This window comes from Streptomyces sp. NPDC111507 (assembly GCF_055638955.1).
Genome location: NZ_JBVKBU010000002.1, coordinates 832,016 through 885,684, shown reverse-complemented (window position 1 = coordinate 885,684; position 53,669 = coordinate 832,016). Strand labels below are relative to the sequence as shown.

63 protein-coding genes and 2 pseudogenes (2 of these 65 running past the window's edge) are annotated in these 53,669 nt (G+C 69.3%); 58 read left to right on the top strand and 7 right to left on the bottom strand.

All coding sequences use genetic code 11. The annotated features are described in order from the left end of the window. The 31 genes from rplV to ACZ7M2_RS11380 form a co-directional block, all read left to right on the top strand. Nucleotides 1–95, top strand: partial view of a 50S ribosomal protein L22 gene (gene rplV / locus ACZ7M2_RS11530; RefSeq protein ID WP_003974262.1) — the final stretch only. It extends 253 nt beyond the left edge of the window; only the last 95 of its 348 coding nucleotides appear in the window; its start codon lies beyond the left edge, outside the window; it ends in the stop codon at nt 93–95. Continuing rightward, complete coding sequence (gene rpsC / locus ACZ7M2_RS11525; protein ID WP_067367107.1) at nt 95–931, top strand: 30S ribosomal protein S3; 837 nt, start codon at nt 95–97, stop codon at nt 929–931. Before rplV ends, rpsC begins: the two co-directional genes overlap by 1 nt. Nucleotides 932–936: 5 nt before the next feature. Then, nucleotides 937–1,356: a 50S ribosomal protein L16 gene (rplP, locus tag ACZ7M2_RS11520; RefSeq protein ID WP_010986348.1), complete on the top strand. Its 420-nt coding sequence runs from the start codon at nt 937–939 to the stop codon at nt 1,354–1,356. Next, nucleotides 1,356–1,580, top strand: a complete 225-nt coding sequence (rpmC, locus tag ACZ7M2_RS11515; protein WP_003998824.1) for a 50S ribosomal protein L29 — start codon at nt 1,356–1,358, stop codon at nt 1,578–1,580. The genes rplP and rpmC overlap by 1 nt, the downstream gene beginning before the upstream one ends. Continuing rightward, a complete protein-coding gene (rpsQ, locus tag ACZ7M2_RS11510; protein ID WP_352046436.1) occupies nt 1,580–1,867 on the top strand; it encodes a 30S ribosomal protein S17 in 288 nt (95 codons plus the stop codon). The genes rpmC and rpsQ overlap by 1 nt, the downstream gene beginning before the upstream one ends. Before the next feature lie 202 nt (nt 1,868–2,069). Beyond that, entirely contained in the window at nt 2,070–2,438 is a 369-nt protein-coding gene (rplN, locus tag ACZ7M2_RS11505; protein WP_003998823.1) for a 50S ribosomal protein L14, read from the top strand. Between the two features lie 2 nt (nt 2,439–2,440). Further along, complete coding sequence (gene rplX / locus ACZ7M2_RS11500; RefSeq protein ID WP_067367101.1) at nt 2,441–2,764, top strand: 50S ribosomal protein L24; 324 nt, start codon at nt 2,441–2,443, stop codon at nt 2,762–2,764. Further along, a complete protein-coding gene (rplE, locus tag ACZ7M2_RS11495; RefSeq protein WP_190037508.1) occupies nt 2,764–3,321 on the top strand; it encodes a 50S ribosomal protein L5 in 558 nt (185 codons plus the stop codon). Before rplX ends, rplE begins: the two co-directional genes overlap by 1 nt. Nucleotides 3,322–3,326: 5 nt before the next feature. Continuing rightward, complete coding sequence (locus ACZ7M2_RS11490; RefSeq protein WP_003948630.1) at nt 3,327–3,512, top strand: type Z 30S ribosomal protein S14; 186 nt, start codon at nt 3,327–3,329, stop codon at nt 3,510–3,512. 211 nt (nt 3,513–3,723) lie between these two features. Beyond that, the gene (rpsH, locus tag ACZ7M2_RS11485) at nt 3,724–4,122 is read left to right on the top strand and encodes a 30S ribosomal protein S8 (protein WP_055614920.1); all 399 of its coding nucleotides are present in this window, start codon (nt 3,724–3,726) and stop codon (nt 4,120–4,122) included. A 24-nt stretch (nt 4,123–4,146) separates the two neighbouring features. Then, on the top strand, nt 4,147–4,686 hold the full coding sequence (gene rplF / locus ACZ7M2_RS11480; RefSeq protein WP_067367096.1) for a 50S ribosomal protein L6: 540 nt from the start codon (nt 4,147–4,149) through the stop codon (nt 4,684–4,686). 3 nt (nt 4,687–4,689) lie between these two features. After that, nucleotides 4,690–5,073 (top strand): 50S ribosomal protein L18, encoded by a 384-nt coding sequence (gene rplR / locus ACZ7M2_RS11475; protein ID WP_067367094.1) that lies wholly within the window; start codon nt 4,690–4,692, stop codon nt 5,071–5,073. A 64-nt stretch (nt 5,074–5,137) separates the two neighbouring features. After that, nucleotides 5,138–5,740 carry a 30S ribosomal protein S5 gene (gene rpsE / locus ACZ7M2_RS11470; protein ID WP_055513610.1) on the top strand — a complete coding sequence of 201 codons (603 nt, stop codon included), beginning with the start codon at nt 5,138–5,140 and terminating at the stop codon, nt 5,738–5,740. 2 nt (nt 5,741–5,742) lie between these two features. Then, nucleotides 5,743–5,925, top strand: coding sequence for a 50S ribosomal protein L30 (gene rpmD / locus ACZ7M2_RS11465; protein ID WP_060901490.1), 183 nt, complete (start codon nt 5,743–5,745; stop codon nt 5,923–5,925). Nucleotides 5,926–5,927: 2 nt separating this feature from the next. Further along, nucleotides 5,928–6,383, top strand: coding sequence for a 50S ribosomal protein L15 (rplO, locus tag ACZ7M2_RS11460; RefSeq protein ID WP_060901489.1), 456 nt, complete (start codon nt 5,928–5,930; stop codon nt 6,381–6,383). Between the two features lie 242 nt (nt 6,384–6,625). Then, nucleotides 6,626–7,939, top strand: coding sequence for a preprotein translocase subunit SecY (gene secY, locus ACZ7M2_RS11455; protein WP_060901488.1), 1,314 nt, complete (start codon nt 6,626–6,628; stop codon nt 7,937–7,939). Beyond that, the gene (locus tag ACZ7M2_RS11450) at nt 7,939–8,601 is read left to right on the top strand and encodes an adenylate kinase (RefSeq protein WP_471595046.1); all 663 of its coding nucleotides are present in this window, start codon (nt 7,939–7,941) and stop codon (nt 8,599–8,601) included. The genes secY and ACZ7M2_RS11450 overlap by 1 nt, the downstream gene beginning before the upstream one ends. 140 nt (nt 8,602–8,741) lie before the next feature. Next, a complete protein-coding gene (gene map, locus ACZ7M2_RS11445) occupies nt 8,742–9,578 on the top strand; it encodes a type I methionyl aminopeptidase (RefSeq protein ID WP_352046438.1) in 837 nt (278 codons plus the stop codon). 392 nt (nt 9,579–9,970) lie between these two features. Further along, nucleotides 9,971–10,192 (top strand): translation initiation factor IF-1, encoded by a 222-nt coding sequence (gene infA / locus ACZ7M2_RS11440; RefSeq protein WP_003948620.1) that lies wholly within the window; start codon nt 9,971–9,973, stop codon nt 10,190–10,192. A 70-nt stretch (nt 10,193–10,262) separates the two neighbouring features. After that, nucleotides 10,263–10,376, top strand: coding sequence for a 50S ribosomal protein L36 (gene rpmJ / locus ACZ7M2_RS11435; RefSeq protein WP_003998809.1), 114 nt, complete (start codon nt 10,263–10,265; stop codon nt 10,374–10,376). A gap of 211 nt (nt 10,377–10,587) precedes the next feature. Then, nucleotides 10,588–10,968 (top strand): 30S ribosomal protein S13, encoded by a 381-nt coding sequence (gene rpsM, locus ACZ7M2_RS11430; RefSeq protein ID WP_060901485.1) that lies wholly within the window; start codon nt 10,588–10,590, stop codon nt 10,966–10,968. 64 nt (nt 10,969–11,032) lie between these two features. Then, nucleotides 11,033–11,437, top strand: coding sequence for a 30S ribosomal protein S11 (rpsK, locus tag ACZ7M2_RS11425; RefSeq protein WP_003956432.1), 405 nt, complete (start codon nt 11,033–11,035; stop codon nt 11,435–11,437). A gap of 115 nt (nt 11,438–11,552) precedes the next feature. Further along, nucleotides 11,553–12,575 carry a DNA-directed RNA polymerase subunit alpha gene (locus ACZ7M2_RS11420; RefSeq protein ID WP_003966937.1) on the top strand — a complete coding sequence of 341 codons (1,023 nt, stop codon included), beginning with the start codon at nt 11,553–11,555 and terminating at the stop codon, nt 12,573–12,575. Nucleotides 12,576–12,755: 180 nt separating this feature from the next. Further along, nucleotides 12,756–13,250 carry a 50S ribosomal protein L17 gene (gene rplQ / locus ACZ7M2_RS11415; RefSeq protein WP_471595045.1) on the top strand — a complete coding sequence of 165 codons (495 nt, stop codon included), beginning with the start codon at nt 12,756–12,758 and terminating at the stop codon, nt 13,248–13,250. Nucleotides 13,251–13,342: 92 nt separating this feature from the next. Next, nucleotides 13,343–14,209: a tRNA pseudouridine(38-40) synthase TruA gene (gene truA / locus ACZ7M2_RS11410; RefSeq protein ID WP_471595044.1), complete on the top strand. Its 867-nt coding sequence runs from the start codon at nt 13,343–13,345 to the stop codon at nt 14,207–14,209. A gap of 198 nt (nt 14,210–14,407) precedes the next feature. Continuing rightward, nucleotides 14,408–16,042, top strand: coding sequence for a glycosyltransferase family 2 protein (locus ACZ7M2_RS11405; protein ID WP_471595043.1), 1,635 nt, complete (start codon nt 14,408–14,410; stop codon nt 16,040–16,042). After that, nucleotides 16,039–17,049: a glycoside hydrolase family 26 protein gene (locus tag ACZ7M2_RS11400; RefSeq protein WP_471595042.1), complete on the top strand. Its 1,011-nt coding sequence runs from the start codon at nt 16,039–16,041 to the stop codon at nt 17,047–17,049. The genes ACZ7M2_RS11405 and ACZ7M2_RS11400 overlap by 4 nt, the downstream gene beginning before the upstream one ends. Next, a complete protein-coding gene (locus tag ACZ7M2_RS11395) occupies nt 17,046–18,704 on the top strand; it encodes a hypothetical protein (protein ID WP_471595041.1) in 1,659 nt (552 codons plus the stop codon). The genes ACZ7M2_RS11400 and ACZ7M2_RS11395 overlap by 4 nt, the downstream gene beginning before the upstream one ends. Then, the gene (locus tag ACZ7M2_RS11390) at nt 18,701–20,257 is read left to right on the top strand and encodes a glycosyltransferase family 39 protein (RefSeq protein WP_471595040.1); all 1,557 of its coding nucleotides are present in this window, start codon (nt 18,701–18,703) and stop codon (nt 20,255–20,257) included. Before ACZ7M2_RS11395 ends, ACZ7M2_RS11390 begins: the two co-directional genes overlap by 4 nt. A 48-nt stretch (nt 20,258–20,305) precedes the next feature. Continuing rightward, nucleotides 20,306–21,616 carry a UDP-glucose dehydrogenase family protein gene (locus ACZ7M2_RS11385; RefSeq protein WP_471595039.1) on the top strand — a complete coding sequence of 437 codons (1,311 nt, stop codon included), beginning with the start codon at nt 20,306–20,308 and terminating at the stop codon, nt 21,614–21,616. Between the two features lie 8 nt (nt 21,617–21,624). Next, nucleotides 21,625–22,365: a polyprenol monophosphomannose synthase gene (locus ACZ7M2_RS11380; RefSeq protein WP_101400129.1), complete on the top strand. Its 741-nt coding sequence runs from the start codon at nt 21,625–21,627 to the stop codon at nt 22,363–22,365. Nucleotides 22,366–22,401: 36 nt separating this feature from the next. Here ACZ7M2_RS11380 and ACZ7M2_RS11375 read toward each other — a convergent pair whose 3' ends face one another. Continuing rightward, complete coding sequence (locus ACZ7M2_RS11375; RefSeq protein WP_471595038.1) at nt 22,402–23,283, bottom strand: hypothetical protein; 882 nt, start codon at nt 23,281–23,283, stop codon at nt 22,402–22,404. A gap of 473 nt (nt 23,284–23,756) precedes the next feature. Here ACZ7M2_RS11375 and rplM point away from each other — a divergent pair, with 473 nt between their 5' ends. The 3 genes from rplM to glmM all read left to right on the top strand — a co-directional run bounded on the left by rplM (nt 23,757) and on the right by glmM (nt 26,289). Further along, the gene (gene rplM / locus ACZ7M2_RS11370) at nt 23,757–24,200 is read left to right on the top strand and encodes a 50S ribosomal protein L13 (protein WP_075028506.1); all 444 of its coding nucleotides are present in this window, start codon (nt 23,757–23,759) and stop codon (nt 24,198–24,200) included. Between the two features lie 45 nt (nt 24,201–24,245). Next, nucleotides 24,246–24,767, top strand: coding sequence for a 30S ribosomal protein S9 (gene rpsI / locus ACZ7M2_RS11365; protein ID WP_060895271.1), 522 nt, complete (start codon nt 24,246–24,248; stop codon nt 24,765–24,767). 163 nt (nt 24,768–24,930) lie between these two features. Beyond that, complete coding sequence (glmM, locus tag ACZ7M2_RS11360; RefSeq protein ID WP_471595037.1) at nt 24,931–26,289, top strand: phosphoglucosamine mutase; 1,359 nt, start codon at nt 24,931–24,933, stop codon at nt 26,287–26,289. Here the strand turns inward: glmM and ACZ7M2_RS11355 are convergent. Further along, on the bottom strand, nt 26,286–27,233 hold the full coding sequence (locus ACZ7M2_RS11355) for a DUF389 domain-containing protein (RefSeq protein ID WP_471595036.1): 948 nt from the start codon (nt 27,231–27,233) through the stop codon (nt 26,286–26,288). The two genes, glmM and ACZ7M2_RS11355, sit on opposite strands and share 4 nt — an antisense overlap. A gap of 45 nt (nt 27,234–27,278) precedes the next feature. Continuing rightward, nucleotides 27,279–28,247 (bottom strand): type I pantothenate kinase, encoded by a 969-nt coding sequence (gene coaA / locus ACZ7M2_RS11350; RefSeq protein ID WP_352046447.1) that lies wholly within the window; start codon nt 28,245–28,247, stop codon nt 27,279–27,281. A 189-nt stretch (nt 28,248–28,436) separates the two neighbouring features. On the opposite strand from coaA, the gene glmS reads away from it, so the two are divergent. Further along, complete coding sequence (glmS, locus tag ACZ7M2_RS11345) at nt 28,437–30,284, top strand: glutamine--fructose-6-phosphate transaminase (isomerizing) (protein WP_471595035.1); 1,848 nt, start codon at nt 28,437–28,439, stop codon at nt 30,282–30,284. Here glmS and ACZ7M2_RS11340 read toward each other — a convergent pair. Beyond that, entirely contained in the window at nt 30,245–30,466 is a 222-nt protein-coding gene (locus ACZ7M2_RS11340) for a DUF397 domain-containing protein (protein ID WP_471595232.1), read from the bottom strand. The two genes, glmS and ACZ7M2_RS11340, sit on opposite strands and share 40 nt — an antisense overlap. Nucleotides 30,467–30,488: 22 nt before the next feature. Then, nucleotides 30,489–30,665, bottom strand: a pseudogene (locus ACZ7M2_RS11335) (transcriptional regulator); the annotation flags it as partial. Here ACZ7M2_RS11335 and ACZ7M2_RS11330 point away from each other — a divergent pair. The 12 genes and pseudogenes from ACZ7M2_RS11330 to tsaE all read left to right on the top strand — a co-directional run. Beyond that, nucleotides 30,666–31,270 (top strand): annotated as a pseudogene (locus ACZ7M2_RS11330) (hypothetical protein); the annotation flags it as partial. Between the two features lie 399 nt (nt 31,271–31,669). Further along, the gene (locus ACZ7M2_RS11325) at nt 31,670–32,398 is read left to right on the top strand and encodes a DUF4232 domain-containing protein (protein ID WP_471595034.1); all 729 of its coding nucleotides are present in this window, start codon (nt 31,670–31,672) and stop codon (nt 32,396–32,398) included. Between the two features lie 80 nt (nt 32,399–32,478). After that, nucleotides 32,479–32,670, top strand: coding sequence for a hypothetical protein (locus ACZ7M2_RS11320; RefSeq protein WP_471595033.1), 192 nt, complete (start codon nt 32,479–32,481; stop codon nt 32,668–32,670). Nucleotides 32,671–32,806: 136 nt separating this feature from the next. After that, nucleotides 32,807–33,298, top strand: coding sequence for a peptidylprolyl isomerase (locus ACZ7M2_RS11315; protein ID WP_471595032.1), 492 nt, complete (start codon nt 32,807–32,809; stop codon nt 33,296–33,298). A gap of 212 nt (nt 33,299–33,510) precedes the next feature. Then, nucleotides 33,511–34,155: an RNA polymerase sigma factor gene (locus tag ACZ7M2_RS11310; protein ID WP_471595031.1), complete on the top strand. Its 645-nt coding sequence runs from the start codon at nt 33,511–33,513 to the stop codon at nt 34,153–34,155. Continuing rightward, complete coding sequence (locus tag ACZ7M2_RS11305; protein ID WP_471595030.1) at nt 34,152–35,405, top strand: CU044_5270 family protein; 1,254 nt, start codon at nt 34,152–34,154, stop codon at nt 35,403–35,405. Before ACZ7M2_RS11310 ends, ACZ7M2_RS11305 begins: the two co-directional genes overlap by 4 nt. Nucleotides 35,406–35,469: 64 nt before the next feature. Next, entirely contained in the window at nt 35,470–35,841 is a 372-nt protein-coding gene (locus ACZ7M2_RS11300) for a holo-ACP synthase (protein WP_060895278.1), read from the top strand. Nucleotides 35,842–35,902: 61 nt separating this feature from the next. Next, complete coding sequence (locus tag ACZ7M2_RS11295) at nt 35,903–37,342, top strand: NAD(P)H-hydrate dehydratase (RefSeq protein ID WP_471595029.1); 1,440 nt, start codon at nt 35,903–35,905, stop codon at nt 37,340–37,342. Between the two features lie 204 nt (nt 37,343–37,546). Next, nucleotides 37,547–38,440, top strand: a complete 894-nt coding sequence (locus ACZ7M2_RS11290) for a L,D-transpeptidase family protein (RefSeq protein ID WP_471595231.1) — start codon at nt 37,547–37,549, stop codon at nt 38,438–38,440. Nucleotides 38,441–38,486: 46 nt separating this feature from the next. Next, a complete protein-coding gene (alr, locus tag ACZ7M2_RS11285) occupies nt 38,487–39,641 on the top strand; it encodes an alanine racemase (RefSeq protein ID WP_471595028.1) in 1,155 nt (384 codons plus the stop codon). Nucleotides 39,642–39,798: 157 nt separating this feature from the next. Then, nucleotides 39,799–41,037, top strand: a complete 1,239-nt coding sequence (locus ACZ7M2_RS11280; RefSeq protein WP_067367025.1) for an alpha/beta fold hydrolase — start codon at nt 39,799–39,801, stop codon at nt 41,035–41,037. Then, a complete protein-coding gene (gene tsaE / locus ACZ7M2_RS11275) occupies nt 41,003–41,536 on the top strand; it encodes a tRNA (adenosine(37)-N6)-threonylcarbamoyltransferase complex ATPase subunit type 1 TsaE (RefSeq protein ID WP_471595027.1) in 534 nt (177 codons plus the stop codon). Before ACZ7M2_RS11280 ends, tsaE begins: the two co-directional genes overlap by 35 nt. 113 nt (nt 41,537–41,649) lie before the next feature. On the opposite strand, the gene ACZ7M2_RS11270 is transcribed toward tsaE, so the two are convergent. Beyond that, on the bottom strand, nt 41,650–41,805 hold the full coding sequence (locus ACZ7M2_RS11270; protein ID WP_352050530.1) for a hypothetical protein: 156 nt from the start codon (nt 41,803–41,805) through the stop codon (nt 41,650–41,652). A gap of 132 nt (nt 41,806–41,937) precedes the next feature. Next, nucleotides 41,938–42,489 (bottom strand): hypothetical protein, encoded by a 552-nt coding sequence (locus tag ACZ7M2_RS11265; protein ID WP_471595026.1) that lies wholly within the window; start codon nt 42,487–42,489, stop codon nt 41,938–41,940. A gap of 122 nt (nt 42,490–42,611) precedes the next feature. On the opposite strand from ACZ7M2_RS11265, the gene tsaB reads away from it, so the two are divergent. The 11 genes from tsaB to ACZ7M2_RS11210 form a co-directional block, all read left to right on the top strand. Continuing rightward, on the top strand, nt 42,612–43,274 hold the full coding sequence (tsaB, locus tag ACZ7M2_RS11260) for a tRNA (adenosine(37)-N6)-threonylcarbamoyltransferase complex dimerization subunit type 1 TsaB (protein ID WP_471595025.1): 663 nt from the start codon (nt 42,612–42,614) through the stop codon (nt 43,272–43,274). Nucleotides 43,275–43,291: 17 nt separating this feature from the next. Next, on the top strand, nt 43,292–43,798 hold the full coding sequence (gene rimI / locus ACZ7M2_RS11255) for a ribosomal protein S18-alanine N-acetyltransferase (RefSeq protein WP_060895788.1): 507 nt from the start codon (nt 43,292–43,294) through the stop codon (nt 43,796–43,798). Next, nucleotides 43,791–44,900 carry a tRNA (adenosine(37)-N6)-threonylcarbamoyltransferase complex transferase subunit TsaD gene (gene tsaD / locus ACZ7M2_RS11250; RefSeq protein WP_471595024.1) on the top strand — a complete coding sequence of 370 codons (1,110 nt, stop codon included), beginning with the start codon at nt 43,791–43,793 and terminating at the stop codon, nt 44,898–44,900. Before rimI ends, tsaD begins: the two co-directional genes overlap by 8 nt. Beyond that, nucleotides 44,897–45,148, top strand: coding sequence for a hypothetical protein (locus tag ACZ7M2_RS11245; protein ID WP_471595023.1), 252 nt, complete (start codon nt 44,897–44,899; stop codon nt 45,146–45,148). The genes tsaD and ACZ7M2_RS11245 overlap by 4 nt, the downstream gene beginning before the upstream one ends. A gap of 100 nt (nt 45,149–45,248) precedes the next feature. Next, entirely contained in the window at nt 45,249–46,289 is a 1,041-nt protein-coding gene (locus tag ACZ7M2_RS11240; protein WP_388118542.1) for a LacI family DNA-binding transcriptional regulator, read from the top strand. A 284-nt stretch (nt 46,290–46,573) separates the two neighbouring features. Continuing rightward, the gene (locus ACZ7M2_RS11235) at nt 46,574–47,884 is read left to right on the top strand and encodes an extracellular solute-binding protein (protein ID WP_471595022.1); all 1,311 of its coding nucleotides are present in this window, start codon (nt 46,574–46,576) and stop codon (nt 47,882–47,884) included. 9 nt (nt 47,885–47,893) lie between these two features. Beyond that, on the top strand, nt 47,894–48,913 hold the full coding sequence (locus ACZ7M2_RS11230) for a carbohydrate ABC transporter permease (RefSeq protein ID WP_471595021.1): 1,020 nt from the start codon (nt 47,894–47,896) through the stop codon (nt 48,911–48,913). Nucleotides 48,914–49,017: 104 nt separating this feature from the next. Next, nucleotides 49,018–49,782 carry a carbohydrate ABC transporter permease gene (locus ACZ7M2_RS11225; protein ID WP_471595230.1) on the top strand — a complete coding sequence of 255 codons (765 nt, stop codon included), beginning with the start codon at nt 49,018–49,020 and terminating at the stop codon, nt 49,780–49,782. Between the two features lie 42 nt (nt 49,783–49,824). Next, nucleotides 49,825–52,050, top strand: a complete 2,226-nt coding sequence (locus tag ACZ7M2_RS11220) for a beta-xylosidase/alpha-l-arabinosidase (RefSeq protein WP_471595020.1) — start codon at nt 49,825–49,827, stop codon at nt 52,048–52,050. Nucleotides 52,051–52,162: 112 nt separating this feature from the next. Further along, nucleotides 52,163–53,269: a LacI family DNA-binding transcriptional regulator gene (locus tag ACZ7M2_RS11215; protein WP_471595019.1), complete on the top strand. Its 1,107-nt coding sequence runs from the start codon at nt 52,163–52,165 to the stop codon at nt 53,267–53,269. Nucleotides 53,270–53,356: 87 nt separating this feature from the next. Beyond that, nucleotides 53,357–53,669, top strand: the 5' end (the start) of a protein-coding gene (locus tag ACZ7M2_RS11210; RefSeq protein ID WP_471595018.1) for a glycoside hydrolase family 10 protein. 1,043 nt of this gene lie beyond the right edge of the window; the window shows 313 of its 1,356 coding nt (coding positions 1–313); its start codon is at nt 53,357–53,359; the stop codon falls past the right edge of the window.

Genomic DNA, 53,669 nt, shown 5'->3' with positions numbered 1-53,669 from the left:
GGTTCCGTCCGCGCGCCCAGGGCCGTGCCTACCGGATCCGCAAGCGGACCAGCCACATCACCGTGGTCGTCAGCAGCAAGGAAGGAACCCGGTAATGGGCCAGAAGGTTAACCCGCATGGGTTCCGGCTCGGCATCACCACGGACTTCAAGTCCCGTTGGTACGCCGACAAGCTGTACAAGGACTACGTCAAGGAAGACGTCGCCATCCGTCGGATGATGACGTCCGGCATGGAGCGCGCCGGCATCTCGAAGGTTGAGATCGAGCGCACCCGTGACCGCGTGCGGGTGGACATCCACACCGCGCGTCCCGGCATCGTCATCGGCCGCCGTGGCGCCGAGGCCGACCGCATCCGCGGTGACCTCGAGAAGCTCACGGGCAAGCAGGTCCAGCTGAACATCCTCGAGGTCAAGAACCCCGAGACCGACGCTCAGCTGGTTGCTCAGGCCGTTGCCGAGCAGCTGTCCTCCCGCGTCTCCTTCCGCCGTGCCATGCGTAAGAGCATGCAGGGCACGATGAAGGCCGGCGCCAAGGGCATCAAGATCCAGTGTGGTGGCCGTCTCGGCGGCGCCGAGATGTCCCGCTCGGAGTTCTACCGCGAGGGCCGTGTGCCCCTGCACACGCTCCGCGCGAACGTCGACTACGGCTTCTTCGAGGCCAAGACGACCTTCGGCCGTATCGGTGTGAAGGTCTGGATCTACAAGGGCGACGTCAAGAACATCGCCGAGGTCCGCGCCGAGAACGCCGCTGCCCGCGCCGGCAACCGCCCGGCCCGTGGTGGCGGCAACGACCGCCCGGCCGGCCGTGGTGGCCGTGGTGGCGAGCGTGGCGGCCGCGGCCGCAAGCCGCAGCAGGCTCCCGCTGCCGAGGCCCCCAAGGCCGAGGCTCCGGCGGCTGCCGCTCCGGCTGAGAGCACCGGAACGGAGGCCTGACCGACATGCTGATCCCCCGTAGGGTCAAGCACCGCAAGCAGCACCACCCCAAGCGCCGTGGTCAGGCCAAGGGCGGTACGCAGGTTTCGTTCGGCGAGTACGGCATTCAGGCCCTCACGCCGGCGTACGTGACGAACCGCCAGATCGAGGCCGCCCGTATCGCGATGACCCGCCACATCAAGCGTGGCGGCAAGGTCTGGATCAACATCTACCCGGACCGCCCGCTCACCAAGAAGCCTGCCGAGACCCGCATGGGTTCCGGTAAGGGTTCGCCGGAGTGGTGGATCGCGAACGTGCACCCGGGCCGGGTCATGTTCGAACTGTCCTACCCCAACGAGAAGATCGCCCGTGAGGCCCTCACTCGCGCAGCCCACAAGCTGCCGATGAAGTGCCGGATCGTCAAGCGCGAGGCAGGTGAAGCGTGATGTCGGCCGGTACCAAGGCGTCCGAGCTGCGCGAACTGGGTGACGAGGAGCTTCTCGCGAAGCTTCGCGAAGCCAAGGAAGAGCTGTTCAACCTCCGCTTCCAGGCGGCGACCGGTCAGCTCGAGAACCACGGTCGGCTCAAGGCCGTCCGCAAGGACATCGCGCGGATCTACACCCTGATGCGTGAGCGCGAGCTGGGCATCGAAACGGTGGAGAGCGCCTGATGAGCGAGAGCAACGTGACCGAGAACACCACTGAGGCGCGCGGATTCCGCAAGACCCGTGAGGGTCTCGTCGTCAGCGACAAGATGGACAAGACCGTCGTCGTCGCCGTCGAGGACCGCGTCAAGCACGCCCTGTACGGCAAGGTCATCCGCCGTACGAGCAAGCTGAAGGCCCACGACGAGCAGAACGCCGCGGGCATCGGCGACCGCGTCCTCCTCATGGAGACGCGTCCGCTGTCCTCGACGAAGCGCTGGCGCATCGTGGAGATCCTCGAGAAGGCGAAGTAATCAAACGGGGGGACTCGGTCCCCCCGTTGCCCCCCCGCCGGGGGCCTGCCGCACCGTCAGGTGCCCGGCCCCCGGCGGAGGTTTTCTCCCTCAACAGGCCAAGTAATTCCTGCGGGGCTTATCCGCAGGACGGTTCCGCCAGGCTCGCGGGGCGACCCGGAAGGGATCCCCGCGGGAACCGGCAGACAATCAGGAGATAGACGTGATCCAGCAGGAGTCGCGACTGCGTGTCGCCGACAACACGGGGGCGAAGGAAATCCTTTGCATCCGTGTGCTCGGTGGCTCCGGTCGCCGCTACGCGGGCATCGGTGACGTCATCGTCGCCACCGTCAAGGACGCGATCCCCGGCGGCAACGTGAAGAAGGGTGACGTCGTCAAGGCGGTCATCGTTCGCACCGTCAAGGAGCGCCGCCGTCCGGACGGCTCGTACATCCGCTTCGACGAGAACGCCGCCGTCATTCTGAAGAACGACGGCGACCCTCGCGGCACCCGTATCTTCGGCCCCGTCGGCCGTGAGCTGCGCGAGAAGAAGTTCATGAAGATCATCTCGCTCGCGCCGGAGGTGCTGTAAGCATGAAGATCAAGAAGGGTGACACGGTTCAGGTCATCACCGGCAAGGACAAGGGCAAGCAGGGCAAGGTCATTGCCGCTTACCCGCGCGACGAGCGCGTCCTGGTCGAGGGTGTCAACCGGGTCAAGAAGCACACGAAGGCCGGCCCCACCGCCAGCGGTTCGCAGGCCGGCGGCATTGTGACCACCGAAGCCCCCATTCACGTGAGCAACGTTCAGCTCGTCGTGGAGAAGGACGGCAACAAGGTCGTCACGCGTGTCGGTTACCGCTTCGACGATGAGGGCAACAAGGTTCGCGTTGCCAAGCGGACGGGTGAGGACATCTGATGGCTACCACCACCACTCCGCGTCTCAAGACGAAGTACCGCGAGGAGATCGCGGGCAAGCTGCGTGAGGAGTTCTCGTACGAGAACGTCATGCAGGTTCCCGGCCTCGTCAAGATCGTGGTCAACATGGGTGTCGGCGACGCCGCCCGTGACTCCAAGCTCATGGACGGTGCCGTCCGTGACCTGACCACGATCACCGGTCAGAAGCCGGCCGTCACCAAGGCCCGCAAGTCCATCGCGCAGTTCAAGCTGCGTGAGGGTCAGCCGATCGGTGCCCACGTCACGCTCCGTGGCGACCGCATGTGGGAGTTCCTGGACCGCACCCTGTCGCTCGCGCTGCCGCGCATCCGCGACTTCCGCGGCCTGTCCCCCAAGCAGTTCGACGGCCGTGGCAACTACACCTTCGGTCTCACGGAGCAGGTCATGTTCCACGAGATCGACCAGGACAAGATCGACCGCGTCCGGGGTATGGACATCACCGTGGTGACCACGGCGACCAACGACGCTGAGGGCCGCGCCCTTCTCCGTCACCTCGGCTTCCCCTTCAAGGAGGCGTAAGCGAGATGGCGAAGAAGGCTCTGATTGCCAAGGCTGCTCGTAAGCCCAAGTTCGGTGTGCGTGGCTACACGCGCTGCCAGCGCTGCGGTCGTCCGCACTCCGTGTACCGCAAGTTCGGCCTGTGCCGCGTCTGCCTTCGTGAGATGGCTCACCGCGGCGAGCTGCCGGGCGTGACCAAGAGCTCCTGGTAGTCCCCCTAACAAGGGATCCCAGGGCTCTCGGTAAGTAAAGGGTTCGGTCAGGTGCCCTGCTCTCCATGGCTTAGGCTAGGAGGGTTGGGCGCCTGCCGCCCCAATCGACTTACTACGCCGTAGGTCCCCGCACCGCACCCGTCCCGCCACTGAGTGGGGAGAGGGATGGCGCATACAGGAAACCCCGGCGAGAGAGGCCGAAGGCCAATTCATGACCATGACTGATCCCATCGCAGACATGCTTACTCGTCTGCGTAACGCGAACTCGGCGTACCACGACGATGTCGCGATGCCGCACAGCAAGATCAAGTCGCACATCGCGGAGATCCTCCAGCAGGAGGGCTTCATCACCGGCTGGAAGGTCGAGGACGCCGAGGTCGGCAAGAAGCTCGTCCTCGAGCTGAAGTTCGGCCCGAACCGTGAGCGCTCCATCGCGGGCATCAAGCGGATTTCGAAGCCGGGTCTGCGTGTGTACGCGAAGTCCACCTCCCTGCCCAAGGTGCTCGGTGGCCTCGGCGTGGCGATCATCTCCACGTCGCACGGTCTCCTCACCGACAAGCAGGCCGGCAAGAAGGGCGTAGGCGGAGAAGTTCTCGCCTACGTCTGGTAACGGAAGGGAACGGAGGAAACAGCTATGTCGCGTATTGGCAAGCTCCCCATCACGGTTCCCGCCGGCGTGGACGTCACCATCGACGGCCGTACGGTCCAGGTGAAGGGCCCCAAGGGCACCCTCTCCCACACCGTCGCGGCGCCGATCGAGGTCGCCAAGGGTGAGGACGGCATTCTCAATGTCACCCGCCCGAACGACGAGCGTCAGAACAAGGCCCTGCACGGCCTGTCCCGCACGCTGGTGGCGAACATGATCACCGGCGTGACCACGGGTTACGTGAAGAAGCTCGAGATCAGCGGTGTCGGTTACCGCGTCCTGGCGAAGGGCTCCAACCTGGAGTTCTCGCTCGGCTACAGCCACTCGATCACCGTCGAGGCCCCCGAAGGCATCACCTTCAAGGTCGAGAACCCGACGCGGTTCTCGGTCGAGGGCATCGACAAGCAGAAGGTCGGAGAGGTTGCGGCCAACATCCGCAAGCTGCGCAAGCCCGACCCGTACAAGGCCAAGGGCGTCAAGTACGAAGGCGAAGTCATCCGCCGCAAGGTCGGAAAGGCGGGTAAGTAAGCCATGGCATACGGTGTCAAGATTGCTAAGGGCGACGCTTACAAGCGTGCTGCCATCAAGCGCCGTCACATCCGGATCCGTAAGCACATCTCGGGTACGGCTGAGCGTCCGCGCCTGGTCGTGACGCGCTCCAACCGTCACATCGTGGCCCAGGTCATCGACGACGTTAAGGGTCACACCCTCGCGTCGGCGTCGACCCTGGACACCACGGTCCGTGGTGGCGAGGGCGACAAGTCCGCGCAGGCCAAGTCGGTCGGCGCCCTGGTCGCCGAGCGCGCCAAGGCCGCCGGTGTCGAGGCTGTCGTATTCGACCGTGGTGGTAACCAGTACGCCGGGCGCATTGCCGCTCTGGCGGACGCCGCCCGCGAAGCCGGACTCAAGTTCTGAGTCGCCCGTCGCGCTAGCGACTTAGGTCGCTGCGTAGCTAGCGGAAAAAGAGAGAGGTAATCCAATGGCTGGACCCCAGCGCCGCGGAAGCGGTGCCGGTGGCGGCGAGCGGCGGGACCGGAAGGGCCGTGACGGCGGCGCTGCTGCCGAGAAGACCGCGTACGTTGAGCGCGTTGTCGCGATCAACCGCGTCGCCAAGGTTGTGAAGGGTGGTCGTCGCTTCAGCTTCACCGCGCTGGTCGTGGTGGGCGACGGTGACGGCACCGTGGGTGTCGGTTACGGCAAGGCCAAGGAGGTGCCGGCCGCCATCGCCAAGGGTGTTGAGGAGGCCAAGAAGCACTTCTTCAAGGTCCCCCGTATCCAGGGCACCATCCCGCACCCGATCACGGGCGAGAAGGCCGCGGGCGTCGTCCTGCTCAAGCCTGCTTCCCCCGGTACCGGCGTTATCGCCGGTGGCCCGGTGCGTGCTGTGCTCGAGTGCGCCGGCGTTCACGACATCCTGTCGAAGTCGCTCGGCTCGTCCAACGCGATCAACATCGTGCACGCGACCGTGGCGGCCCTCAAGGGTCTGCAGCGTCCCGAGGAGATCGCGGCCCGCCGTGGTCTGCCCCTCGAGGACGTCGCCCCCGCGGCTCTGCTTCGTGCACGTGCGGGAGCGGGTGCGTAATCATGGCTCAGCTCAGGATCACGCAGACGAAGTCGTACATCGGCAGCAAGCAGAACCACCGCGACACCCTGCGTTCGCTCGGGCTCAAGCGCCTGAACGACGTGGTCGTCAAGGAGGACCGCCCCGAGTTCCGCGGAATGGTGCACACCGTCCGCCACCTCGTGACGGTTGAGGAGGTCGACTGATCATGGCGGAGAACAACCCGCTCAAGATCCACAACCTCCGTCCCGCCCCGGGCGCCAAGACCGCCAAGACCCGTGTGGGTCGTGGTGAGGCGTCGAAGGGTAAGACGGCCGGTCGTGGTACCAAGGGCACGAAGGCCCGCTACCAGGTTCCGGAGCGCTTCGAGGGCGGGCAGATGCCCCTCCACATGCGCCTCCCGAAGCTGAAGGGCTTCAAGAACCCGTTCAAGACCGAGTTCCAGGTCGTGAACCTCGACAAGCTGGCCGCGCTGTACCCGGAGGGTGGCGAGGTCACCGTCGAGGGTCTCGTCGCCAAGGGTGCCGTTCGCAAGAACAGCCTCGTCAAGGTCCTCGGCCAGGGCGAGATCTCCGTCGCGCTGCAGGTTTCGGTTGACGCCGTTTCCGGCTCCGCCAAGGAGAAGATCACCGCCGCCGGCGGTACCGTCACCGAGCTCGTCTGACCTTTTCAGGCGTCTCGATGACATGAGCGATCCCGACCGGGGGTGCCCCTACAAAAGGGGTATCCCCGGTTGGTCGTTCCTAGGGGGGCAGTCTCGCCGGTATGGTGGCCTGCACTGCTAATTTTCGCTCGCTGTGCCCACACGGAACTCTGAGCGGCTCTTGGCTGTTTATCCGTTACGTATCCGTCGAACCTCAAGACCGTCACCTCTGACGCACTTGCGCGGGGGTCGCAGGAGGCACCGTGCTCACCGCGTTCGCCCGGGCGTTCAAGACGCCCGACCTGCGCAAGAAGCTGCTCTTCACGCTCGGCATCATCGTGGTCTACCGGGTCGGTACCCACGTTCCGATCCCAGGTGTCGACTACAAGAACGTCCAGACCTGTATCGACGTGGCCAAGGGCAACCAGGGCCTGTTCGGGCTGGTCAACATGTTCAGTGGTGGCGCACTGCTGCAGATCACGATCTTCGCGCTCGGCATCATGCCGTACATCACGGCGAGCATCATTCTGCAGCTGCTGACGGTGGTGATCCCGCGCCTCGAAGCCCTCAAGAAGGAGGGTTCGGCCGGCACCGCGAAGATCACGCAATACACCCGTTACCTGACGGTGGCGCTGGCGATCCTGCAGGGCACCGGCCTTGTCGCGACCGCCCGCAGCGGCGCCCTGTTCAGTGGCTGCCAGGTGGCCAACCAGATCGTTCCTGACCAGTCGATCTTCCAGACCGTCGTGATGGTCGTCACCATGACCGCCGGTACGGGCGTCGTCATGTGGCTGGGCGAGCTCATCACCGACCGCGGCATCGGCAACGGCATGTCGATCCTCATGTTCATCTCGATCGCCGCGACCTTCCCGTCCGCCCTGTGGGCGATCAAGACGCAGGGCACGCTGGCCGGCGGCTGGATCGAGTTCGGCACCGTGATCGCGGTCGGACTGGTCATGGTCGCGCTGGTCGTCTTCGTCGAGCAGGCCCAGCGACGGATCCCGGTCCAGTACGCGAAGCGCATGATCGGGCGCCGGTCGTACGGTGGTACGTCCACTTACATCCCGCTGAAGGTCAATCAGGCGGGTGTGATTCCCGTCATCTTCGCGTCGTCGCTGCTCTACATCCCGGCGCTGGTCGCCCAGTTCTCGAACGGCAACTCCGGGTGGAAGACCTGGGTAACACAGAACCTGACCAAGGGCGATCACCCCATCTACCTGGTCTCTTACTTCCTCCTGATCGTTTTCTTCGCGTTCTTCTACGTGGCGATCTCGTTCAACCCCGAGGAAGTCGCGGACAACATGAAGAAGTATGGTGGCTTCATCCCGGGCATCCGGGCTGGCCGGCCGACCGCTGAGTACCTGAGCTACGTACTCAACCGGATCACCTGGCCGGGGTCGCTGTATCTGGGTCTGATCGCTCTCGTACCGACAATGGCGTTGGTGGGTTTCGGGGCAACCGGCAACTTCCCGTTCGGTGGTACCAGCATCCTGATCATCGTGGGTGTCGGTCTTGAGACGGTGAAGCAGATCGAGAGCCAGCTTCAGCAGCGCAATTACGAAGGGTTCCTCCGCTGATGCGAATCGTCCTCGTCGGGCCGCCCGGTGCCGGTAAGGGAACGCAGGCTGCGTTCCTTGCCAAGAACCTGGGGATTCCGCACATCTCCACGGGCGACCTCTTCCGCGCCAACATCAGTCAGGGCACGGAGCTGGGCAAGCAGGCCAAGGCGTACATGGACGCGGGCAAGCTGGTGCCGGACGAGGTCACCATCGGGATGGCCAAGGACCGCATGGAGCAGCCCGACGCGGCCAACGGCTTCCTGCTGGACGGCTTCCCTCGTAACGTCTCGCAGGCCGAGGCGCTCGACGAGATGCTCAAGGCCGAGGGCATGAAGCTGGACGCGGTGCTGGACCTGGAGGTCCCCGAGGACGAGGTGGTCAAGCGCATCGCGGGCCGCCGCATCTGCCGCAACGACTCTTCGCACGTCTTCCACGTGACGTACAAGCAGCCGAAGAAGGAAGGCGTCTGTGACGTCTGCGCCGGCGAGCTGTACCAGCGGGACGACGACTCCGAGGAGACCGTCCGTACGCGTCTCGAGGTCTACCACACGCAGACCGAGCCGATCATCGACTACTACGCCGCTCAGGGCCTGGTCGTGACGATCTCGGCGCTCGGCAAGGTGGAAGAGGTCACGGGGCGCGCCATGGAGGCGCTCACGAGCAAGGTCGGCGACAAGTAGTCGTCACGCTGCCATCGGCCGCGGTGCCCTCCGGGGGTGCCGCGGCCGTAGTGTTGTGCAGGTGGTCGTGTCCGTAGTGGTGCACGACCTGGTTGGGTACGTCGTCGGAATGACGGAGAAGACGGAGAGCGCGGGCCGCCATGGTGCAGATCAAGACCCCTGAGCAGATCGCCAAGATGCGTGCGGCGGGGTTGGTCGTCGCGGCCATTCACGCGGCCACACGTGAGGCGGCCGTGCCGGGTGCCACGACGAAGGACCTGGACGAGGTCGCGCGCAAGGTGCTGGCCGAGCACGGGGCGAAGTCGAACTTCCTCGGGTACGGCGGTTTCCCCGCGACCATCTGCACCTCGGCCAACGAGGTCGTCGTCCACGGCATCCCGTCGGACAAGGTGGTCCTGAAGGACGGCGACATCATCTCGATCGACTGCGGCGCGATCGTGGACGGCTGGCACGGGGACGCGGCGTACACCGCGTTCGTGGGCTCCGGTCACGCACCGGAGTTGCTCGAGCTCTCCCGGGTGACCGAGGAGTCGATGTGGGCGGGCATCGCGGCGATGAAGCAGGGCAACCGGCTCATCGACGTCTCGCGTGCGATCGAGACGTACATCCGCCGTCAGCCGAAGCCCGGCGGCGGCAAGTACGGAATCATCGAGGACTACGGCGGCCACGGCATCGGCACCGAGATGCACATGGACCCGCACCTGCTGAACTACGTCGAGAAGCGGCGCGGCAAGGGTCCGAAGCTGGTCCCCGGCTTCTGCCTGGCCATCGAGCCGATGGTGTCCTTGGGCACCCCGCGGACCGAGGTGCTGGAGGACGACTGGACCGTCATCACGACGGACGGCACCTGGTCCTCGCACTGGGAGCACTCGGTGGCGCTGACGGAGCAGGGCCCGCTGGTCCTCACGGCCCCGGACGGCGGCAGGGCGAAACTGGCGGAGTACGGGATCACGGCGGCGCCGGACCCGCTGGCCTGACGGCGCCGGACCCGACGGGCTGACGGCGCTGGACCCGGTGGTCCGATCGCGCCCGCCCCGCCGGCCTGACGGTGACGGACCCGTTGGCCTGACCGTCACGGACGAGGTCGGGTCGGCGGAGCGTGGGGGATCGCGGCACCCGCGCCAGGGGTACCGGGCGGATACGGCGGGTGGCGGCGTGATCGCCGTACGTCTCCGTGGAGCCGCCCCGGAGGGTCCGCGGCCACGTGATGGCGACCCCCGTTGCTTAACGATCTCCGTAGTGGGGCATTCTTTCTCGATTCGTCTTTCCGAGAGGCCTGACGTAGACTGACTCGTCGGCTCTCGTGCACCCGCATGTCTGCATGCGCTCGTGCGAAGTCGATCAAGGTAGTCGATTCGAAGGGCGAAGCGTGGCCAAGAAGCAAGGTGCCATCGAGATCGAGGGCACTGTCGTCGAGTCTCTTCCGAACGCCATGTTCAAGGTCGAGCTCCAGAACGGCCACCAGGTCCTGGCACACATCAGCGGCAAGATGCGTATGCACTACATCCGCATCCTCCCTGACGACCGGGTCGTGGTGGAGTTGTCTCCGTACGACCTGACGCGTGGCCGCATCGTCTACCGGTACAAGTAGATCTTGCCCTTACTCCGTGTTCCCGGTTCCGGGACGCGGGGGGTGGCACTGACCCGGAGAACCTCACCCAATGAAGGTCAAGCCGAGCGTCAAGAAGATCTGCGACAAGTGCAGGGTGATCCGCCGTCACGGTCGGGTCATGGTCATCTGCGAAAACCCGCGCCACAAGCAGCGCCAGGGCTGACGCACGACCGCACCTTCTGCATCCGCAGATACTTCGCGCGACGCAAGCAGTACATGTTCATACGCAGAATCCAGGACTGAGTCTCCTCAGACCTGACACCCCCGGTCGGAGGCCGGGGACCCGGTTCGTACCGAATCTTCGACAAAAGAAGAGGACGGCGGGCGGGATCCGGTTCTGCGGAAGACCTCCGAACGACAACTGGAGCCATTGAATGGCACGCGTTTCCGGTGTTGACATCCCGCGCGAAAAGCGTGTGGAGGTCGCCCTGACCTACGTGTTCGGCATCGGCCGGACCCTTTCCCAGCAGACGCTGGCCGAGACCGGCGTGAACCCGAACACCCGCGTTCGTGACCTCTCCGAAGAAGAGCTGGTCAAGATCCGCGAGTACGTGGACGCCAACATCAAGACCGAGGGTGACCTCCGTCGCGAGATTCAGGCCGACATCCGCCGCAAGGTCGAGATCGGCTGCTACCAGGGTCTGCGCCACCGTCGTGGCCTGCCCGTCCACGGTCAGCGCACCAGCACGAACGCTCGTACCCGCAAGGGCCCGCGTCGCGCCATCGCCGGTAAGAAGAAGCCGGGCAAGAAGTAGTCCTCAGCGGACGCTTATCAGCGGTCTTCGCTGTAGGACCGACCACCTCCCGTAGGAGTAATAGATGCCCCCCAAGGGTCGTCAGGGCGCTGCCAAGAAGGTGCGCCGCAAGGAAAAGAAGAACGTCGCTCACGGGCACGCTCACATCAAGAGCACGTTCAACAACACCATCGTCTCGATCACGGACCCCTCGGGCAACGTGATCTCCTGGGCCTCCGCCGGCCACGTCGGCTTCAAGGGCTCGCGCAAGTCCACCCCCTTCGCCGCGCAGATGGCCGCCGAGTCGGCCGCCCGTCGCGCGCAGGAGCACGGCATGCGCAAGGTTGACGTCTTCGTGAAGGGCCCGGGCTCCGGTCGCGAGACCGCGATCCGCTCCCTCCAGGCCACTGGCCTCGAGGTCGGCTCCATCCAGGACGTCACCCCCACCCCGCACAACGGCTGCCGTCCGCCCAAGCGCCGCCGCGTCTGAGGCTCGGTTGTCTTGAGGTTGCGGGCGGTACGCCTCTTCGGAGGCGTGCCGCCCGTACCCTTGCAGTAGCAGCAGGGCGTCAAATAGCGGGCGCCCATGACTGAAGGATCGCAACATGCTGATTGCTCAGCGTCCCTCGTTGACCGAAGAGGTCGTCGACGAATTCCGCTCCCGGTTCGTGATCGAGCCGCTGGAGCCGGGCTTCGGCTACACCCTCGGCAACTCCCTGCGCCGGACCCTCCTGTCCTCGATCCCGGGTGCGGCGGTCACGTCCATCCGCATCGACGGCGTTCTGCACGAGTTCACCACCGTGCCGGGCGTCAAGGAGGACGTCACCGACCTGATCCTCAACATCAAGCAGCTGGTCGTCTCCTCGGAGCACGACGAGCCGGTCGTGATGTACCTGCGCAAGCAGGGCCCGGGTCTGGTCACCGCCGCCGACATCGCGCCCCCGGCCGGTGTCGAGGTGCACAACCCCGACCTCGTCCTCGCCACGCTCAACGGCAAGGGCAAGCTGGAGATGGAGCTGACCGTCGAGCGCGGTCGCGGCTACGTCTCCGCCGTTCAGAACAAGCAGGTCGGTCAGGAGATCGGGCGCATCCCGGTCGACTCGATCTACTCGCCGGTGCTGAAGGTCACGTACAAGGTCGAGGCGACCCGTGTCGAGCAGCGCACCGACTTCGACAAGCTGATCGTCGACGTCGAGACCAAGCAGGCCATGCGTCCCCGTGACGCCATGGCGTCGGCCGGTAAGACCCTGGTCGAGCTGTTCGGTCTGGCTCGTGAGCTCAACATCGACGCCGAGGGCATCGACATGGGCCCGTCCCCCACGGACGCCGCCCTTGCCGCGGACCTCGCGCTGCCGATCGAGGAGCTCGAGCTCACCGTTCGTTCGTACAACTGCCTCAAGCGTGAGGGCATCCACTCCGTGGGTGAGCTCGTCGCCCGCTCCGAGGCCGACCTCCTGGACATCCGCAACTTCGGTGCGAAGTCCATCGACGAGGTCAAGGCGAAGCTGGCCGGCATGGGCCTGGCCCTCAAGGACAGCCCGCCCGGATTCGACCCGACCGCCGCCGCGGACGCGTTTGGCGCGGACGACGACGCGGACGCCGGGTTCGTCGAGACCGAGCAGTACTAAGAGCTCGGGACCGGCTGCCGGTTTTAGGGTGCGGGCGCGCTGTGGCTTGTCGCGCAGTTCCCCGCGCCCCTTCCGGACTCGCCCCTTCGGGGCTTGGCCGGATCTCCGACGGGTAATCGCCCGCTCGGACACTGACCCCGGTACCTGATACGGCCGGGGCAGACACCTAGGAGAAACAGCATGCCGAAGCCCGCCAAGGGTGCCCGTCTGGGCGGAAGCGCCGCGCACGAGAAGCTGCTCCTCGCGAACCTCGCGAAGTCGCTCTTCGAGCACGGCCGCATCACCACCACCGAGGCGAAGGCCCGTCGCCTGCGCCCGTACGCGGAGCGTCTGGTCACCAAGGCGAAGAAGGGTGACCTTCACAACCGCCGCCAGGTGCTCTCGGTGATCACGGACAAGAGCATCGTGCACACGCTCTTCACCGAGATCGGCCCGCGCTACGAGAACCGCCCGGGTGGCTACACCCGTATCACCAAGATCGGTAACCGCCGTGGCGACAACGCGCCCATGGCCGTCATCGAGCTGGTGGAGGCCCTGACCGTGGCCCAGCAGGCCACCGGTGAGGCCGAGGCGGCGACCAAGCGTGCCGCCAAGGACGCCGAGGTCAAGACCGAGGCACCGGCCAAGGTCGAGGACGCCGCCGAGGCTCCCGCCGAGGAGTCGAAGGACGCCTGAGACACTGCCTGGCTGTGAGCGGGTCCGTCCCTTCGGGGGCGGGCCCGCTTTCGCGTTTCCGGCACCGATGCCGGCCTTGAGAGGATCTAGGTGTGAGTGACGAAGTACAGCCCGGGTTCGTACGGGTGCGTTTGGACCTGTCGTACGACGGGACCGAGTTCTCCGGGTGGGCCAAGCAGGCCTCGGGGCGCCGGACCGTGCAGGGGGAGATCGAGGACGCCCTCAGGACCGTCACGCGGTCCAGGGACACCACGTACGAGCTGACCGTCGCCGGGCGCACCGACGCCGGTGTGCACGCGCGCGGCCAGGTGGCGCACGTGGATCTGCCCGTCGAGCTGTGGGCGGAGCACGAGGCGAAGCTGCTCAAGCGGCTGGCCGGGCGGCTGTCCAAGGACGTGCGGGTGTGGTCCCTGAGGGAGGCCCCCAGCGGGTTCAACGCCCGCTTCTCCGCGATCTGGCGGCGGTACGCCTACCGCGTCACCGACAACGCCGGGGGAGTGGACCCCCTGCTGCGGGGGCACGTCCTGTGGCACGACTGGCCGTTGGACGTCGACGCCATGAACGAGGCGGCCGAGCGGCTCGTGGGCGAGCACGACTTCGCCGCCTACTGCAAGAAGCGCGAGGGCGCCACGACCATTCGTACGCTCCAGGAGCTGAGCCTGGCGCGCGGGGACGACGGGATCATCACCGCCACCGTCCGCGCGGACGCCTTCTGCCACAACATGGTGCGCTCGCTCATCGGCGCGCTGCTGTTCGTGGGGGACGGACACCGCGGGCCCGACTGGCCCGGGAAGGTGCTCGCGGCCGGCGTACGGGACTCGGCCGTCCATGTCGTACGGCCGCACGGGCTGACCCTGGAGGAAGTCGGCTACCCCGCGGACGACCTGCTCGCCGCGCGCAACAAGGAGGCGCGGAACCGGCGGACCCTGCCGGGGGCGGCAGGGTGTGAAACCTGTTAGCAACATGCAAATTACGCGCAGATAGCTCCCATGTCGGCACTTACCCGGCGTAAGTCACTTGTTGAGTCTTACATCATTCTTACCGCTCAGATAGCCTTGCGTATCTCGGCCCCGTGTTCGATGCGGGGCTTTTCGGGGTGGGGATAACGCGGGCCGTCGGCCCGGAGGGTAGGAATGTCATCACTTGACTCTGCCCGCATGTCCGGAGGGGCCGGCGCTGGGGGGCGACGGACCGGACGGCACGGAGGACGCCGTGGCGCCGTTGAGGCGCCGCTCGGGCTGCTGCCCGCGCCGCCCTCCCATGCGGAGAAGTACTCGTACGTGAAGCGGCGCCTGTGGGTGCTGACTCTGGCGTCGGTCGTCAGCTTCGGCTGTCTGACCGTCAGCCAGGTAGCGCTCGCCCAGGCCAGCCCCCTGATGTGGATCTTCGGCCCACCACTCGCCTTCACGGTGGTCTATTACCTGGTGTCGCTGAAGGTGAACGGTTTCACCAGGGACTTCGACTTCGCCTACCACCAGGAGCTGGTGCGCGGCTGGCGGCCGGCGGTCTATCCGGCCGTCGACGTGTTCCTGCCGGTGTGCGGCGAGCCGATCGAGGTACTGCACAACACCTGGACGCATGTGCGGCAGTTGGCCGACCGGTATCCCGGACGGTGCGTGCCCTTCGTGCTCGACGACGGCGCGAGCCCCGAACTGGCGGCGATGGCCCGCGACTTCGGGTTCCGCTACGGCACCCGGGAGAACCGCGGCTGGTTCAAGAAGGCCGGCAACCTGCACTACGGCTTCGGACAGTCGGACGGCAAGTACATCCTCATCCTCGACGCCGACTTCACGCCGCGCTCCGACCTCCTGGAGGAGCTGCTGCCGTACATGGAGGCCGACGAGCGCATCGGGATCGTCCAGTCGCCGCAGTACTTCCGGGTCCTGGACTCGCAGAACTGGATCGAGCGCGGGGCCGGGGCCGTCCAGGAGCTCTTCTACCGCTCGGTGCAGGTCTCGCGGCAGGGCAGTGACGGTGCGATCTGCGTGGGCTCCTGTGCCATCTACCGGCGCGCCGCCCTCGACACCAACGGCGGTACGACGCTCATCGAGCACTCCGAGGACGTGCACACCGGCTTCGACCTGCGCGGGCTCGGCTGGGACCTGAAGTACGTGCCGGTCGCCCTGTCGACCGGGGTGTGCCCGGACACGGCCGGGGCCTTCTTCAACCAGCAGTACCGCTGGTGCTCGGGGTCGATGTCGCTGCTGGGCAGCAAGAAGTTCTGGGACGCGCCGATCAGCTTCTCCAGCCGGCTCTGCTACATGTCCGGGTTCTTCTACTACATCCACACCGCGCTGTTCACCTTCGTGGCCCCGCTGGTACCGGTCGTCCTGCTGCTGACCAGCCCGGAGATGCTCCAGGTCAAGCACCTGGTGTGGGTGCTGCCGAGCATCGTCTACACAGCCATGATCTTCCCGATGTGGCACAAGGCGCCCTACCGCCTGGAGGCCTGGTCGGCACGGATGATGTACGGCTGGGCGCATGTCTTCGCCATCTGGGACATCCTGCGCAAGCAGCGCATGGGCTGGCAGCCGACCGGGTCCAAGGGCGCGAAGAAGAACAAGACCCGGCGGTTCTGGCTGGGGATGTGGATCTGGAGCGGCGGGACGGCCGTGGTCTGGGTCGGCGCCGCCGTGTACCGGCTGTTCACCGGCTATCCGCCGGACTTCGCCCTCGTCCTGTCCTCCGGACTGTTCTATGCGCTGGTGGTCGCCCGCGCGCTGATCCAGCCCAAGGAACACCACGCCGAGGTACGGCCCCAGGAGCTTGAGACCGTGGGTGACACCGCATGATCCGCAAGACCTTGCTCCCGCTGGCCGTGGTGCTCATGTCCCTGGCGGGGGCATCCGGCTGTGGTGTGTTCGGGGGCGCTGACGACCCGGCCGCCGAGGCCGCGCGGGACCCGGCCGCCGGGGACTCCTCCGGACAGGCGGCGCAGCAGCGGCCGTACGACGTGAAGAAGTTGCTGCGCCCCGAGAAGAAGTACTTCGGGGTCGCCGTGGACGGCGCGCCCAGCTCGATGAAGCCCGTGGACGCCTTCGCGAAGACGGTCGGCAAGAAGCCGAACATGGTCGGGTCGTACTCCTCGTGGGGCAACGGATTCAACGCCGAGGGCGCGAAGAACGTCTTCGACGACGGAGGGCTGCTGTACGTCTCGTGGGAGCCGTTCAAGCCCGGCCTCGGCGAGATCGCGGACGGCTCGCAGGACGCGTACATCAAGAAGTTCGCGGCGAGCGTCCGCAAGACGGCGGTACCCGTCGCGATCAGCTTCGGGCATGAGATGAACGGCCACTGGTACCCGTGGGGGACCAAGGACACGACGGCCGCGACCTTCGTGAAGGCATGGCGGCACATCCACGACCTCTTCCAGGAGGAGGGCGCCACCAACGTGATCTGGGTGTGGAGCCCCAACGTGGTCAACCCCGTCCCGTCGGTGAAGCTGGAGCCGTACTGGCCCGGTGACGCGTATGTCGACTGGGTCGGGATCGTCGGGTACTGGGCGCAGACCGGCGCCCACACCTTCGACACCCTGTACGGACCCACCCGGCGGCAGGTGGCCGCGTTCACCGACAAGCCGGTGCTGATCAGTGAGACCTCGGCGGAGCCCGGGGAGCGGCGGCGTGCCGATGTGCGCGGGCTGCTGGGCGGGGTCGAGGCGAACGACGACGTCATCGGCTTCCTCTGGTTCAACATCCCCAAGCGGGCCGACTGGCGCATCCAGAGCAGCCCGCTCGCCCTGGCCGAGTTCAAGCGCCTGATCGCCGACGACGCCTTCGGATTCGAGGTGCCGCGGTCATGAGCAATGAGCAGCAGTACTGGCAGCAACAGGCCCAGCAGTCCCAGCAGGCCCCGCGGGCTCCACAGGTTCCGGGGGCTTCTCAGGGCTCAGGGGCCCCGTACGCCCCGCCCAATCAAGAATCGTTTCTGCAGTATCAGCAGCCGACGCCGGGCGCCTGGCAGCAGCAGTACCCCCCGTACAGCGCCCCGCGGGCACCCGGCGACGAGCCCGAAGCCGACGCCGACTACTACGTGCCGCACTACACCGTCCTGGACCCCGAGCCCGAACCCGAGCCCGAACCGGGCTATGTGCTCCCCGAGGTCCCCGTCTCCGCCTGGTCGGTCGACAACAGCCGTTCGGCGTGGATCAGCCGCGGTGTGCTGGTGCTGATCCTGCTGGTGCAGGCCGGTCTGTCCTACCGGCTGGACGGCAGCGCCTTCCCGCAGGAGGCGAAGTTCCTCACCTCCGACGGAACGCTCTCGGAGCTGGTCTACGGTGCCGATCTGGCCGGTGCCCGGACGCTGAGCCTGGCCTGGGCGCTGGGTGCGACGGCCCTGCTGTTCGGCGCGACCCGGCTGCTGTTCAACGCGCGGGCCGGTCTCGCGGCCGCCGCGATGTACTCCGTACTGGAGTCGACCGCCTTCACCGGCCGCTACGCCTCCGCGCACTCCCTGTCGCTGTTCCTGCTCGCCGCGGCCCTGTGGCTGCTGGCCAGGACCCGGCAGTCGACCCCCGCGGCCGTCCTGGTGGCGGCGCCCTTCGCCGCGCTCGCGCCGTTCGCCGCCTACGCGGCGGCGCTGTACCTGCCGTCGCTGACCGTGCTCGCCGTACTGACCGCCTACCGCTTCCGGGGGGTCGGCGCCTTCGTGCGGGGCGCGCTCTTCGCGGCCGCGACCGGAGCCCTGTGCTTCGTGGGCGTCCGGCTGAACGGCACGCCGAGCGGCTGGAACGCGCACGGCACCGACAGCGCGCTGAGCCTGCTGAAGGAGAGCGCGCAGTGGGGCGGCATCGTCCTGCTCGTGGCCGTGATCGGCGCCGTCGGTTTCGTCCGCCGGGCCCGGATGGGCGAGATGCCCTGGGCCGAGGGCTCCGCGCCGGGTGCGCTCAGAAGGGCCTCGCTGGGCCTGACCCTGTGCGCCACCGCGCTCCTCGCCCCGCTCTACCAGGCATACCTGGGCAACGGCAGCTCACTGCACATCCACGTCGGCTTCGGGCTGCTCTTCGCCGTGCCGATGGCGGGCCTGGGCATCTCCCGGATGATGGGCGCGCATTTCCGCTACCCGCAGATCGGCATCATGATCTACGTCGCCGCGCTGGTCGTGGGCATGGCGCAGACCCAGGACCTGTACCGGCCGCCGGACTCGGCCGGCATGATCGCCGCGCTGCGCGGGGTCGTGACCGAGAAGGGCGCCAAGGGCAGCTACCTCAGCGACGACCCCGAGATCTCCGCGTACTACCTGCGCGCGCGGACCGATCCGGGCCAGTGGCACCAGGCCGCACGCGGCAGCGCGCTGGCGTCCGCCGTGAAGAAGGGCTCGTACGACGCGGTCGTGCTGCGTACCGCCTCCGTACCCGCGGAACTGCGCGGGTCCAGGACGTACCGGCTGCTGGCCGTGGTGCGGTCCGCCGACAAGGACGGCGGACAGGCGCCGTACCGGATCTGGGTGAAGCGATGACGGCCTACGCGCAGACTCCGCAGACGGATCCCGAGCAGCCCGGGCAGACCGAACAGCACGGGGAGACGGAGGGGCGCGCGGCCAGACGCCGGGCGGACCGCGGCGGCAAGGGCTCCGCGCTGCTCGTCTTCGCGCTGCCCGTGCTGGTCGCGCTGGCCTGTGTGCTGCCGGGACTCGGCGGGCGGCAGATGTGGCGTGACGAGCACGCCACCTGGTGGGCGTCCACGCTGTCGTGGCACTACCTCGGGCAGCTGATCGACCACATCGACATCGTCTTCACGCCGTACTACGCGGGCATGCACCTGTGGATCGCGGTGGCCGGTGACTCGCCGGCCGCGCTGCGGCTGCCGGGGGCGCTGGCCATGGGGATCTCAGCCGGTCTGGTCGGACTCCTGGGGCGGCGGATGTTCGCCGTGCGGACCGGACTGCTGGCCGGACTGCTCTTCGCGGTGGTGCCGGCGATCACGCGCTACGGGCAGGAGGCACGGCCCTACGCCTTCGCGACCCTCTTCGCGCTGCTCGCGACGCTCTTCCTGCTGCGGGCCCTGGAGAAGCCGAGCCTGCGCGACTGGACGCTGTACGCGCTGGCGATCGCGGCCACCGGATTCGGCCACCTGGTCGCGATGTCGGTGCTCGCCGGACATCTGGGCCTGGTCGTACTGGCGAAGCGGCGCGGCGACAGGATCGCGCACTACGCCTTCGCGGGCGCGGCGCTGCTCGGTCTGTCGATCACGCTCCCGATGGTGGCCAAGGGGTCGGGGCAGAGCGGGCAGATCGCCTGGAACACCACCACGACCCAGGACCTGGTCGACTTCCCGAAGGAGCTGTTCGGGTCGTGGATCACCGGCGGCGTCGTGATGGGGCTCGGCGTGCTGGGGCTGCTGGCGGCTCGCCGCTACGCGCTGCTGCTCGGGGCGTGGGCCGTGCTGCCGCCGGTGCTCACTTTCCTGACGTCCGACCAGCTCCATCTCTTCCTGCCGCGATACCTCCTGTTCACCATCCCGGCGTGGACACTGCTGCTGGCCGCCGCGGTCACCCGGCTCACGGGGCGGCTCGAGCCCGGGGCCCGGCCCGGCGCCGTGGCGAAGGCGGTCGGCGGGGTATTGGTGACGGCCGTCGCCGTCGGATACGCCTTCGTGGCGTGGCCCGCGATCGGCGACGCCAAGAAGGACCTGCCCACGGAGCCGGACTACGCGGCGGCGGCGAATGTGATCGCTACCGGGGAGAAGCCCGGCGATGGCGTGATCTTCAACGGCGGGCTGTCCGAGCGCCGTGCCATGGCGTACGAGCTACGGGACCGCAAGGCCCCCAAGGACGTGCTCATGGAGTGGACCCCGCAGCAGAACGGATCGTACGGCGCCACCGAGTGCGGGCAGCCGATCCGCTGCCTCAAGGGCGTCGACCGGCTCTGGCTGGTGTCGACGATCGCCGACGGCCGGCCGCCGCTGACCGGCGCGGACGAGAAGAAGACTGCGGCGATCGACGAGGACTTCAAGGCGACGCGCACGGTGCGGCTGAACCACGTCCTCGTGCAGGTACTGGAGCGCAAGTAGCGGTCGCCCTCATGGGCCCCTGGCACGAAGGTTGAGGAGACCGCCCGTATGCGGCTCACAGTCATCGGCACCGGCTATCTCGGTGCCACCCACGCCGCCTGTATGGCGGAGCTCGGGCACGAGGTGCTCGGGGTCGATGTCGACCCCGACAAGGTGGCCGCGCTGGCCGCCGGGCGGGTGCCCTTCCACGAGCCCGGGCTCGGTGAACTCGTCCGGGGGCATCTCGCCTCGGGACGGCTGCGGTTCACCACCTCCTACGAGGAGGCGGCGGCGTTCGGGCAGGTGCACTTCGTGTGCGTCGGGACCCCGCAGCGGACCGACTGCGACGGCGCCGACCTGCGGTACGTCGACGCGGCGTTCGCGGCGATCGCCGCGCACGCGGCGCAGGACGCGCTGCTCGTCGGGAAGTCGACGGTGCCGGTGGGAACGGCCCGGCGGCTCGCGGACACCCATGACGTGGAGGTCGCCTGGAACCCCGAGTTCCTGCGCGAGGGCTTCGCCGTCGAGGACACCCTGCGGCCCGACCGGCTGGTGTTCGGCGTCGGCTCCGCACGTGCCGAGGCGATCCTGCGGGAGGTGTACGCCCCGGTCCTGGCTGCCGGGACGCCGCTGGTCAGCGCGGACTTCCCGACCGCCGAGCTGGTCAAGACGGCCGCCAACGCCTTCCTCGCCACGAAGATCTCGTTCATCAACGCGATGGCGGAGGTGTGCGAGGCGGCGGGCGGCGACGTGTCCGTCCTGGCCGAGGCCATCGGTCACGACGACCGGATCGGCGCGAAGTTCCTGCGCGCGGGTGTCGGGTTCGGCGGCGGCTGTCTGCCCAAGGACATCCGCGCCTTCGCACACCGCGCCGACGAGCTCGGCGTCCCGCTCGGGTTCCTGCGCGAGGTCGACGCCATCAACATGCGCCGCCGCGACAAGGTGGTCGCGCTCGCCAGGGAACTGTGCGGGGGAGGGGTCCTCGGGGCCCGGATCGCTGTCCTGGGTGCCGCGTTCAAGCCGGACTCGGACGACATCCGCGACTCGCCCGCGCTGAACGTGGCCGCCCGGCTGCGGCTCGACGGCGCCGACGTCACGGTCTACGACCCCGAGGCGATGGACAATGCCCGCAAGGCGTATCCGCTGCTCGGTTTTGCCGTCTCGGCCGAGGAGGCACTCGGCGGGGCGGACCTCGTGCTGCATCTGACGGAGTGGCCGCAGTTCCGGGAGCTGGATCCGGGGCCGCTGGCCGCCCTGGTGTCCCGTCCGCGGATCGTGGACGGCAGAGGAGTGCTCGACGCGGACCGTTGGACCGCGGCGGGCTGGGAATTCCGGGCGCTGGGACGTCCAGCGCCCGGCGGGGAGGGGAGAAGGGCTTGACGCACGACATGGGGGCGGACACCGCGGTGACCGTGGTGATGCCGACCTACAACGAGGCGGCCAACCTGCCGAGAATGGCCGAAGCGGTGCTTCAACTGCCGCTCGACGGGCTTCACTTGAAGATCGTGGACGACTCCAGCCCGGACGGCACCGGCAGGATCGCCGACGAGCTGGCGGAGAAGTACAACACCAAGGGGCGGCGCCGGATGAGCGTGCTGCACCGCACCGAGAAGGACGGACTCGGCCGCGCCTACGCGGCCGGGATGAGCCTCGCGCTCGACGAGGGCGCCGAATACGTCGTCCAGATGGACGCCGACGGCAGCCACCCCGTCGAGGCCGTGCCCCGGATGCTCGGCACGGCCCTGGCCAACGGGGTGGGGCTGGTCATCGGCAGCCGGTACGTCGAGGGCGGCTCGCTGGACGAGGACTGGGGCGCGCACCGCGTCCTGCTCTCCCGCTTCGCCAACCGGTACGCCCGTACCGTGCTCGGCACCCGGATCCGGGACATCACGGCCGGGTTCAACCTGTGGTCGGCCCAGGCCCTGCGTGACATCGACCTGGCCACGCTGGACAGCGCCGGTTACAGCTTCCAGGTCGAGCTGAAGTACAAGGCCGTACGGGCGGGGCACAGCGCCGTCGAGATCCCGATCCGCTTCGAGGAGCGGACCGAGGGAGTCTCGAAGATGACGCTGAAGACGCAGCTGGAGTCGGCGGTGGTGCCGATCCGGCTGCGCATGAAGAACAAGTGACCCGAGGCCCGGGTACGGCGGCGGCCGGCCGGCCGGTTACTGGTTGGCCGCCGTCGACGCCTGGGCCTCGCCGCGGCGGCGGATCTGGCGGAAGGTGAACTCGGCCAGGTCGTCGCCGGTCGTGAAGACCTTGGCGTCCTTCGTCGTCACGTCCTTGCCGTTGGTGAAGCCGGCCAGCGTGAAGTAGGCGTAACGGCCGTAGGAGTTGGTGGTCGAGCGGCAGACCGCCGTACGGCAGAAGTTGGCGACGCCCTGGCCGGACAGTGAGGTGATGATGCTCTTGCTGTCCGCCTCGGACTTCGCCTTGACCGCCTGGGCCGCGGTGTTGAAGACCGCGACGCCGACGGTCACCGAGACGCCGTCCTTGCTGTAGGTGACGCGCATCATCCGGGTGCAGTCGTTCTTGTTGAGCACCGCGGGCAGCGTGCCCTGCACGGCCGACGCGCAGTTCGTCGTCGAAGCGGTGGGGCCCTTGCGGTAGACGCGGTCACCCATCGTGAGCTGCGAACCGGGGAAGAGGATGTCCGGGCTGAGCGGCGCGGTGTCCTTCTGCACGCTGGATATGAAGTCCATCGGATCCAGCGGCGGCGGCGCCGAGGTCGGCGCGAACGTCGGTACCGGCGCCGTGCTGTCGCTCGGGATGCTCGCGGTGGCGGGCAGCTTGCTGGGCGTGTTCCCGGCCTGGTTGTCCCCGTTCGAGGAGACGACGGCCACGGCGACGGCAGCGCCGACCGCGATCGTGGCGACCGCCGAGCCGACGATCACCAGCAGTCTGCGCCTACGGTTGCGTGTCTCGGACGCCTCGGCGAGTGCCGCCCAGTCCGGAGTCTGGTTCCGACGTCCCCAATCGGGTTGCTGAGAACCAGGCTTCCAGGGATCCCACGGAGGCTCCCCCTGCCCACCCTGCCCATAACTCATGGGGCGCATCTTAGACGGGCTCCGGGGGGTGGCGTTCCGCACCGGAGGGCACTTGAGCCCCTAGCGTGACCTGAGTGCGCACGGGCAAAACTGACATCTCCGGGTGGTTGGTGCGACACGCTTCGACAGGCTCCCTGGCATCGGCCGTCCGGTGACGCCGGGTAGTCGGACCGTTGCGGAGGAAAGGACTGCCTTACTCTGTTTCCAGGAACTGTTCGCGTGGCCCCGAGCGCCCAGGCACTCGGGTCGCGAACCCGCGTTTTGACCCGTCCGGGCAACCGCGGGTACTCTTGCAGTTCGTTATGTGTATTGGCTTGCTCATTCTCACGTGAGGGGCCCTTACACCGGTCCACCGGGGCCGATGACCAGCGACCAGCACTCGGTATGCGTCACCGAGGTGCGGTCAGGGCTGTCGTGATCGTCCGTGGTGGCCATGTCAGGACCCACTCACTGAAGAAGCGAAGGCTACGACCGTGCGTACGTACAGCCCCAAGCCCGGCGACATCACTCGCCAGTGGTACGTCATCGACGCCCAGGATGTCGTCCTGGGCCGTCTGGCGACCACTGCCGCGAACATCCTGCGGGGCAAGCACAAGCCGATCTTTGCGCCGCACGTCGATGCTGGTGACTTCGTCATCATCATCAACGCCGACAAGGTGCACCTCTCCGGCAACAAGAAGACCCAGAAGCTGGCGTACCGCCACTCCGGGTACCCGGGTGGTCTGCGCTCCGTCCGTTACGACGAGCTGCTGGCCAAGAACCCCGAGAAGGCCATCGAGAAGGCCATCAAGGGCATGATCCCCAAGAACACCCTGGGCCGTCAGGTGCTCTCGAAGCTGAAGGTCTACGCGGGCGAGAACCACCCGCACGCTGCTCAGCAGCCGGTCCCGTTCGAGATCACCCAGGTCGCGCAGTAGTTCCGGCCACCACCCCCTAAGACAGAAAAGAATCTGAGGAGAATCGTGGCCGAGACCACCGTTGAGCAGCCGGTCGAAGAGACTGAGCTCGTCGACATCGAGAACTACACCACCGAGTCCGAGGTCCCCGTCGAGGGCGAGTACACCTCGGAGTCGCTCGCGGGCCGCTTCGGCGACCCGCAGCCGGCCGCCGGCCTGGGCCGTCGCAAGAACGCCATCGCCCGCGTCCGGATCGTCCCGGGCACCGGCAAGTGGAAGATCAACGGTCGCACCCTTGAGGACTACTTCCCCAACAAGGTGCACCAGCAGGAAGTCAACGAGCCCTTCAAGGTGCTCGAGCTCGACAACCGCTACGACGTCATCGCCCGCATCTCGGGTGGCGGCGTCTCCGGTCAGGCCGGTGCGCTCCGTCTCGGTGTCGCCCGCGCGCTGAACGAGGCGGACGTGGACAACAACCGCCCGGCCCTGAAGAAGGCCGGCTTCCTCAAGCGCGACGACCGTGCGGTCGAGCGCAAGAAGGCCGGTCTCAAGAAGGCCCGTAAGGCTCCGCAGTACAGCAAGCGTTAATCACTGGCTGCTGCGTATTCGTACGACCGTTCGCCCCGGCGGCACGCTGTGTGCCGCCGGGGCGTTCGTTTATCACAGCCCAAGGCGTATAACGGCACAAGGCGCTCAAAGGCTTGCATGATCGGATGACTTCCGAAAACTGAGCTTCATCAGGAGGACACCAGTGGGACGACTCTTCGGCACGGACGGCGTGCGCGGTGTCGCCAACGCGGATCTGACGGCCGAGCTGGCGCTCGGTCTCTCCGTGGCGGCGGCACATGTGCTGGCCGAGGCGGGTACGTTCGAGGGCCACCGGCCGGTGGCAGTGGTCGGGCGGGACCCGCGCGCGTCCGGGGAGTTCCTGGAAGCCGCTGTGGTCGCGGGCCTGGCCAGCGCGGGTGTGGACGTCCTGCTCGTCGGTGTGCTGCCCACCCCCGCGGTGGCGTACCTCACCGGCGCGCTGGGCGCCGACCTCGGCGTGATGCTCTCGGCCAGCCACAACGCCATGCCCGACAACGGCATCAAGTTCTTCGCCCGCGGCGGCCACAAGCTCGCCGACGAGCTGGAGGACAGGATCGAGGGCGTCTACGAGGAGCACCGCACCGGTGCGCCCTGGGACCGGCCCACCGGCGCCGGGGTCGGGCGCGTGCGCGTGTACGACGAGGGGCTCGACCAGTACGTCGCCCACCTCCTCGGCGTGCTCCCGAACCGCCTCGACGGCCTGAAGGTCGTCCTCGACGAGGCGCACGGCGCCGCCGCCCGAGTGTCTCCCGAGGCCTTCACGCGGGCCGGTGCCGAGATCATCACGATCGGTGCCTCGCCCGACGGCCTGAACATCAACGACGGCTGCGGCTCCACCCACCTCGACCTCCTGAAGGCCGCCGTCGTCGAGCACGGGGCCGACCTCGGCATCGCGCACGACGGTGACGCCGACCGCTGCCTCGCCGTGGACCACACGGGTGCCGAGGTGGACGGCGACCAGATCCTGGCCGTACTCGCGCTGGCGATGCGGGAGCGTTCCGCACTGCGCTCCGACACGGTCGTTGCGACGGTCATGTCCAACCTGGGCTTCAAGCTGGCCATGGAGCGTGAGGGCGTCTCCCTCATCCAGACCGCGGTCGGCGACCGCTATGTCCTGGAGGAGATGAAGGAGCACAACTACGCGCTCGGCGGTGAGCAGTCCGGGCACGTGATCATCCTCGACCACGCCACCACCGGCGACGGCACGCTGACCGGCCTGCTGCTGGCGGCCCGGATCGCCCAGACCGGCCGTACGCTCCAGGACCTCGCGTCCGTCATGGAACGGCTGCCGCAGGTCCTCATCAACGTCCCCGACGTCGACCGCTCGCGGGTGAACAGCTCCGCCGAACTGGCGGCCGCGGTCGCCGAGGCCGAGCGGGAACTCGGCTCCACCGGCCGGGTGCTGCTGCGTCCCTCCGGCACCGAGCCGCTCGTCCGGGTCATGGTCGAGGCCGCCGACATCGACCACGCGCGGTCGGTGGCGGGGCGGCTCGCGGACGCGGTGAAGTCGGCGCTGGGCTAGAACCGACCTGCTTTGGCGGCACGTTCACGCTGTTGGGCCCAGAGCCACTTCTGGACGACCAGCGTGAACGTACCGGCCAGCACGATGCCCAGCAGGTTGAGCAGCAGCTGCTCGGTGGAGCCCCAGGCCTGCCTGTACTCGCCGTAGGTGAAGGCCACGGCGGCGTTCGCCGCCGCCGGCACCGTGGTCACCGAGATGGCGACACCGACCAGCGCGCCCGACTTCGCCGAGGTCAGCGAGAGGGTGCCGGCCACGCCGGCCAGGACCGCGACGACGAACGAGAACGCGTCGGGACGGTAGATGAAGTTGGTGTTGGGCCGCTCGGCGTCCAGCTTGACCGCGCTGAACAGGCCCACCGCGTCCATGAAGTACGTGAAGCCGACCGTCACCACCAACGCCACCGCGAAGCCCACGAGCAGCGCGTTCAGGGAGCGCCACGCCAGCCGCGGGACGCGTTGGACCAGCGCCGTGCAGATGCCGGCCAGCGGCCCGAACTCCGGGCCCACCGCCATCGCGCCCACGATCAGGATCGCGTTGTCGAGGACCACACCACAGGCCGCGATCATCGTGGCGAGCGTGAGGAAGGCGACGTAGGTCACCGAGAGCGTCGACTCCTCGTGCGTCGCGTCGGCCAGGTGCTCCCACAGCACCGCGTCCGCGCCCTCGCCCGGCGCCTCGTCCTCCGCCTTGTCGGCACGCTTCGACAGCGACAGATCGATGTTCTCGACGGCGATCGACCCGGTCCGGTCGAGCTCCATCTCCCGCAGCCCGCCGATCAGTTCGTCGCCCGCTTCCCGCGCGACGTCGCACGTCACCACGTCCCCCGCCGGGTTGCGGGCGGCGCCCGTGAGCACGACGAGATGGGTCGTGCCCACGGTCCTCTCGATCAGCCGTACGACGTCGTCGGTGCGGTCGGCCGGGGTGATCAGACGCAGATGCAGCATGCGGCGCAGGGTATACGCACCGGATGACGGCCCCGCGGCCCGGTACTACAGCTTGCGCAGGCTCAGACGCTGCACCTTGTGGTCCGGGCCCTTGCGCACGACGAGGGTGGCGCGGCCGCGGGTGGGGGCCACGTTCTCCAGCAGGTTGGGCTTGTTGATGGTGCGCCAGGTCGTGCGGGCGTAGTCGAGCGCCTCCTCCTCGGAGACCTGCGTGTACCTGCGGAAGTAGGAGTCGGGCTTCTGAAAGGCGGTCTGGCGGAGCTTCTTGAACCGGTTGAGGTACCAGCGCTCGATGTCCTCGGCGCGGGCGTCGACGTACACGCTGAAGTCGAAGTAGTCCGCGAGGCCGACGCGGGTGCGGCCGTCCTTGCCCGGGAGGGCGGGCTGCAGGACGTTCAGGCCCTCGACGATGAGGATGTCCGGGCGGCGGACGGTGAGCCGCTGGTCGGGGACGATGTCGTAGATCAGGTGGGAGTAGACGGGGGCCGTGACCTCGTCCTTCCCCGCCTTGATGTCGGCGACGAACCGGGTGAGGGCGCGACGGTCGTACGACTCGGGGAAACCTTTCCTCGACATCAGACCGCGTGCCTCCAGCTCCTTGGTGGGGAGCAGGAAGCCGTCCGTGGTCACCAGTTCGACGCGCGGGTGTTCGGGCCAACGGGAGAGCAGGGCCTGCAGCAGGCGCGCGACGGTGGACTTGCCGACGGCGACCGATCCGGCCACCCCTATGACGAACGGGGTGCCGGACTGGGAGCCCTTCTCGCCGAGGAAGGTGTTCAGCGCCCCTCTGAGCCCGTCCGTGGCGCCGACGTACAGATTGAGCAGTCTGGACAGCGGCAGATAGATGTCCCGCACCTCGTCGAGGTCGATGACATCGCCCAGACCGCGCAGCTTCTCGACCTCCTCGGCGGTCAGCGGCAGCGGCGTCTTTTCGCGCAGCACGCTCCACTCGGATCGGGTGAGGTCGACGTAGGGAGTCGCCTCCGGCCTGTGCCGGTGGGCGCTCCGGGGCATCGGGGAGACCGGAGAGATCACAGTCCATTGTTACGGGAGTGTGGACGGGGTGGGGGGTGGGGTGGGTCACGTAGGCGGTTACGCGGGGGCGCCCAGGGGGCCGGGGGCGCTGCGAAAGGTGGCCAGAATTTCCGAATTCGGGCACGCAGTGCCGGGTTCGGGGGGCTGTTGGCGCTTAGGCTGCGGCGCATGTGCGGAATCGTGGGATACGTGGGGTCGCAGTCGGCGCTTGATGTGGTGATGGCCGGGCTGAAGCGGCTGGAGTACCGGGGGTACGACTCGGCGGGTGTCGCCGTGCTGGCGGACGGGGGGCTCGCCGCCGCGAAGAAGGCCGGGAAGCTGGTCAACCTGGAGAAGGAGCTGGTCGGCCGGCCGCTGCCGACCGGGTCGACGGGGATCGGGCACACGCGCTGGGCCACGCACGGGGGCCCCACGGACGCGAACGCCCATCCGCATCTCGACAACGCGGGGCGCGTCGCCGTCGTGCACAACGGGATCATCGAGAACTTCGCTCTCCTGCGTGCCGAGTTGGCCGAGCGCGGGCACGAGCTGGCCTCCGAGACCGACACCGAGGTGGTCGCACACCTGATCGCCGAGGAGTTCTCGGCGTGCGACGACCTCGCGGAGGCGATGCGGCTGGTGTGCCGCCGCCTGGAGGGCGCGTTCACGCTGGTCGCGGTCCACGCGGACGCGCCGGACGTGGTGGTGGGGGCGCGGCGGAACTCGCCGCTCGTGGTGGGCGTCGGAGAGGGCGAGGCCTTTCTCGCCTCGGACGTCGCCGCGTTCATCGCCCACACGCGGTCGGCGATCGAGCTGGGTCAGGACCAGGTGGTGGAGCTGCGCCGGGACGGCGTGACGGTGACCGGTTTCGACGGCCGTCCGGCGGACGTGCGTAAGTACCACATCGACTGGGACGCCTCGGCCGCGGAAAAGGGCGGTTATGACTACTTCATGCTCAAGGAGATCGCCGAGCAGCCCAAGGCGGTCGCCGATACGCTCCTGGGCCGGATCGACGCGGCCGGTTCACTGACGCTCGACGAGGTGCGGATCCCGGTTCACGAGCTGCGCGAGATCGACAAGGTCGTCATCGTGGCCTGCGGGACCGCCTTCCACGCCGGGCTGATCGCCAAGTACGCCATCGAGCACTGGACGCGGATCCCGTGCGAGGTGGAGCTCGCGAGTGAGTTCCGGTACCGGGATCCGATTCTCGGTACGCGGTCGCTGGTGATCGCCATCTCCCAGTCCGGCGAGACCATGGACACGCTGATGGCGCTGCGGCACGCCCGCGAGCAGGGCTCCAAGGTGCTGGCGATCTGCAACACGAACGGTTCGACGATCCCACGCGAGTCGGACGCGGTGCTCTACACGCACGCGGGTCCTGAGGTCGCCGTCGCGTCCACCAAGGCGTTCCTGACGCAGCTGGTCGCCTGCTATCTGGTCGCGCTGTACCTGGGCCAGGTGCGCGGCACCAAGTGGGGCGACGAGATCCAGGCCGTCATCCGTGACCTGTCCCAGATCTCCGGCGAGGTCGAACGGGTCCTGGAGACCATGGAGCCGGTACGCGAGCTCGCACGATCGCTCGCCGACAAGGACACCGTGCTGTTCCTGGGGCGGCACGTCGGCTATCCGGTCGCCCTGGAAGGCGCCCTCAAGCTCAAGGAACTCGCCTACATGCACGCGGAGGGCTTCGCGGCGGGTGAGCTGAAGCACGGGCCGATCGCCTTGATCGAGGACGATCTGCCGGTCGTGGTCGTCGTGCCGTCCCCGCGCGGGCGCTCGGTTCTGTACGACAAGATCGTGTCCAACATCCAGGAGATCCGGGCGAGGGGTGCGCGCACGATCGTGATCGCGGAGGAGGGTGACGAGGCGGTGGTGCCCTACGCCGATCACCTGATCCGGATTCCGGCCACGCCGACGCTGCTTCAGCCGCTCGTCGCGACGGTGCCGTTGCAGGTGTTCGCGTGTGAACTGGCGACGGCGCGGGGGAACGAGGTGGATCAGCCTCGAAACCTGGCGAAGTCGGTGACGGTGGAGTGAGCCGGCTTCAGGGCTTCGATGAAGGGGACGAAGGCTTCGGACGGGAAGGTGAGGGTGGCTCTGGCCGGGGTCTTTGAGTCGCGGATGGCTATGTGGGTGGGTGAGTTGGCGATATCGACGCAGGAGTTGCCGTCGCCCGGACCCGAGTAGGACGACTTGCGCCAGTTGTCGGGGGTGCGCATGCGCTGCCTCATAGCTCTTTTGTCAGCTCGACTCCACCTTGCGGAAGAGCGTTCGAGAGGCGCCGAGTTGGGCTTCGGCGTCGATGAAGGCCGTGCTGTGGGGTGTATCGCGTACGACGGTGTCCAGCATGGGCACGGCGCCTCCGGCGTACACCATGGCGCTCGCGGCACCGGCGAAGCCCTCCAGGGCGAACGGGACCTCTACGAGGAGTACCGCTGCGAGCCGGTGCTCATTGTCATGACCCAGAGCAGTTCCACCGCGCGGTGGGCCGCGCAGCCCATCCGGTTCGGTCTGCCCGGCTGGTCCTCGCTCGTCGTACGGCCGATGGTTCTCGGACCGGACAACGTGCCGGTGATCACCGACGAGAAGGAGGCCGCGCAGGACCTGTCGCTCGCGGTGCTCTCGGCGGTTACGCATGGTAAAGGGCCGCGTGCCGCCGCGATACTGGGACCACTCGCGACGGCTCTGGAGACGGTCGACCCGGCAAGCGCGGCTCTGCTCGTACAGCTCGTGACGTCTGGCCTGGTGGATTCCCAGGCGAAGGAGATTTGGAGGGACCTGATGGCTCCGGTGAACTACTTCTTCCGCCACCCGGTCGCGGAGAAGGTGGGGGCGAAGGGCGCGTCGAAGACCGCATCGAAATGACCTTGAAGATCCTGGAGCTTCGAGGCCTCCAGGTACCTGACTCCGTCCGGCGGCGGGTGCAGGCGTGTTCCCACCTGGATCAGCTCAAGGCCTGGTCGGAACGGGCGGTGCACGTGGCCTACGCGGAGGACCTGTTCGCGGACGTGCGGCCCGAATAGCCGTACGGGGCCGGAGGCCCCCGGCGCACTCCAGCCCGTCTTGCACGAGACAGCTACTCCGCCGCCCCCTCCACATCCGGGAACGGCACCGGCGGAGCCGGTGTGGCCGTCGAGGGCAGCCGCCGGCCAGAAACGGGCAGCGCGGCAAGTACGTGTGGTGCGAGCTGGCGGCGGCCTCATACCGCAAAGCTGTTCGCCGTGACGGGTGGGCAGTTGGCACGTGCCGGGTCCGTTGTCCCGCTTCCTCCGCCTTCCCGTAACGGCGTATCGACTCGCCTGTCACAGGGGCGTCTTGATGCGACTCCTCTCGCAACGCCCGCCCGGCGGCGGGTCTCCTCTGAAGCAGCAACGCACGCTCAGCCGGAGCGAGCGCGACAACACCGCTTCCCAGGAGTACCGATGCGCGTCAAGAAGATGTCCGCCCTCGCTCTCATCGTCGCCGCTGCCGGCCTCTCGCTGACCGCGTGCGGCAGCAGCGACTCGAGCGCTTCCGCCCACACCAGCGCGTCCACCGCCGCGAGCAGCTCCACCGGCGATCAGGGCTCGACCTCGTCGTCAGGTTCCTCGTCGTCGGGTTCCTCCTCGTCCGGTTCCTCCACCGGCGGTAAGGGCTCGACCTCGACCTCGGGTTCCTCCTCGTCCGGCTCCTCCACCAGCTCCAGCAAGGGCAGCAAGCTCACCGCCCAGACCCAGTCATCGACGTCGGGCTCCAGGTGCAAGGTCCCCCATCTCGCCTTCAGCGCCACCGCCAGCGGGATCAAGGACGAGATAGTCGTCAACATGAAGAACACCGGTTCCAGCAAGTGCAGCATGCACGGCTTCCCGGGCGTCCAACTCGTGGGCCCCGACGGCCTGGGCGACACCGGGCCCGACGCCGCCCGCGCCGACGCCACGGCGTCCACCGTCACCATCGCGCCCGGCGAGGAGACCCGCTTCCTGCTGCACTTCAGCCCGGACACCAGCGGCTCCGGCAAGACCTACACCCGGCTCCTCGTCACCCCGCCCAACGAGACGGTCGGGGAGATCGTGAATCTCAACGATCTGACCATCACCGTCGCCCCCGCCAGTGGCACCGTTCCGGACGTCGTCGTCGACCCCGTCGGCTACCACGTCGGCTCCGGCAAGTGAGCCTAGTGACATCACGCGGGGGCGCTCTCTCCTGAGAGGATCACCGCACCGTACGGATAGGCGAATGCAGGGTGGGGAACATGAGCGTTGTGGTGCCGGCCGGTCTCCTGGTGCTTGTCATCGGTGGGTGCGTGTGTGTGGTGTGGGCGTCGCGGGGCGGGCCCCGCTGGGTCCGGGGCGTGGCGGCGGTGACGCTCGTCCTGGGGGAGCTGGTGCGCGCCTCCGCGAAGAGCAACCGGCGGCGGAGTGTGAATCAGTCCGGCGGAGAGTGACTAGGGTCGGCGAGAAGGCTCGTCCCCACGGTGGCGTTAGGCCGTTTGTCCCGCTGTGGGGGTTCCCGCTGCGACCCGTGGGCCGGTGCCCTCTTATTCTCGGACACGACCTTTCGAGTACAAGAGGAGCAGTGCCATGGGACAGAACGTCTTTTTCGAGGTGTCCGCGGACGGGGAGCCGCTCGGCCGGATCGAGTTCAAGCTGTACGACGACGTGGTCCCGGAGACGGCCCGCAACTTCCGTGAGCTGGCCACCGGCCAGAACGGGTTCGGCTACAAGGGCTCGCCGTTCCACCGTGTCATCCCGGACTTCATGCTGCAGGGCGGTGACTTCACCAACGAGAACGGCACCGGCGGCAAGAGCATCTACGGTACGAAGTTCCCGGACGAGAACTTCAAGCTCAAGCACACCAAGCCGGGCCTGCTGAGCATGGCCAACGCCGGCCCGAACTCCAACGGCTCGCAGTTCTTCATCACCACGATCGTCACTGACTGGCTCGACGGCAAGCACGTCGTCTTCGGTGAGGTCGTCGAGGGCATGGACGTCGTCCGGGCCGTCGAGAAGCTCGGCAGCCGTTCCGGCGCCACGTCCAAGAAGATCGTCATCTCGGACTCCGGCACCGTCTGAGAAACCCGGCCGGACTTCACAGAGGCCGTACAGCACAGAGATCGAGCGGGAACGGCTGCGGCCGTTCCCGCTCCTTCGGTATCGGGCACCCCTCGCCTCTCCTCTCTCCTCGGCGTGACGCGGACCACACCGCATGAATTTCGACTCGCCCTGTAAGAAGTGGGCCGTCACGCGCATTGCTTGGTGAGAGAGCCGACATGAGGGGATGGCGTGTGACACATGCCCAACGCTTCAAGGATGTCTACGAGGAGTGCTATCCGCGCGTCCTCGCCTATGCCACGAGTCTGGTGGGCCGGCAGGTAGGCGAGGACATCACGAGCGAGACGTTCACCGTCGCCTGGCGGCGCGTGCGGGACATTCCGCAACCCGCGCTGCCCTGGCTCCTGGGAGTGGCCCGCAACCTGGTGCGCGAACTGCGCCGCCGCGACAGCCACCAGTACGCCATCGCCGCCCAGGAGGCCCAGCGCATCAGCAGCGGTGCCCGGAGCGACGTCGGTGACGTCGCGGCGGACGTGACCGACCGGGAAGCCGCGTTGCAGGCCCTGGCGGGTCTGTCCGACGCCGACCGGGAGCTGCTGACCCTGATCGCCTGGCACGGGCTGAGTCCCAAGCAGGCGGCACGGGTCCTGGGCTGCACCATCGCGACGCTGACCGTCCGGCTGCACCGGGCCCGCCGCCGTCTGGAGAAGGCCCTGGAGGCGGTCTCCCTGGAGGCGATGTCCCCGGCGGAGACGGCGTCCGTAGCGCCTGCGCAAGCCCCGCCCGCACCAGCGCCCCCCGCACCAGCGCAGGCCGCGCAAGTGCCACCCGCTCGGAACCCGCACCGCAGCACCGATCGCAAAGGAGCACTCACATGAAGAACACCCCCGCACGGTCCGGGCGGCCCGACGTCCTGAGGGTGCTCGCGGACGCCCGGCCCGACGAACTCGACCCGGCGCGGCTGGCCGACTCCCCGCGGCAGCACGACGACCTGGCACGCATCCTGGCCGGAGCGACGGACCGTCGAGCGGCACGCTCCCAGGAACCGCGGCGCCTGTGGGCCGGGATCCGGCCGCTCGGGACCGTCGTGGCCGTGGCGGCGGTCGCGGCGTCCGTGGTGGTCGTGAGCACGCTCGACGGGCAGGATCCTTCAGGTGTGCGCGCGAGCGCCCACCCGCGGTCCCCGGCCGCCACGGCGGGGTCGGCCTCGGCGGCGTCGCAGGGCCGTGCCGACGTCCAGGTCGACGGCCGCCTCGAACTGCTCAGCGTGGCGAAGAAGGCGGAGACACCGGCAGCCGAGGGAACGTACTGGCAGACCGCCACGCGCTCGGAGGACGTGAACGTCGTCGGCGCGAAGGGACAGCTCTTCGCCGTGCGCACCACGTCGACCGGCGAGTGGTCGGTGGGTGTGCGCCCGGGAACCCGGAGCCTGATGGTCTCCGGTCTGGACAACGTGACCGCACCCCGCACCGAGGCGGACAAGGCGCGCTGGCGGGCCGCGGGCTCGCCCGCCACGGTGCAGGCCGAGGCCTCGACAGCGGCCGGACAGGGCACGCTGGGGTACAGGATCGGAACCGGGCGGCCGATGGTCATGCGGACGAACGCCGGCGACAAGATCTACGCCCTCGGCCCGCGGAACGTCTCGTACCAGGATCTGCGCGAACTCCCTTCCAGTAGTGGGGAGTTGCGCCGTCAGCTGGAGAAGCTGTACGAGGAGGACAGCAGCGGTGCCGAGACCGGCGGCGGCCGCACGGCCTCGGTGCTGCGCCAGGCGGCCGACCTCATCACGATGCCGGTGAAGCCCGCCGTACGGGCGGCCGCGTACCGGGTGCTCGCGGACCTGCCCGGCGTCCGGGGGCTCGGGCGTGTCACCGATCCACTGGGGCGTGAGGGCGTCGGTGTCGCGTTCCCCGGTACGGCGCGGACCCCGCTGGGGAGCGTGCAGCAGCGGCTGGTCGTGGACCCGTCCACCGGCGCGATGCTCTGCGAGCAGAGCGTGCTGGTCGAACCATCGGCCAGGGCCCGGGAGGCGGGTCTCGACGCGGGTACGACGGTGAACTACGAGGCGACGACACGGATGAGCTGGGGCGAGCACCAGATCACCGTGCCGAAGAACGCCGAGCACTGAGCTCGCGCAATCAACGCCGAGAGGTCGGCACGTCGGCGGCCGTCCGGCCCATAGGGTGCTGGGCATGAGCATCATCGGGGTCGGTATCGACGTGGCCGAGATCGACCGGTTCCTGGCGGCGCTGGAGCGTACGCCGGGGCTGGCCCATCGGCTCTTCCTGGATCAGGAGTTGCACCTGCCGAACGGGGAGCGCCGCGGCATCGCGTCCCTGGCCGCGCGCTTCGCCGCGAAGGAGGCGGTCGCCAAGGCGCTGGGCGCTCCGGCGGGCATGCACTGGACGGACGCGGAGGTCTACGTCGAGGACAGCGGCCGGCCACGACTGCGGGTGACGGGGACGGTGGCGGCGCGCGCGGCCGAACTGGGCGTCCGCTCGTGGCATGTGTCGCTGAGCCATGACGCGGGGGTGGCCTCGGCCGTGGTGGTGGCAGAGGGGTAGGGCGGGGGAGGGGCCGGCGGCCGGGGCGGCGCGGTGAGCGCGCGTACGGGAGACTCGACCCATGCGTACTGCGTACAGCGTGGAGACGGTCAGGGCGGCAGAGCGTGAGCTGATGGCGCGGCTTGCGGAAGGTGCGCTGATGCAGCGCGCCGCGGCCGGACTGGCCGCTGCCTGCGCGGACTTGCTGGGACGGGTGTACGGCAGCCGGATCGTGCTGCTCGTGGGCAGCGGGGACAACGGGGGCGACGCCCTGTACGCCGGGGCCCGGCTGGCGCGGCGGGGGGCGGGGGTCACCGCCGTGCTGCTCGTGCCCGAACGGACGCACGGCGCGGGCCTGGCCGCGCTGCGGCGGGCCGGGGGCACGGTCGCCGGGTCCGGCGCCGCCGAGGAGTTGATCCTGCGGGCCGACCTCGTCGTGGACGGGATCGTCGGCATCGGGGGCAAGGGCGGGCTGCGGCCCGAGGCGGTGCCGCTGGCCCAGTACGCGGCGGACTCCCGGGCGGCCGTGGTCGCCGTGGACCTGCCGAGCGGGATCGAGGCCGACACGGGAGAGGTCCTGGGCACCGCCGTCCGCGCCGATCTGACGGTGACCTTCGGGACGCACAAGCCCGGGCTGCTCATCGCCCCGGGGCGCGAGTACGCCGGTTCGGTACGCCTCGTCGACATCGGGCTCGAACTGCCCGAGGAGGCCGAACTGGAGGCCCTTCAGCACGCGGACGTGGCGGCGCGGCTGCCGGTGCCCGGGGCCGAGAGCGACAAGTACCGGCGTGGGGTCGTCGGGATCGCGGCCGGGTCCGCGCGGTATCCGGGCGCCGCCGTGCTCGCCGTGTCCGGCGCGTTGCGGGGTGGGGCGGGGGCGGTGCGCTACGTCGGGCCCGCGGCGGATGCCGTGATCTCCCGCTTTCCCGAGACGCTCGTGTCGGACCAGGGGCCCGCACGGGCCGGGCGGGTCCAGGCATGGGTGGCGGGGCCCGGGGTCGGGGACGACGCGTCGGCGGTGGCGCAGGTGCTCGAGGCGGATGTGCCGGTGCTGGTGGACGCGGACGGGCTGCGGCTCGCGGACCGGTCCGCCGTACGGGCCCGTACCGCGCCCACGCTGATGACTCCGCATGCCGGGGAGGCGGCGGCGTTGCTCGGGGTCTCGCGGGAGTCGGTCGAGGCGGCTCGGCTGGCTTCGGCGCGGGAGTTGGCGCTTCGGTACGGGGCGACCGTGCTGCTGAAGGGGTCGACGACTCTGGTCGCCGATCCGGGGGGCGGTGCGGTGCGGGTGAATCCGACGGGGACGGCGTGGCTGGCCACGGCCGGGAGCGGGGACGTGCTGTCGGGGCTTGCGGGGTCGTTGCTCGCGGCCGGGTTGTCGGCGTTGGACGCGGGGAGTGTGGGCGCGTATCTGCATGGGCTGGCGGGGAGGCTCGCGGCGGACGGGGCGCCCTTGGGGGCGCATGACGTCGCGGCGGCGATTCCGGAGGCCTGGCGGGACGTCTGCGACGGGGTTCGCTGAACCCGGGTTCCTTGCCCCCGCCGCCCCTACCCGTCCCATCCGTACCTGAGGGCTCCGCCCCCGGACCCCCGGGTTGCGGGTGGGTGGGGGCTTGTCGCGCAGTTCCCCGCGCCCCTTATGCGGCGCTGCGTTGCCCATTACGGGGGACCCCGTCCGCGCGGCTCACCCCCGCTCGCCCCAGGGTTGCGTATCGCTGGTCGCATGATGATGAGCAGACGAATGAGATGCGGGAGCGTGGGGGTGCTCCTCGCGCTGCTGGTGGTGATGCCGGTGGAGGGGGCGGCGGCGCAGGCCGGGCCCCCGGCGCCCGGGCCGGGAAGCGAGCTGGTGCCCGGCGTGCGGCCGGGGCCCCAGCAGCCGTGGCAGGTGGACACGCCGGACCAGATGCTGCCGCCCAAGGTGTACACACCGAGTGCGCAGGAGGACGCCGTCGAGCCGAGGGACGCGCCCGCGCAGACGGACGCGCTCATCGAGTACGTCCCCCTCAGTGAGGCCGTCGCGGGCAAGTCCGTGACGTGCACCAAGCTGACCGGGCCGTACCAGCGGCAGGTCGAGCGGTGGCTGAAGCTGAAGGTCGACGGGAAGCAGTCGGCGGGCGACTGCGCCGCCATCCGGGCGTTCCAGACGAAGCAGGGGATCAAGCCGAACACCGGCTACGCCGGCCCCGTCACCTGGGCCCGGATGCAGCTGCTGTCCGCGAAGAAGAACCCGAACGCGGCCGGGAAGTGTCCCGTGCGGTCGTACCGCGTCGCGTGCGTGGACCTGCCCCGGCAGCTCACCTGGGTGCAGAAGGGGAAGAAGGTGCTGTGGGGACCGGTGCCGATGCGCAGCGGGCGGGCCGGGTACCGGACCAGGACCGGCTGGTTCAAGGTCTACTGGAAGCACAAGAACCACTGGTCGACGCTGTACAACAGCCCGATGCCGTACAGCCAGTTCTTCAGCGGCGGACAGGCCTTCCACGCCATCTACGGCAGTGTCTACGACCCGAACGGCTCGTGGGGCTGCGTCAATCTGCGCCTCGCCGACGCCCGCTCCCTGTGGAACGTCACCAAGACGAACGACCACGTGTACGTGTGGGGCCGCAGGGCCGGCACCTGACCGTCCTCCGGGGGCCCTCGGGCCCCTCTGAGACACTGGGGGCGCGATGAACGACACAGCACCCCTGCGCGCCCGCGCAGAGATCGACCTGGCCGCCCTGCGAGCCAACGTGCGGACCCTGCGTGCCCACGCGCCGTCCGCGGCCTTGATGGCCGTGGTCAAGTCCGACGCGTACGGCCACGGGGCGGTCCCGTGCGCCCGCGCCGCACTGGAGGCGGGCGCCACCTGGCTCGGCACCGCCACTCCCGAGGAGGCCCTCGCCCTGCGCGCGGCCGGCCTGACCGACAGCCGGATCATGTGCTGGCTGTGGACGCCGGGCGGGCCGTGGCGGGAGGCCGTCGAGGCCGACCTCGACGTGTCGGTGAGCGGGATGTGGGCCCTGCGGGAGGTCACCGCCGCGGCCGAGGCGGCCGGGACGGCCGCCCGGGTCCAGCTCAAGGCCGACACCGGGCTCGGGCGCGGCGGCTGCCAGCCCGCCGACTGGCCCGAACTCGTGCGCGAGGCACTGCGCGCCGAGGAACGCGGGCTGATCGACATCACCGGTCTGTGGTCGCACTTCGCCTGCGCCGACGAACCCGGGCATCCCTCCATCCGTGCCCAACTGGACCGTTTCCGCGAGATGGTGACGTACGCCGAGGAGCGGGGCGTGCGCCCCGAGGTGCGGCACATCGCGAACTCGCCGGCCACGCTGACCCTCCCCGAGAGCCACTTCGACCTCGTACGGACGGGGATCGCGGTCTACGGCATCTCGCCCAGCCCGGAGATCGGCACCCCGGCCGATTTCGGGCTGCGCCCGGTGATGACGCTGAGCGCGTCCCTCGCGCTGGTGAAGCACGTACCGGGGGGCCACGGGGTCAGTTACGGACATCACTACGTCACCGCGGGTGCCACCACCCTCGGCCTCGTCCCCGTCGGCTACGCGGACGGCGTGCCGCGCCACGCCTCCGGCACCGGACCGGTGCTGGTGGGCGGCAAGTGGCGGACGGTGGCGGGACGGGTCGCGATGGACCAGTTCGTGGTCGACCTGGGCGGGGACGAGCCGGTGCCCGGTTCGGAGGCGATCCTGTTCGGTCCGGGCGACCGGGGCGAGCCGACCGCCGAGGACTGGGCGCGAGCGGCGGGGACGATCGCGTACGAAATCGTCACCCGGATCGGAACCCGAGTGCCGCGCGTATACGTGAATAAGGAACAAGGCGGGTAACCCACAAGGAGTACAGGGGGTGCCCCGCGCAGGACAACAGGGCAACAGGACATAGTTGCACCATCAGCGGTACCTCCGGCACCACCCTCAGCACGACCGGCACCACCCCAGCACGACCTTCTGAAGTGAACGACATCCCGGCGAAGAGGAGCGGTACGTGAGCGAGAGCAGCGCGGAGGCCGTCACGGACGTCGCCGCGGCGGCCGTCGCCTCCGCCGCCGGGAACTGGCGCAAGGCCGGTATCGCCGGCGTCGCCATAGGCGTGGTGGCCGCGGGCGCCGCCGCCGGAGTCGCCATAGAGCGGCTGACGGTGGGCCGCGGCATGCGCAACAAGGCCCGCCTCGCACTCGACTCGACGGGCCCGTACGGCTCGCTGCGCGGCACGCCGGGCAAGGCGTACGCCGACGACGGCACCGAGCTGTACTACGAGGTGGACGACATCGAGCAGGATGTGACGTTCACCCCGCGCCGGCGCCGGCTCTTCGGGCGCAAGGCCCCGGCCCCCGTCACCGTCGTCTTCAGCCACGGGTACTGCCTCAACCAGGACTCCTGGCACTTCCAGCGGGCCGCGCTGCGCGGGGTGGTGCGCACGGTGCACTGGGACCAGCGCAGTCACGGCCGCTCCGGGCGCGGGGTCGCGCAGACGAAGGACGGCACGCCCGTCTCCATCGACCAGCTGGGCCAGGACCTGAAGGCCGTCATCGACGCGGCCGTGCCCGAGGGGCCGATCGTGCTGGTGGGGCACTCCATGGGCGGGATGACCGTCATGGCGCTGGCGGACCGGTATCCGGACCTCGTCCGCGAACGGGTCGTCGCGGTCGCGCTCGTCGGTACGTCGTCCGGGCGGCTCGGCGAGGTCAACTTCGGGCTGCCCGTCGCGGGCGTCAACGCGGTGCGCCGGGTGCTTCCCGGGGTGCTGAAGGCGCTCGGTCAGCAGGCCGCCCTGGTGGAGCGGGGGCGGCGGGCCACGGCCGACCTGTTCGCGGGGATCATCAAGCGGTACTCGTTCGCGTCCCGGGACGTCGACCCGGCCATCGTGCGGTTCGCCGAACGGATGATCGAGGGCACTCCGATCGACGTCGTCGCGGAGTTCTACCCGGCGTTCACCGAGCACGACAAGACCGAGGCCCTCGCGTACTTCGCCGAACTGCCGGTGCTGGTGCTGGCCGGGGTCGGCGACATGGTGACACCGAGTGAGCACAGCGAGGCGATCGCGGACCTGCTGCCGGACGCCGAACTGGTGCTCGTCCCGGACGCCGGGCATCTGGTCATGCTGGAGCACCCCGAGGTGGTCATAGACCGTCTCGCCGACCTTCTGATGCGCGCGGGCGCCGTCCCGGCAGGGGCTACCGTGGGTGGCTATGGAAGCACCAGCAGCAGCGCACAACCCGGCTGAGCCCGCCGCCGAGGGCGTGAACGTCCGGATCACCGTCAACTCGCCAGAACAGATGCGGGAGTTGGGCCTTCACCTGGCCAAGCTGCTGCGCGCGGGCGATCTCGTGATGCTGAACGGGGAGCTCGGCGCGGGCAAGACGACGCTGACCCGCGGCCTCGGCGAGGGGCTCGGCGTACGGGGCGCGGTCACCTCGCCTACCTTCGTCATCGCCCGGGTGCACCCCTCCCTCGGTGACGGTCCGCCGCTCGTGCACGTGGACGCGTACCGGCTGGGCGGGGGGCTCGACGAGATGGAGGACCTCGACCTCGACGTGTCACTCTCCGACTCGGTGATCGTCGTGGAGTGGGGCGAGGGCAAGGTCGAGGAGCTCACCGACGACCGGCTCGACGTCGTCATCCACCGGGCCGTCGGTGACACCACGGACGAGGTACGGCACGTCACGATCACCGGGCTCGGGGAGCGCTGGGCGACGACCGATCTGAGCGTGCTCGCGGCTTGATCACCCTGGGTGAGGGTTCCGGGGACGTGAAGGTTCCGACAAGTCGTCGGCAAGATGTTGCGTTCGGTGTCCCGGCCGTGGTCACATGGACCTCAGTCCGTAGTTAGGTCTACCTAACCACGCTTGCCCCCGAATCCCCAGGAGGCGTCCATGTCGGCTTCGGAACGTGACGTGTCGGTGCAGCAGCCGTGCGGTGGGGTGTCGATGCGGGATCTCCTGGCGTCGTGTGCGGCGGCCGACGCGGTGTCCAGGCCGCCTCGGGCGCCCATGCCGGAGGCTCCGCGTGCGGAGGCGCGGCCGCGCAAAGCCGCGTGAGCGCTCCGCGGGGGCGTGGATTTTCGGGTGCGGGCCCGGTGGGGGCTGATCGCGCAGTTCCCCGCGCCCCTTCGGGGCGCCGACAGTTACCGGATGACGATTACCTTCACGCCGATCGTTGCGAAGTTCCACATCGCGGTGCCGTTCTTGCGGGACTCCCGGATACCGCCGAGTTTCTTGGTGGAGTCGGGGGAGCCCGTGGAGCCGTCTATGGCGGAGCTGAAGCCGATCGCCACGCCGTCCACGACGGCGAAACGGACGACGTGCTCGATCTGGGCGCCGTCCGATCCGGTGACGGCCTTGGAGCGAGAGGTGACGGCGTAGGTGCCGACCGCCGGGTCCACCGTGCCGGGGGTGATCTTGAAGGTGAGCTCGGTCCTGTTGTTCGCGGTGACCAGCCACACGCGGTCGTCGTCGACCGAGTAGACGACCCGCTCACCCCTGCCCGAGGCGGTCGGCAGCGCCACTGGGTTCTTCTTGTCCCGGGGAGCCTTCGTGGTGGGGACCTTGGACGCGCCCGCGGAGGGCTTGCTCAGGGTGTCGGGCACGTTCGCGGACGCCTGGTAGGCGAGGAAGCCGACCACCGCGACAGCCGCCGCGGTGAGCCCGGCCACGAATCCCGAGCTGTTCCTAGCCACCTTGTGTACCCGCCTCTCGTACCGCGTTCGTGTCCATTACGTCCTTTGTGGTGACGGTAGCAGCCGCCGCCCCGCAGACCGGGACGGCCGTGCGTCCCGCTCGGGCGCCGTAGGCTGTTTGCGTGCTCTTGCTCGCTCTGGATACCGCCACCCCCGCCGTGACCGTCGCCCTGCACGACGGCACGTCCGTCATCGCCTCGTCGAGCCAGGTGGACGCGCGCCGGCACGGAGAGCTGCTGCTGCCGGCCGTCGACCGGGTGCTCGCCGAGGCAGGCCTCAAGCTGGACGCCGTCACCGGCATCGTCGTGGGCGTAGGCCCCGGCCCGTACACGGGGCTGCGCGTCGGCCTCATGACCGCCGACACCTTCGGCCTCGTGCTCGGCGTGCCCGTGCACGGCCTGTGCACCCTCGACGGGCTCGCGTACGCCGCCGACGGCACCGGCGTCGAGGGCCCGTTCGTCGTCGCGACGGACGCCCGGCGCAAGGAGGTGTACTGGGCGCTGTACGACGACCCCCGTACGCGTGCCTCCGCGCCCACCGTCGACCGGCCCGCCGACATCGCCGGGACGGTCGCCGGTCTGCCCGCCGTGGGCGCGGGTGCGCTGCTCTATCCCGACACCTTCCCGGACGCCCGTGCTCCCGAGCATGTCCCGGCGGGCGCGCTCGCGTCCCTGGCCGCGGAGAAACTCGCCGCGGGCGAGGAGCTGGAGGCGCCCCGGCCGCTCTACCTGCGCCGCCCGGACGCCCAGGTGCCCAAGAACTACAAGGTGGTCACCCCGAAGTGACCGCCGAGCTGCGCGAGATGCGCTGGTGGGACATCGATCCCGTACTGGAGCTGGAGAAGGACCTCTTCCCCGAGGACGCCTGGTCGCGGGGGATGTTCTGGTCCGAGCTGGCCCACGCCCGGGGGCCCGGGGCGACGCGCCGGTACGTGGTGGCGACCGAGAGCGGCCGACTCGTCGGATACGCCGGGCTCGCCGCCTCCGGTGACCTGGGCGACGTACAGACCATCGCCGTACGACGTGATCAGTGGGGCACCGGCCTCGGCGCCCGGCTGCTGACCGAGCTGCTGCGGGCCGCGACCGCGTTCGAGTGCGCCGAGGTCATGCTCGAGTGCCGCGTGGACAACGTCCGCGCGCAGAAGCTGTACGAGCGCTTCGGCTTCGAGCCCATCGGCTTCCGCCGTGGCTACTACCAGCCGGGCAACGTCGACGCCCTGGTCATGCGGATGCGCACCGCGTCCGACAGCGGCTCCGCCCCGGGTTCACCCTCAGTAAACGGCGTACAAGGAACAGAGAGCAATGGCTGACGAACCGCTGGTCCTGGGTATCGAGACCTCCTGCGACGAGACCGGCGTCGGCATCGTCCGCGGCAACACGCTGCTCGCGGACGCCGTCGCGTCCAGCGTCGACGAGCACGCCCGTTTCGGCGGCGTCGTGCCCGAGGTCGCCTCCCGTGCCCACCTGGAGGCGATGGTGCCGACCATCGACCGGGCGCTCAAGGACGCGGGGGTGAGCGCCAGGGACCTGGACGGCATCGCGGTCACCGCGGGGCCCGGGCTGGCCGGCGCGCTGCTGGTCGGGGTCTCGGCGGCGAAGGCGTACGCCTACGCGCTGGGCAAGCCCCTGTACGGCGTCAACCACCTCGCCTCCCACATCTGCGTGGACCAGCTGGAGCACGGCCCGCTGCCGGAGCCGACGATGGCCCTGCTGGTCTCCGGCGGTCACTCCTCGCTGCTGCTGTCGACCGACATCACCTCGGACGTCCGCCCGCTGGGCGCGACCATCGACGACGCGGCCGGCGAGGCCTTCGACAAGATCGCGCGTGTGCTGAACCTGGGCTTCCCCGGCGGTCCGGTCATCGACCGGTACGCGCGCGAGGGCGACCCCTCGGCGATCGCGTTCCCGCGCGGCCTGACCGGTCCGCGCGACCCGGCGTACGACTTCTCCTTCTCCGGGCTGAAGACGTCCGTTGCCCGCTGGATCGAGGCCAAGCGGGCGGCGGGTGAGGAGGTGCCGGTGCGTGACGTGTCGGCCTCCTTCCAGGAGGCGGTCGTCGACGTGCTGACCCGCAAGGCCGTACGGGCCTGCAAGGACGAGGGCGTCGACCACCTGATGATCGGCGGTGGCGTGGCCGCCAACTCACGGCTGCGGGCGCTGGCCCAGGAGCGCTGCGAGGCCGCGGGGATCCGGCTGCGGGTGCCGCGGCCGAAGCTGTGCACGGACAACGGGGCGATGGTGGCCGCGCTGGGCGCGGAGATGGTCTCCCGGAACCGGGCCGCCTCCGACTGGGACCTGTCGGCCGACTCCTCGCTGCCGGTGACGGACCCGCATGTGCCCGGTCGTTCGCACGAGCACGGCCACGATCACGATCACGTGCACGAGGTCTCCAAGGAGAACCTGTACTCGTGACCGTCGCGTTGATGTGGGAGGCGCGGGCCGTCCCCGGGCGGGGCGACGAGCTGCTCGCCTGGGTGCGGAGACAGGAGCTGGCGAGCGAGCCGCTGCGACGGGAGGTCCTGCGCGCACCGCAGGACCGGGTGCTCGTCATCACCTGGTGGGACGCGGCCTACGACGCCGATCTCCCCGAACTCCCCGAGCCGGACGGGGAGTTGGTGACCCGGGCGGTCCATCGGTGGCGGTTCGAGTCGGTCTCCTGACGTCTTCGTCCCCGGCTGGGCTTCACGCCGACCTCGCTTTTCCGGAAGACTCCTGCAAAGTTTCGTCCGTGGGTGTGGAACGGTAGAGGGGCGGTTCGACGTGTCGACGGAGGTGGGCGCAGTGGCCCGGGAGAGCATCAAGAACAAGGTGACGATCACCGAGATCGCCCGGCAGGCCGGCGTCTCGGTGCCCACCGTGTCGCGTGTCGTCAACGGTCGCTCCGACGTGTCGCCGGAGACCCGGGCCCGCATCGAGGACCTGCTGCGGCGACACGGCTACCAGCGCAAATCGTCCGCACCCGGTGACCGGGCGGCCCTCATCGACCTGGTCTTCAACGACCTCGACAGCCCCTGGGCCGTGGAGATCATCCGGGGGGTCGAGGAGGTCGCGCACGCCTCCGGAGTGGGCACGGTGGTGTCCGCCATCCACGGTGCGTCGGGCTCGGCGCGGCAGTGGATGACCAATCTGCGCGCCCGTGCCTCGGACGGCGTGATCCTCGTGACCTCGGTCCTCGAACCCCGGTTGCACGAGGAGTTGCGGCGGCTCGGGGTGCCGCTGGTCGTGATCGATCCGGCGGGGTCCCCGACCCTCGACGTGCCGACCGTCGGCGCCGCCAACTGGGCGGGCGGGATGGCGGCGACGGAGCATCTGCTCGGGCTCGGGCACCGGCGGATCGGCTTTGTCGCCGGGCCCGTGCGGTTGCTGTGCTCGCGGGCGCGGCTCGACGGGTACCGGGCGGCGCTGGACGGCGCGGGGGTCGCGGTCGACGACGCGCTGATCGTGCCGGGGGACTTCTACCATCAGGCCGGCTTCGACGGCTGCAACACGCTGCTCGACCTGGAGGAACCGCCGACCGCCGTGTTCGCGGCGAGTGACCAGATGGCGCTCGGGGCGATCGAGGCGTTGCGGCGGCGAGGGATGCGGGTGCCCGAGGACATGAGTGTCGTCGGGTTCGACGACCTGCCGGAGGTCCGGTGGTCGGCGCCGCCGCTCACGACGGTGCGGCAGCCGCTCGCGGACATGGGGAAGCTGGCCACGCGCACGGTGCTGCGACTGGCCCTTGGCGAGGACCCGGTTTCTCCGCGGGTTGAGTTGGCGACCGAGTTGGTCGTGCGGGCGAGTACGGCGCGACGGGGTTGACGGCGGCCCCATGGGCGGGGGCTTGAGGTTGTTCCGGGGCTGCGGGCCGGTGGGGGTCGGCCGCGCCCCGCGGCGGAGCCGCTGATGTACACAGCCCCGCGCCCCTTCGGGCGCGCCGGCATCAGCGCCCCTTCAGGGGCGCGGGGAACTGCGCGACCAGCCACGAACCACTCGCGGCCAAAGAACTTCCGATATTTGTCAGGGGCGTTGACACGGCTGTCCCGCACCCGTAACTTCCGGCGCACTCGGCCGATAATTATCGGCTCTCTTCCGGAAGGTGTGCGATGCGAGCGTTGGGCAACACCTACACCTCTTTCTCCCGCCGGAGGTTCCTGGCGGCATCCGCGGCGACCGGACTGGGCGCGGCCGCCCTGAGCGCGTGCGGTTCCTCCGACAGCGGGAACAGTTCGGGCAAGACCACGATCGAGTGGTGGAACATCACCACCACCGACCCGGCGAAGAAGCTGTGGGCCCAGCGCGCCAAGGACTTCGAGGCCGCGCACCCGGACGTGAAGGTCAAGATCGTCACGCTGGAGAACGAGGCGTACAAGTCCAAGATGACCGCGCTGACCACCTCCGGGAAACTGCCGGACATCTTCCACACCTGGGGCGGCGGAGTCCTCAAGCAGCAGATCGACGCGGGTCTGGTCGAGGACCTGACGGACAAGGTCTCCCCGTGGACGACGAACTTCGTGCCCGCCGCGATGTCGGCCTACCAGTTCGACAGCAAGACGTACGCCGTCCCGTTCGACATCGGCATGGTCGGCTTCTGGTACAACAAGGCGCTCTTCAAGAAGGCCAAGATCACCACCCCGCCCACCACCTGGTCCGGCTACCTCGACGCCGTCAAGGCCCTCAAGAGCGCCGGGATCACGCCCATCGCGCTGGCCGGCAAGGAGAAGTGGCCCGGCATGTACTACTGGGCGTACCTGTCGATGCGCGTCGCCGGACTGGAGGCGATGCAGAAGGCCGCCACCGACGCCGACTTCACCGGCGCCGGGTTCGTCACGGCCGGCCAGCACCTCAAGGACCTCGTCGCGCTCGAACCCTTCCAGAAGGGTTTCCTCGGCGGGGCCTACTCCGACCCCAACGGTGAGGCGGCCCTGATGGGCAACGGCAAGGCGGCCATGGAGCTGATGGGCCAGTGGGCGCCGAGCGTCGAGAAGTCCTCCGGCAAGGGCCTCGGCGCCGATCTCGGCTTCTTCTCCTTCCCCTCCGTGGAGGGCGGAAAGGGCGCGCTCACCGAGGTGTTCGGCGGGGGCGGCGGCCACGCGGTGCGCAAGGGGGCGCCGGACGCGGCGGTGGAGTTCCTGAAGTTCTTCGCGGAGAAGCAGTTCGCCGAGACCCTCGTCAAGGAGACCGGCCTGATACCGGTGTCCAAGGACGCGCGCCCCGCGCTGACCGACCCCAACCTCACCGCCGTGTCGGACGCCCTGAACAACGCCACCGGCTTCCAGCTCTACCTCGACCAGGCCTACGCCCCCGCCGTCGGCCAGGAGATCAACGACAGCGTCGCCGCGCTCATCGCCGGCTCCAAGTCGCCCGAGCAGGTCACGCGTTCGGTGACCCAGGTCGCCAAGAGCGAGAAGAGCTAGCGGCCGGCGATGACGCACTCGACCTCGACCTCGACCGCGTCGACGTATGTGCCCGATCTCGGCAAGTCGACCGGCGCGACGCCGCTGCCGACGGCGGGCACGAGAAACCGTCGGCCCGTCCTGCGCCGACTGCGCGACTGGCTTACCGGGTTCGTGTTCACGGTGCCCGCCCTCACTCTGTTCGGGCTGCTGGTGCTGGCGCCCATGGGCTACGCGATCTACGTCAGCTTCTTCAACTGGGGCGGTTTCGGGTCGCCTTCGGACTTCCAGGGTCTCGACAACTACACGCGGCTCTTCAAGGACCCCGTGTTCCTCGGGGACCTGTGGCGCGGCGGACTGCTCATCGGCTTCTCAATCGCCCTTCAACTGCCGTTCGCGCTGGCCATGGCCGTGTTGCTCAACCAGAAGCTGCGCGGCCGGGCGGTCTACCGGATGCTGTTCTTCGCGCCGTACATCCTGTCCGAAGTCATCACCGGCGTGCTGTTCGGCATGATCTTCGCGCCGGGGCAGGGACTGGCCGACAAGGTCCTCGACGCGGTGGGGCTGAGCAGCCTCGGCGGCGACTGGTTCGCGGGCTCGCACACCGTCCTGCCGACCCTCTTCCTCGTCATGACCTGGAAGTACTTCGGCTTCCACATGATGCTCTACCTGGCCGGCCTGCAGGGCATCCCGGCCGAGCTGCATGAGGCGGCGCGCATCGACGGTGCCGGCACCTGGCAGCGCTTCCGCCACATCACGCTGCCGCTGCTGGCCCCGACCATCCGGATCAGCGCGTTCCTGTCGGTCATCTTCTCCATCCAGCTCTTCGACCTGGTCTGGGTGATCACCACGGGCGGCCCCGACCACGCCTCGGAGACGATGGCGATCTCCATGTTCCAGTACGGCTTCAAGCGCTATCAGATGGGCTACGCGAGCGCCATCAGCGTCGTGATGTTCCTGATCGCCCTCGTCTTCGCCCTCGCCTACCAGCGCTTCGTGCTGCGCCGTGACACCGAAGGAGCCATCACCAACATGCGAGCGAACCGATGAGCGCGCCGACGGATGTGCGCACGAGTGTGCCGAAGGCCGTGCTGCGGCGCCGGCGGCTGCGCACCGTGCCGGTGTACGTGATCCTCTGGCTGGTAGGCGTCTTCATGGTCACCCCGCTCCTGTACGCCCTCCTCTCCGGCTTCAAGTCCACCGACCAGCTCTCGAGCAATCCCTTCGGGCTGCCTTCGCCGTGGGTGACCTCCAATTACACCTCCCTGCTCGGTTCGGCGGCCTTCTGGCGGTCCATCGGCAGCAGCACACTGATCGCAGTGGGCACCACCGTGCTCACGGTTGCGACGGCCGCGCTGGCCGCGTTCGGGCTCGCCCGGTTCGCCTTCCGTGGACGGGAGTTGGTGTTCACCCTCTTCACGTTGGGCCTGATGTTCCCCTTCGCGGTGGCGATCCTGCCGCTGTTCATCCTGCTGCGCACCTTCGGGCTGCTGGACAACCCCTGGGGCGTGATCCTTCCCGAGGCGGCCTTCGGCCTGCCGTTGACGATCGTCATCCTGCGCGGCTTCTTCCGGGAGATCCCCGGCGAACTGGAGGAGGCCGCCACCCTCGACGGCTGCTCCCCGTTCGGCTTCTTCTGGCGCATCCTGCTGCCGCTGGCCCGACCGGCGCTCGGCACCGTTTCCGTCCTTGCCATCGTCGGCAGCTGGAACCAGTTCCTGCTCCCCCTGCTCGTCTTCAGCGAACCCACCTGGTGGACGGTCCCCGTCGGCATCCAGCAGTTCCAGGGCCAGTACGCCTCCGACGCGGCCCGCATCTTCGCGTATCTGGTCCTCGCCATGGCGCCCGCCCTGGCCTTCTACGCGGTCGCCGAACGACAGCTGATCGGCGGCATCACGCTCGGCGCGACCAAGGGCTGAGCACCAGCCTCTCCAGATGCCCCTGTGGATGTGAGGAGTTACATGACCGACCCCTGGCAGGACACCGCTCTGCCCGCAGGCGTCCGCGCCGCCGACCTGCTCGCCCGTATGACCACGGAAGAGAAAGTCGCCCAGCTCTACAGCGTGTGGCCCGGCTCGAACGAGACCCCGGGCCGGGACATGGCGCCGCTGCAGCACGCCCTGTCCGAGGACATCGACCTGACGCGGCTGCTCCCGCACGGGCTCGGCCAGCTGACCCGCCCCTTCGGCACCGCGCCGGTCGACCCGGCCGAGGGCGCCGCCCGCCTCGCCTCCCTCCAGGAACGCATCCGCTCCGCGAACCGCTTCCGGCTGCCGGCGCTCGCGCACGAGGAATGCCTCACCGGGTTCACGGCCTGGCGGGCGACCGTCTTCCCGACCCCGCTCGCCTGGGGCGCCAGCTTCGACCCGGGCCTGGTGAAGGAGATGGCGGCGGCGATCGGCGCCTCGATGCGCTCGGTCGGCGTCCACCAGGGCCTCGCCCCGGTCCTCGACGTCGTACGCGATCCCCGCTGGGGCCGTACGGAGGAGTCGATCGGCGAGGACCCCTACCTCGTGGCGACCGTCGGCACCGCCTATGTCCAGGGCCTGGAGTCGGCGGGTGTCGTCGCCACCCTCAAGCACTTCGCCGGCTACTCGGCCTCCCGGGGCGCCCGCAACCACGCGCCCGCCTCGCTCGGCCCGCGCGAACTGGCGGACGTCATCCTGCCACCGTTCGAGATGGCCGTACGGGAGGGCGGGGCGCGGTCGGTGATGGCCTCGTACAACGACCTCGACGGGCTGCCCGCCCACGCGCACCGCCGACTGCTCACCGAACTCCTGCGGGAGGAATGGCAGTTCACCGGCACGGTCGTGGCCGACTACTTCGGGGTGTCCTTCCTGGAGACCGCGCACGGACTCACCGACTCGCCCGCGGGGGCCGCCGGGCTCGCGCTCGCGGCGGGCGTGGACGTCGAGCTGCCCGCCGTGCGCTGCTACGGCGCCGGGCCCCTCGACGAGGAGTTCGTGGACCGGGCCGCGCTGCGGGTGCTGACGCAGAAGTGCGAACTGGGGCTGCTGGACCCCGACTGGGCACCGCCCGCCGACTCCGCTTCCGCCGATCTCGATCCGCCGCACATGCGGGCGCTGGCCCGGCAGCTGGCGGAGGAGTCGGTCGTCCTGCTGGCCAACGGGGGGATGTTGCCGCTGGCGTCCGGGGTGCGGCGGATCGCCGTGCTCGGCCCGCTCGCCGACGATCCCGCGGCCATGCTCGGCTGCTACACCTTCCCCCGCCATGTCCTCCTCGACCACCCCGAGGTCGAGATGGGGGTGGGCGTGCCGACGCTGCTGGAGGCACTGCGCGCCGAGCTGCCGGACGTGGAGGTCACCGACGATCCGGTGGCCGCCGACGTGTGTGTGGTCGCGGTCGGCGACCGCTCGGGGCTGTTCGGGCGGGGCACCTCGGGCGAGGGGTGCGACGCGGCCGATCTCGAACTGCCCGAGGGGCAGGGAGAGCTGGTCGACAAGACGCTGGCCTCCGGGACACCGGTCGTGCTGGTGCTGCTGTCGGGGCGGCCGTACGCGCTCGGGCGCTGGGCGGACCGGTGCGCGGCGGTGGTCCAGGCGTTCTTCGCGGGACAGGAGGGAGGTCCCGCGGTGGCCGGGGTGCTGTCCGGGCGGGTCAACCCGTCGGGGCGGCTCCCGGTGAGCGTGCCGCGCGAGCGGGCCGGGCAGCCGTGGACGTATCTCGCCCCGCCGCTCGGACAGCGAGGCGAGGCCAGCAACCTCGACCCGACGCCGCTGTTCCCCTTCGGACACGGGCTGTCGTACACGACGTACGACTGGCAGGCGCCGTCGGTCGACGACACCGCGTTCCCGACGGACGGCGAGACGACCCTGCGGCTGACCGTCCGCAACACGGGGGAGCGGGCCGGTACCGAGGTCGTGCAGCTCTATCTCCACGACCCGGTCGGCAAGGTGGCGCGGCCGGTGGCCAGGCTGGTGGGCTACGCGCGGGTGCCGCTGGAGGCGGGCGCGTCGGCAGAGGCGCACTTCACGGTCCCGGCGGACCTGGCCGCGTACACCGGCCCGGACGGTGACCGGATCGTCGAACCGGGGGAGCTGGAGCTGCGGTTGGGGGCGTCCAGCGCCGAGGGCGAGGTGCGGTACGCGGTACCGGTGACGCTGACCGGGCCCGAGCGGGTGGTGGGCCGGGAGCGGCGGATGCGGTGCGAGGTGCGCGTGAAGTGAGCCGTCGGCTCCCGCGGTGGCCGAATGTTTCTCGCCAGTCTCCGAATGTTAAGGACCTTACCGAGGTCGGAGAGGGGTCGCCCGGCGTGCACCCGGGGATACGATCGCGCCCATGAATCCCGCGAAGCCCGTGGAGAAGCGGATGGCGGACCGTTCCTCGGGGACCGCGACCCTCGCCGAGATCGCCCGCGAGGCCGGCGTCTCCGCGCCGACTGTTTCGAAGGTGCTCAACGGCCGGGCCGACGTCGCCCCGGCCACCCGCACCCGGGTGGAGGAGCTGCTGCGCGCGTACGGCTACCGGCGCCGCCGGGCCGAGGCGACCCGCTCGCCCCTCATCGACGTGGTCTTCCACGAGTTGGAGAGCGCCTGGGCGATGGAGGTGATCCGGGGCGTCGAGAACGTGGCGCGGGACGAGGGGCTGAGCGTCGTCCTCTCGGAGAGCGCGGGACGGCTGACCCCCGGGCGGACCTGGGCCGACCAGGTCGCCGCCCGTCGCCCGCACGGCGTGATCCTCGTCCTGTCCCGGCTGGACGAGTCCCAGCGCGCGCTGCTGACCAGCAGGTCCATCCCGTTCGTGGTGATGGACCCGGCGGGCGACCCGGGCGACGACGTGCCGTCCATCGGCGCCACCAACTGGCACGGCGGGCTGGCCGCGACCCGCCATCTCGTCGACCTGGGGCACCGGCGGATCGGCGCGATCAGCGGGCCCTCGCGGATGATGTGCAGCCGCGCCCGGGTCGACGGATACCGGGCGGCGCTGGAGACGGCGGGACTGCCCGTGGACCAGGAGCTGATCCGAGTCGGGAACTTCCACCATGAGGACGGCTACCGGCTGGGCCTCGACCTGCTGCGCCGCCCCGACCGCCCGACGGCTGTCTTCACCGGCAACGACCTCCAGGCGCTCGGCCTGTACGAGGCCGCCCGCGAGCTGGGTCTGCGCATCCCGGAGGACCTGAGCGTCGTGGGGTTCGACGATCTGCCGGTGGCCCGCTGGGTCGGGCCGCCGCTGACGACCGTACGGCAGCCGCTGACGGAGATGGCGGAGGCGGCGGCCAAGCTGGTGCTGGAGCTGGAGCTGGGGCGCGAGGAGCGGCCGGCGGCGGGGGTGGGGGTCCCCCCTGGCCGAGCGAAGCCGAGACCTTGGGGGAGGGTGGAGCTGGCGACGAGTCTGGTGGTGCGCAGCAGTACGGGGGCGGCTCCGACGGTCGGCCTGGCGTGAAGTGGACGTATTGACGAGTGGGACATCCCGCCCCACACTCCTCCGAAGCCAGTCGGTTGCAAGACCGAAACTTTCGGAGGCACCCGCATGAGATCTCTGAGAACAGGCTTATCCCTGGGGTCCGTCCTCACCGGCATCGCCGCCCTCGGCGCCCTGCTGGTCGCGGCCCCCGCCGCCCACGCGGCCGACACCCCGCTGCGCGACCTCGCCGCCGCCCAGGGCAAGGTGATCGGCACCGCCGTCACCGGGTCCAAGCTGACGGGGACGTACGGCGACATCGCCGGCGCCCAGTTCAACTCGCTCACTCCTGGCAACGCCATGAAGTGGGAGACCGTCGAGCCCACCCAGGGCACCTACAACTGGGCCGAGGCCGACCAGATCGTGGCCTTCGCGCAGGCTC

Coding starts and splice junctions, on each gene's coding strand:
- rpsK (WP_003956432.1), top strand. CDS start 11,033: ATGCCCCCCAAGGGTCGTCAGGGCGCTGCCAAGAAGGTGCGCCGCAAG.
- ACZ7M2_RS11400 (WP_471595042.1), top strand. CDS start 16,039: ATGATCCGCAAGACCTTGCTCCCGCTGGCCGTGGTGCTCATGTCCCTG.
- rplF (WP_067367096.1), top strand. CDS start 4,147: ATGTCGCGTATTGGCAAGCTCCCCATCACGGTTCCCGCCGGCGTGGAC.
- ACZ7M2_RS11305 (WP_471595030.1), top strand. CDS start 34,152: ATGAAGAACACCCCCGCACGGTCCGGGCGGCCCGACGTCCTGAGGGTG.
- rpsH (WP_055614920.1), top strand. CDS start 3,724: ATGACCATGACTGATCCCATCGCAGACATGCTTACTCGTCTGCGTAAC.
- rplR (WP_067367094.1), top strand. CDS start 4,690: ATGGCATACGGTGTCAAGATTGCTAAGGGCGACGCTTACAAGCGTGCT.
- rplQ (WP_471595045.1), top strand. CDS start 12,756: ATGCCGAAGCCCGCCAAGGGTGCCCGTCTGGGCGGAAGCGCCGCGCAC.
- rpmD (WP_060901490.1), top strand. CDS start 5,743: ATGGCTCAGCTCAGGATCACGCAGACGAAGTCGTACATCGGCAGCAAG.
- rpsQ (WP_352046436.1), top strand. CDS start 1,580: ATGAGCGAGAGCAACGTGACCGAGAACACCACTGAGGCGCGCGGATTC.
- rimI (WP_060895788.1), top strand. CDS start 43,292: ATGCGCTGGTGGGACATCGATCCCGTACTGGAGCTGGAGAAGGACCTC.
- ACZ7M2_RS11220 (WP_471595020.1), top strand. CDS start 49,825: ATGACCGACCCCTGGCAGGACACCGCTCTGCCCGCAGGCGTCCGCGCC.
- ACZ7M2_RS11325 (WP_471595034.1), top strand. CDS start 31,670: ATGCGCGTCAAGAAGATGTCCGCCCTCGCTCTCATCGTCGCCGCTGCC.
- rplX (WP_067367101.1), top strand. CDS start 2,441: ATGAAGATCAAGAAGGGTGACACGGTTCAGGTCATCACCGGCAAGGAC.
- ACZ7M2_RS11405 (WP_471595043.1), top strand. CDS start 14,408: ATGTCCGGAGGGGCCGGCGCTGGGGGGCGACGGACCGGACGGCACGGA.
- ACZ7M2_RS11395 (WP_471595041.1), top strand. CDS start 17,046: ATGAGCAATGAGCAGCAGTACTGGCAGCAACAGGCCCAGCAGTCCCAG.
- ACZ7M2_RS11375 (WP_471595038.1), bottom strand. CDS start 23,283: ATGAGTTATGGGCAGGGTGGGCAGGGGGAGCCTCCGTGGGATCCCTGG.
- ACZ7M2_RS11355 (WP_471595036.1), bottom strand. CDS start 27,233: ATGCTGCATCTGCGTCTGATCACCCCGGCCGACCGCACCGACGACGTC.
- ACZ7M2_RS11300 (WP_060895278.1), top strand. CDS start 35,470: ATGAGCATCATCGGGGTCGGTATCGACGTGGCCGAGATCGACCGGTTC.
- ACZ7M2_RS11450 (WP_471595046.1), top strand. CDS start 7,939: ATGCGAATCGTCCTCGTCGGGCCGCCCGGTGCCGGTAAGGGAACGCAG.
- ACZ7M2_RS11290 (WP_471595231.1), top strand. CDS start 37,547: ATGATGAGCAGACGAATGAGATGCGGGAGCGTGGGGGTGCTCCTCGCG.
- ACZ7M2_RS11385 (WP_471595039.1), top strand. CDS start 20,306: ATGCGGCTCACAGTCATCGGCACCGGCTATCTCGGTGCCACCCACGCC.
- tsaD (WP_471595024.1), top strand. CDS start 43,791: ATGGCTGACGAACCGCTGGTCCTGGGTATCGAGACCTCCTGCGACGAG.
- ACZ7M2_RS11315 (WP_471595032.1), top strand. CDS start 32,807: ATGGGACAGAACGTCTTTTTCGAGGTGTCCGCGGACGGGGAGCCGCTC.
- rpsC (WP_067367107.1), top strand. CDS start 95: ATGGGCCAGAAGGTTAACCCGCATGGGTTCCGGCTCGGCATCACCACG.
- ACZ7M2_RS11390 (WP_471595040.1), top strand. CDS start 18,701: ATGACGGCCTACGCGCAGACTCCGCAGACGGATCCCGAGCAGCCCGGG.
- glmS (WP_471595035.1), top strand. CDS start 28,437: ATGTGCGGAATCGTGGGATACGTGGGGTCGCAGTCGGCGCTTGATGTG.
- ACZ7M2_RS11490 (WP_003948630.1), top strand. CDS start 3,327: ATGGCGAAGAAGGCTCTGATTGCCAAGGCTGCTCGTAAGCCCAAGTTC.
- ACZ7M2_RS11420 (WP_003966937.1), top strand. CDS start 11,553: ATGCTGATTGCTCAGCGTCCCTCGTTGACCGAAGAGGTCGTCGACGAA.
- ACZ7M2_RS11380 (WP_101400129.1), top strand. CDS start 21,625: ATGGGGGCGGACACCGCGGTGACCGTGGTGATGCCGACCTACAACGAG.
- ACZ7M2_RS11230 (WP_471595021.1), top strand. CDS start 47,894: ATGACGCACTCGACCTCGACCTCGACCGCGTCGACGTATGTGCCCGAT.
- alr (WP_471595028.1), top strand. CDS start 38,487: ATGAACGACACAGCACCCCTGCGCGCCCGCGCAGAGATCGACCTGGCC.
- ACZ7M2_RS11215 (WP_471595019.1), top strand. CDS start 52,163: ATGAATCCCGCGAAGCCCGTGGAGAAGCGGATGGCGGACCGTTCCTCG.
- coaA (WP_352046447.1), bottom strand. CDS start 28,247: ATGCCCCGGAGCGCCCACCGGCACAGGCCGGAGGCGACTCCCTACGTC.
- ACZ7M2_RS11340 (WP_471595232.1), bottom strand. CDS start 30,466: ATGCGCACCCCCGACAACTGGCGCAAGTCGTCCTACTCGGGTCCGGGC.
- ACZ7M2_RS11320 (WP_471595033.1), top strand. CDS start 32,479: ATGAGCGTTGTGGTGCCGGCCGGTCTCCTGGTGCTTGTCATCGGTGGG.
- ACZ7M2_RS11225 (WP_471595230.1), top strand. CDS start 49,018: ATGGTCACCCCGCTCCTGTACGCCCTCCTCTCCGGCTTCAAGTCCACC.
- rpsM (WP_060901485.1), top strand. CDS start 10,588: ATGGCACGCGTTTCCGGTGTTGACATCCCGCGCGAAAAGCGTGTGGAG.
- rplP (WP_010986348.1), top strand. CDS start 937: ATGCTGATCCCCCGTAGGGTCAAGCACCGCAAGCAGCACCACCCCAAG.
- rpsE (WP_055513610.1), top strand. CDS start 5,138: ATGGCTGGACCCCAGCGCCGCGGAAGCGGTGCCGGTGGCGGCGAGCGG.
- ACZ7M2_RS11235 (WP_471595022.1), top strand. CDS start 46,574: ATGCGAGCGTTGGGCAACACCTACACCTCTTTCTCCCGCCGGAGGTTC.
- rplE (WP_190037508.1), top strand. CDS start 2,764: ATGGCTACCACCACCACTCCGCGTCTCAAGACGAAGTACCGCGAGGAG.
- rplO (WP_060901489.1), top strand. CDS start 5,928: ATGGCGGAGAACAACCCGCTCAAGATCCACAACCTCCGTCCCGCCCCG.
- ACZ7M2_RS11295 (WP_471595029.1), top strand. CDS start 35,903: ATGCGTACTGCGTACAGCGTGGAGACGGTCAGGGCGGCAGAGCGTGAG.
- rpmJ (WP_003998809.1), top strand. CDS start 10,263: ATGAAGGTCAAGCCGAGCGTCAAGAAGATCTGCGACAAGTGCAGGGTG.
- rpmC (WP_003998824.1), top strand. CDS start 1,356: ATGTCGGCCGGTACCAAGGCGTCCGAGCTGCGCGAACTGGGTGACGAG.
- ACZ7M2_RS11270 (WP_352050530.1), bottom strand. CDS start 41,805: ATGGGCGCCCGAGGCGGCCTGGACACCGCGTCGGCCGCCGCACACGAC.
- map (WP_352046438.1), top strand. CDS start 8,742: ATGGTGCAGATCAAGACCCCTGAGCAGATCGCCAAGATGCGTGCGGCG.
- tsaE (WP_471595027.1), top strand. CDS start 41,003: ATGGAAGCACCAGCAGCAGCGCACAACCCGGCTGAGCCCGCCGCCGAG.